Annotated in this window: 45 protein-coding genes, 1 tRNA gene and 1 pseudogene; 23 read left to right on the plus strand and 24 right to left on the minus strand. The window is 60.5% G+C overall.

The genetic code is table 11. The features are described from left to right. The 3 genes from AC0L16_RS29860 to AC0L16_RS29870 all read left to right on the plus strand — a co-directional run. On the plus strand, positions 1-206 hold a 206-nt coding region (locus AC0L16_RS29860), incomplete at its 5' end, for a hypothetical protein (protein WP_473625022.1). A gap of 94 nt (positions 207-300) precedes the next feature. Then, positions 301-498 (plus strand): hypothetical protein, encoded by a 198-nt coding sequence (locus tag AC0L16_RS29865; RefSeq protein ID WP_473625023.1) that lies wholly within the window; start codon positions 301-303, stop codon positions 496-498. Between the two features lie 92 nt (positions 499-590). After that, a complete protein-coding gene (locus AC0L16_RS29870; RefSeq protein WP_473625025.1) occupies positions 591-971 on the plus strand; it encodes an ion channel in 381 nt (126 codons plus the stop codon). Positions 972-2,001: 1,030 nt separating this feature from the next. Here AC0L16_RS29870 and AC0L16_RS29875 read toward each other — a convergent pair. Then, positions 2,002-2,076: transfer RNA gene (locus AC0L16_RS29875), tRNA-Val, on the minus strand. Positions 2,077-2,204: 128 nt separating this feature from the next. After that, positions 2,205-2,888 (minus strand): phosphoglycolate phosphatase, encoded by a 684-nt coding sequence (locus AC0L16_RS29880; protein WP_473625026.1) that lies wholly within the window; start codon positions 2,886-2,888, stop codon positions 2,205-2,207. Between the two features lie 169 nt (positions 2,889-3,057). Here AC0L16_RS29880 and rpiA point away from each other — a divergent pair, with 169 nt between their 5' ends. From rpiA to gor, 3 genes are all read left to right on the plus strand, one after another. Continuing rightward, positions 3,058-3,786 carry a ribose-5-phosphate isomerase RpiA gene (gene rpiA, locus AC0L16_RS29885; protein WP_473625028.1) on the plus strand — a complete coding sequence of 243 codons (729 nt, stop codon included), beginning with the start codon at positions 3,058-3,060 and terminating at the stop codon, positions 3,784-3,786. After that, on the plus strand, positions 3,773-4,339 hold the full coding sequence (locus tag AC0L16_RS29890; RefSeq protein ID WP_473625029.1) for a DUF2059 domain-containing protein: 567 nt from the start codon (positions 3,773-3,775) through the stop codon (positions 4,337-4,339). The genes rpiA and AC0L16_RS29890 overlap by 14 nt, the downstream gene beginning before the upstream one ends. Before the next feature lie 145 nt (positions 4,340-4,484). Further along, on the plus strand, positions 4,485-5,873 hold the full coding sequence (gene gor / locus AC0L16_RS29895; protein ID WP_473625031.1) for a glutathione-disulfide reductase: 1,389 nt from the start codon (positions 4,485-4,487) through the stop codon (positions 5,871-5,873). A gap of 262 nt (positions 5,874-6,135) precedes the next feature. On the opposite strand, the gene AC0L16_RS29900 is transcribed toward gor, so the two are convergent. The 3 genes from AC0L16_RS29900 to AC0L16_RS29910 all read right to left on the minus strand — a co-directional run bounded on the left by AC0L16_RS29900 (position 6,136) and on the right by AC0L16_RS29910 (position 11,074). Further along, complete coding sequence (locus AC0L16_RS29900; protein WP_473625032.1) at positions 6,136-8,040, minus strand: ABC transporter ATP-binding protein/permease; 1,905 nt, start codon at positions 8,038-8,040, stop codon at positions 6,136-6,138. Between the two features lie 515 nt (positions 8,041-8,555). Then, positions 8,556-9,236, minus strand: coding sequence for a DsbA family oxidoreductase (locus tag AC0L16_RS29905; RefSeq protein WP_473625034.1), 681 nt, complete (start codon positions 9,234-9,236; stop codon positions 8,556-8,558). Between the two features lie 23 nt (positions 9,237-9,259). Further along, entirely contained in the window at positions 9,260-11,074 is a 1,815-nt protein-coding gene (locus tag AC0L16_RS29910; RefSeq protein ID WP_473625035.1) for an extracellular solute-binding protein, read from the minus strand. A 232-nt stretch (positions 11,075-11,306) separates the two neighbouring features. Between AC0L16_RS29910 and AC0L16_RS29915 the strand changes: the two genes are divergently transcribed. Beyond that, complete coding sequence (locus tag AC0L16_RS29915) at positions 11,307-11,936, plus strand: invasion associated locus B family protein (protein WP_473625037.1); 630 nt, start codon at positions 11,307-11,309, stop codon at positions 11,934-11,936. A gap of 163 nt (positions 11,937-12,099) precedes the next feature. Here AC0L16_RS29915 and hspQ read toward each other — a convergent pair whose 3' ends face one another. After that, positions 12,100-12,423 carry a heat shock protein HspQ gene (gene hspQ / locus AC0L16_RS29920; protein ID WP_023801843.1) on the minus strand — a complete coding sequence of 108 codons (324 nt, stop codon included), beginning with the start codon at positions 12,421-12,423 and terminating at the stop codon, positions 12,100-12,102. A 206-nt stretch (positions 12,424-12,629) separates the two neighbouring features. After that, positions 12,630-13,841 (minus strand): UbiH/UbiF family hydroxylase, encoded by a 1,212-nt coding sequence (locus AC0L16_RS29925; RefSeq protein ID WP_473625038.1) that lies wholly within the window; start codon positions 13,839-13,841, stop codon positions 12,630-12,632. Between the two features lie 62 nt (positions 13,842-13,903). Between AC0L16_RS29925 and AC0L16_RS29930 the strand changes: the two genes are divergently transcribed. From AC0L16_RS29930 to AC0L16_RS29965, 8 genes are all read left to right on the plus strand, one after another. After that, complete coding sequence (locus tag AC0L16_RS29930) at positions 13,904-14,842, plus strand: DUF2182 domain-containing protein (protein WP_473625039.1); 939 nt, start codon at positions 13,904-13,906, stop codon at positions 14,840-14,842. A gap of 12 nt (positions 14,843-14,854) precedes the next feature. Further along, complete coding sequence (locus AC0L16_RS29935; protein ID WP_473625041.1) at positions 14,855-15,469, plus strand: DUF1326 domain-containing protein; 615 nt, start codon at positions 14,855-14,857, stop codon at positions 15,467-15,469. After that, positions 15,466-16,302: a phosphatidylcholine synthase gene (gene pcsA, locus AC0L16_RS29940; RefSeq protein WP_473625042.1), complete on the plus strand. Its 837-nt coding sequence runs from the start codon at positions 15,466-15,468 to the stop codon at positions 16,300-16,302. The genes AC0L16_RS29935 and pcsA overlap by 4 nt, the downstream gene beginning before the upstream one ends. Positions 16,303-16,355: 53 nt before the next feature. Continuing rightward, the gene (locus tag AC0L16_RS29945; RefSeq protein WP_473625044.1) at positions 16,356-17,333 is read left to right on the plus strand and encodes a quinone oxidoreductase family protein; all 978 of its coding nucleotides are present in this window, start codon (positions 16,356-16,358) and stop codon (positions 17,331-17,333) included. Positions 17,334-17,562: 229 nt separating this feature from the next. After that, positions 17,563-19,140, plus strand: coding sequence for an ABC transporter ATP-binding protein (locus AC0L16_RS29950; protein ID WP_473625045.1), 1,578 nt, complete (start codon positions 17,563-17,565; stop codon positions 19,138-19,140). Beyond that, positions 19,137-20,249: an ABC transporter permease gene (locus tag AC0L16_RS29955; RefSeq protein ID WP_473625046.1), complete on the plus strand. Its 1,113-nt coding sequence runs from the start codon at positions 19,137-19,139 to the stop codon at positions 20,247-20,249. The genes AC0L16_RS29950 and AC0L16_RS29955 overlap by 4 nt, the downstream gene beginning before the upstream one ends. Beyond that, positions 20,249-21,169, plus strand: a complete 921-nt coding sequence (locus AC0L16_RS29960; protein WP_473625048.1) for an ABC transporter permease — start codon at positions 20,249-20,251, stop codon at positions 21,167-21,169. The genes AC0L16_RS29955 and AC0L16_RS29960 overlap by 1 nt, the downstream gene beginning before the upstream one ends. 51 nt (positions 21,170-21,220) lie before the next feature. Then, entirely contained in the window at positions 21,221-22,288 is a 1,068-nt protein-coding gene (locus AC0L16_RS29965) for a BMP family ABC transporter substrate-binding protein (protein WP_473625049.1), read from the plus strand. A 121-nt stretch (positions 22,289-22,409) separates the two neighbouring features. Here the strand turns inward: AC0L16_RS29965 and AC0L16_RS29970 are convergent, their stop codons facing one another. Continuing rightward, positions 22,410-23,714 carry a beta-propeller fold lactonase family protein gene (locus tag AC0L16_RS29970; RefSeq protein WP_473625050.1) on the minus strand — a complete coding sequence of 435 codons (1,305 nt, stop codon included), beginning with the start codon at positions 23,712-23,714 and terminating at the stop codon, positions 22,410-22,412. A 112-nt stretch (positions 23,715-23,826) separates the two neighbouring features. On the opposite strand from AC0L16_RS29970, the gene AC0L16_RS29975 reads away from it, so the two are divergent. After that, a complete protein-coding gene (locus AC0L16_RS29975) occupies positions 23,827-24,735 on the plus strand; it encodes a LysR substrate-binding domain-containing protein (RefSeq protein ID WP_473625051.1) in 909 nt (302 codons plus the stop codon). Between the two features lie 128 nt (positions 24,736-24,863). On the opposite strand, the gene rimO is transcribed toward AC0L16_RS29975, so the two are convergent. Beyond that, positions 24,864-26,177, minus strand: coding sequence for a 30S ribosomal protein S12 methylthiotransferase RimO (gene rimO / locus AC0L16_RS29980; protein WP_473625053.1), 1,314 nt, complete (start codon positions 26,175-26,177; stop codon positions 24,864-24,866). Between the two features lie 177 nt (positions 26,178-26,354). After that, the gene (locus AC0L16_RS29985) at positions 26,355-27,041 is read right to left on the minus strand and encodes a TerC family protein (RefSeq protein ID WP_473625054.1); all 687 of its coding nucleotides are present in this window, start codon (positions 27,039-27,041) and stop codon (positions 26,355-26,357) included. 299 nt (positions 27,042-27,340) lie between these two features. Here AC0L16_RS29985 and AC0L16_RS29990 point away from each other — a divergent pair, with 299 nt between their 5' ends. The 3 genes from AC0L16_RS29990 to AC0L16_RS30000 all read left to right on the plus strand — a co-directional run bounded on the left by AC0L16_RS29990 (position 27,341) and on the right by AC0L16_RS30000 (position 29,008). Continuing rightward, positions 27,341-28,156, plus strand: a complete 816-nt coding sequence (locus AC0L16_RS29990; protein WP_473625056.1) for a helix-turn-helix domain-containing protein — start codon at positions 27,341-27,343, stop codon at positions 28,154-28,156. Between the two features lie 322 nt (positions 28,157-28,478). Continuing rightward, positions 28,479-28,622, plus strand: a complete 144-nt coding sequence (locus AC0L16_RS29995) for a hypothetical protein (RefSeq protein ID WP_473625057.1) — start codon at positions 28,479-28,481, stop codon at positions 28,620-28,622. A gap of 29 nt (positions 28,623-28,651) precedes the next feature. Beyond that, entirely contained in the window at positions 28,652-29,008 is a 357-nt protein-coding gene (locus AC0L16_RS30000) for a VOC family protein (RefSeq protein ID WP_473625059.1), read from the plus strand. A gap of 514 nt (positions 29,009-29,522) precedes the next feature. Here AC0L16_RS30000 and AC0L16_RS30005 read toward each other — a convergent pair. The 8 genes from AC0L16_RS30005 to AC0L16_RS30040 all read right to left on the minus strand — a co-directional run bounded on the left by AC0L16_RS30005 (position 29,523) and on the right by AC0L16_RS30040 (position 37,140). Continuing rightward, positions 29,523-29,726: a hypothetical protein gene (locus AC0L16_RS30005; RefSeq protein WP_473625060.1), complete on the minus strand. Its 204-nt coding sequence runs from the start codon at positions 29,724-29,726 to the stop codon at positions 29,523-29,525. A gap of 118 nt (positions 29,727-29,844) precedes the next feature. Continuing rightward, positions 29,845-30,186: a hypothetical protein gene (locus AC0L16_RS30010; protein ID WP_473625062.1), complete on the minus strand. Its 342-nt coding sequence runs from the start codon at positions 30,184-30,186 to the stop codon at positions 29,845-29,847. A 516-nt stretch (positions 30,187-30,702) separates the two neighbouring features. After that, positions 30,703-30,927 (minus strand): hypothetical protein, encoded by a 225-nt coding sequence (locus AC0L16_RS30015; protein WP_473625064.1) that lies wholly within the window; start codon positions 30,925-30,927, stop codon positions 30,703-30,705. 660 nt (positions 30,928-31,587) lie between these two features. Then, positions 31,588-33,309, minus strand: coding sequence for a hypothetical protein (locus tag AC0L16_RS30020; protein ID WP_473625065.1), 1,722 nt, complete (start codon positions 33,307-33,309; stop codon positions 31,588-31,590). A 10-nt stretch (positions 33,310-33,319) separates the two neighbouring features. After that, positions 33,320-33,445, minus strand: a complete 126-nt coding sequence (locus AC0L16_RS30025) for a hypothetical protein (protein ID WP_473625067.1) — start codon at positions 33,443-33,445, stop codon at positions 33,320-33,322. A 480-nt stretch (positions 33,446-33,925) separates the two neighbouring features. Then, entirely contained in the window at positions 33,926-34,315 is a 390-nt protein-coding gene (locus tag AC0L16_RS30030; protein WP_473625069.1) for a response regulator transcription factor, read from the minus strand. Positions 34,316-34,393: 78 nt separating this feature from the next. After that, entirely contained in the window at positions 34,394-35,029 is a 636-nt protein-coding gene (locus tag AC0L16_RS30035; RefSeq protein WP_473489608.1) for a response regulator transcription factor, read from the minus strand. Beyond that, positions 35,026-37,140 carry an ATP-binding protein gene (locus tag AC0L16_RS30040; protein ID WP_473625070.1) on the minus strand — a complete coding sequence of 705 codons (2,115 nt, stop codon included), beginning with the start codon at positions 37,138-37,140 and terminating at the stop codon, positions 35,026-35,028. The genes AC0L16_RS30035 and AC0L16_RS30040 overlap by 4 nt, the downstream gene beginning before the upstream one ends. A 466-nt stretch (positions 37,141-37,606) precedes the next feature. Here AC0L16_RS30040 and AC0L16_RS30045 point away from each other — a divergent pair, with 466 nt between their 5' ends. From AC0L16_RS30045 to AC0L16_RS30060, 4 genes are all read left to right on the plus strand, one after another. After that, the gene (locus AC0L16_RS30045; RefSeq protein ID WP_473625071.1) at positions 37,607-37,918 is read left to right on the plus strand and encodes a hypothetical protein; all 312 of its coding nucleotides are present in this window, start codon (positions 37,607-37,609) and stop codon (positions 37,916-37,918) included. Positions 37,919-38,304: 386 nt separating this feature from the next. Beyond that, a complete protein-coding gene (locus AC0L16_RS30050; protein ID WP_473625072.1) occupies positions 38,305-39,057 on the plus strand; it encodes a porin family protein in 753 nt (250 codons plus the stop codon). Between the two features lie 190 nt (positions 39,058-39,247). Then, positions 39,248-40,519 carry an alpha/beta hydrolase gene (locus AC0L16_RS30055; RefSeq protein ID WP_473625079.1) on the plus strand — a complete coding sequence of 424 codons (1,272 nt, stop codon included), beginning with the start codon at positions 39,248-39,250 and terminating at the stop codon, positions 40,517-40,519. A 105-nt stretch (positions 40,520-40,624) separates the two neighbouring features. Further along, positions 40,625-41,626 carry an Lnb N-terminal periplasmic domain-containing protein gene (locus AC0L16_RS30060; RefSeq protein WP_473625073.1) on the plus strand — a complete coding sequence of 334 codons (1,002 nt, stop codon included), beginning with the start codon at positions 40,625-40,627 and terminating at the stop codon, positions 41,624-41,626. Positions 41,627-42,122: 496 nt separating this feature from the next. Here the strand turns inward: AC0L16_RS30060 and AC0L16_RS30065 are convergent, their stop codons facing one another. The 6 genes and pseudogenes from AC0L16_RS30065 to AC0L16_RS30090 form a co-directional block, all read right to left on the minus strand. Next, the gene (locus tag AC0L16_RS30065; RefSeq protein ID WP_473625075.1) at positions 42,123-42,836 is read right to left on the minus strand and encodes an LssY C-terminal domain-containing protein; all 714 of its coding nucleotides are present in this window, start codon (positions 42,834-42,836) and stop codon (positions 42,123-42,125) included. A 352-nt stretch (positions 42,837-43,188) separates the two neighbouring features. Then, positions 43,189-43,782 carry an outer membrane beta-barrel protein gene (locus AC0L16_RS30070; RefSeq protein ID WP_473625076.1) on the minus strand — a complete coding sequence of 198 codons (594 nt, stop codon included), beginning with the start codon at positions 43,780-43,782 and terminating at the stop codon, positions 43,189-43,191. Between the two features lie 123 nt (positions 43,783-43,905). Continuing rightward, positions 43,906-44,410: pseudogene (locus AC0L16_RS30075) on the minus strand (ion channel). Positions 44,411-44,565: 155 nt separating this feature from the next. Further along, on the minus strand, positions 44,566-45,342 hold the full coding sequence (locus AC0L16_RS30080) for a hypothetical protein (protein ID WP_473625080.1): 777 nt from the start codon (positions 45,340-45,342) through the stop codon (positions 44,566-44,568). A gap of 123 nt (positions 45,343-45,465) precedes the next feature. After that, positions 45,466-46,038, minus strand: coding sequence for an OmpA family protein (locus AC0L16_RS30085; RefSeq protein WP_473625078.1), 573 nt, complete (start codon positions 46,036-46,038; stop codon positions 45,466-45,468). 27 nt (positions 46,039-46,065) lie between these two features. Beyond that, positions 46,066-46,494, minus strand: a complete 429-nt coding sequence (locus tag AC0L16_RS30090) for a cysteine rich repeat-containing protein (RefSeq protein ID WP_254026126.1) — start codon at positions 46,492-46,494, stop codon at positions 46,066-46,068. Between the last annotated feature and the right edge of the window lie 247 nt (positions 46,495-46,741).

The following is a 46,741-nucleotide window of genomic DNA, read 5'->3' on the forward strand; positions in this document are numbered from 1 at the left end:
AAACATTGGATACGCAGCCGCTCAGCGCCATCAAAATCAACACCAAAAATAGTCGCATCTTTCCCTCCGAATTGGGGCACTTAGCACGGATGTCATGCTGGTGCCTGGCCGCCCCAGGCAATGTTGAGCGCGGCGACTTTGGTTCCGTTGACGCCCGGCAATCATGGAAGGCCGAGGGGCGAGTGATCGAGTTCCGGTTCCCATAGCACACTAGCCCAGCACTAAGCCTGCAATCAAAACGGCAAATCCGATAGAAAGCGGGACCGCCAAAAGCCAGCCCGCCTCCAAAACGATATTTTCTTGCCGATCCATAACAGTCTCCTCTTTGACGCTGCCCCTGATTACGAAAGCCATTGGGAGCGGTTCGGTTCCGACGATTTTGCCGAGGACCCGGGGAGATGGCACCACTGGGTGCTCGCGTTCGTCCTCACCATTCCCGTGTTCGGCATCGCATCGCGTCGCGTCAGGTCGACGCTGTTCGAACCGCTCGCGCGGTGATAAGCGGTTGAGCATCTGAGTCCTACTTGAAGGTACCGCAATTGGTCATAGCGTTCGCCATATCTGTAGGTCTCGCACTGGTAACGGTTCTGATGCACTATGAAGTGCTAAATATCGCCGGAACGATGAGGCGTCGTTTTTCACTTCCGATGCGGGTTGATCTGCTGCTCTTGGTCGTCGCAGCAATCATTGCTCACGTGGTGGGGATCTGTCTTTTCGCGCTCGCCTACGCCTGGATGCACCACCATCCGGACCTTGGAGGTCTCGCAGGCTTGTTTTCCGGAAGCGCAGCGGATTTCTTCTATTTCTCGGTTACCTGTTACACGACGATCGGCTTTGGCGAAGTCTATGCCACTGGGCCGATGCGAATCGTTGCTGCCTTGGAGGGTCTCAACGGACTCGTCCTGATCGCTTGGTCAGCATCGTTCGCATACGCATCGACTTCGGATCTGTGGATGCGGAAGCAAGACTGACGCGCGTTGCAGAGGTCGTGTTCCTTCGTCATAGCTGTTCGCGCCGAAAAGGTGCGGCGGGCTTTTTCCGTTCGGGCGCCAACGAGCTTGTAACCGTTTACCTGAATGTTCCCCAGGGGTTTATTCAAAATTCGCCACTGCACCGCTATCAGAACGGTCCGTTGCTATAGCGTGGTAATCGAGGCCATTACCCCCTATTGGGGAGCGTAATTTCGGGACCAGTACGCGCATGCTCGCGAGGTGGAGTTAATTCAAAAGCCCCTATAGAGGACAATGCCTTAGGCCAATTTAATTAACGGCTTTCCGGTTAATCGATTCTGTGCCCTGCATAGACTCGCAGGCAGCTGACCTTTTGAACCTTTTGAGTGTTCGCCCTAGGGCCCATAGAAATTTTCGGCCGCTAACCGGGGCTCTCAAAGCCGAGCAACAATGTCCCGAAGGCGGTTAATGTGCGGGAGCAGTCGGCCAGACCTTGCCTCGTCCCGAATGTCGAGGCTAGCCAGCGTCGTCTGCACCGCCTCATGGAAGCTGTCAGGGCTGTCTAAAATAGATGGTGAGTAGATGGCTGCTGGGACAGAAATCCGCAGTCGCCAGCCGCCCCGCAAAGTCTGGTCGGCCAGGGGGCTCGCTGTCCGACGCTCTTGCCGGCGCCTAGCTGCCCCCAAATGGTCCGAACATTCGATCCCTGCCTATGGCCAAGGTTTTGGTGATGTCGCAACGCGCGAACAGATCTGCCCTTGAAGCCTCACGCAATAGCGAGACTCCGAAATGGACCACGTGCGGAGGGCTTATTTGACCGTTATTTGACGGTTTTACCTGCCGGCCAGCTAAGCACTTGAAATCGTTGGTACGCCCAAGGGGAATCGAACCCCTGTTACCGCCGTGAAAGGGCGTAGGTGGCGGGTCCATCGCATTTGCAGGCACATCCGAAAGCGGCCGCATGGTGGCGACACTGTGGCGACACGGAAGATGCAGAGGTCCAGCGACCGAGGAAGATTTACCGGTAAGTAGCTGATATAATTCGGAATATTGGTGGGCGATGCAGGGATTGAACCTGCGACCCCACCCGTGTGAAGGGTGTGCTCTCCCGCTGAGCTAATCGCCCGCTCGTTGCCCGAAGGCCAAGCGCGCCGCGATATAAGGGAGGCCGACCGGGGAAGTCAAGGCGATGTGCTGGCGTTCCGACGAAGACCGAATGCAACTCCGCCGGCAGCGGGCCGGTCGCCGTCGCGCTCAGTGCCCGGCAGCGGCAATCAGGCGTTCGGCCAGACCAAGCGTCAGCGCATCGAAATGCGAGATCACCGCCGACGGCTCGAATTCGCGCACATGGCGGTCGGTGTAGCCGAAATCGACCGCCACCACGGGAATGCCGGCCGCCTTCGCCGTATCGATGTCGGTCTGCGAATCACCGACCATCAGCGCGCGGTGCGGATCGCCGCCGGCCAGCAAAATGGTTTCGGTCAGATGGCGCGGGTCGGGCTTGCGGAACGCAAACGTGTCCTGACCGCAAATCGCCGCGAAATGCTTCGCCAGGCCGAGCGCCTCGATCAGCGCCACCGAGTTGGCTTCGTATTTGTTCGTGCAGACGGCCAGGAGATAGCCGGCTGCCTCGAATCGGGCGATCGTCTCGACGACGCCGGGGTAGGGGCGCGATTTGCCCGGGATGTTGTCGGTGTAGTGATCGAGGAACAGTTTTAGCAATCGGTCGTGTTCCTCCACCACCAGCGATCTTTGCTGCGCGGCGTGCGCGCGCTCGATCATCACCCGGCCGCCATGGCCGACGAAGCGCTTGAAGCCGGCCTCATCGACGGCAGCGAGTTCGCTGGCGGCAAGGCTGTGGTTGAGGCTGTCGAGCAGGTCCGGCGCTGTGTCGACCAGCGTCCCGTCGAGGTCGAACACGATGATCGGTCGGGTCATGGCCTGTCCTGTGACGATTGCGCTGCCGGCAGGCGATAGCCGCTGCAGCCCATCGAGGCAAGCCTTGCCAGCTCAATCCACAGGGCGTCAATCCACAGGGCAAAGTCTTTGACCGGACGGGCAAAGATGCTAGGAGCGCCGAAACGAATTTTGGGGCGCGACACACGGCATGGATGCGAGACAATTGAAGGTCGAAGCCGCGCGTGCGGCACTTGCCCATGTGACTGGTGGCATGCGGCTTGGCATCGGCACCGGCTCGACGGCCGAAGAGTTCGTTCGGCTGCTCGCCGAAAAGGTCGCCACCGGCCTTACCGTTATCGGCGTGCCGACCTCGGAGCGCACCGCCACCCTCTGCGGCGAGCTTGGCGTGCCGCTTTCGACGCTGGAAGAAACGCCCGAGCTCGATCTTACCATCGACGGCGCCGACGAGATCGATCCGGAGCTGACATTGATCAAGGGCGGCGGCGGTGCGCTGCTGCGCGAAAAGATCGTGGCGGCGGCTTCCGCCCGCATGATCGTCATTGCCGACCGTTCGAAGATGGTCGAGACGCTCGGCCGTTTTCCACTGCCCATCGAGGTCAACCCGTTCGGCCTGCGTGCCACGGAAATCGCCGTCGCCGCGGCAGCCGGACGGCTCGGCCTTTCCGGCCCCGTCACATTGAGGATGACGGGAAGCCAGCCTTTTGTTACAGACGGCGGCCATTTTATCCTCGATGCATCTTTTGGCCGCATTCCGGATACAAGAGCGCTTTCGAATGCTCTCCATGCCATTCCGGGCGTGGTCGAGCATGGTCTTTTCATCGGGCTGGCATCAGCGGCCATCATAGCCGGCGACGGTGTCCCAACCGTCCATGCCGCCCGAAAACCAGGGAGTTCTACCGATCATGACGTTGCATAACCGGGTTCGCCGTTTTTCTGCAATTCTGGCTGCTTCGGCCGTCTTTGCGTTTTCATCGCCGGCGTTCTCGCAGGACGTCAGCGAAGGGCATCTGAAGGCGGCCCGCGCCGCCGTCGCGGCGATCGACGCGACGGACCCGTTCGACAACATCCTGCCGCAGGCCGCCGCCGCGCTTCAGCAGCAGCTTATCCAAAAGAATCCGGACATGCAGGAGCTGATCGGCAGGACGGTTAGCGAAAAGGCTCTGGCGCTGGCCTCGCGCCGCGCCGATCTCGAGAAGGAAGCGGCCTTGGCCTATGCCAAGGTATTTTCCGAAAAAGAGCTTACCGAAATCGCCGCTTTCTACAATTCCGATACCGGCAAGAAGCTGCTCGACAGCGGCCCGGCGGTGACACGTGACCTGCTCAAGGCCGCCGAAATCTGGCAGAACGGCGTCGCTCGCGATCTCGCCCAGCAGGTCGGCGAAACGCTGGCCGCGGCAGCAAAGGCCACAGCACCGGCAAATGCCGCGGCTCCGGCTGATGGCACGCAGCCGGAAGCACCGAAGAACTAAGCCTGTTTTCCGGCGGCGTTATCGCTGCTGGACCGGAAAGCCCGCCGCCGTTGCGCGTCCGACAGGATGCGCTGCGTCCGGGCTTTTCTTTTGGTGGTTTGCAGCCTACCTGTCTCAGACATTTTGAAAGGCAAGGAGCCGCGCAATGGCCGTCTATGACTACGATCTTTTCGTCATCGGCGGCGGCTCCGGCGGGGTGAGGGCGGCGCGTGTGGCGGCGGCACTCGGCAAGCGCGTCGGCATTGCCGAGGAATACCGCTATGGCGGCACCTGCGTCATTCGCGGCTGCGTGCCGAAGAAGCTCTATGTCTATGCCTCGCAATTTCCCGAACATTTTGCCGACGCCGCCGGTTATGGCTGGACCGTGCCGCAGGCGAGCTTCGACTGGCAGACATTGGTTGCCAACAAGGATCGCGAGATCAGCCGGCTGGAAGCCATCTACAGGAAAAATGTCCAAGGCGCCGGCGGCGAGACGTTTCAGTCACGCGCCATGCTGGTCGATCCGCATGCGGTGCATCTTCTCGGCGAGGACCGCACCGTCACCTCCGACCAGATTCTCATCGCCACCGGTGGCCGCCCGGCACCGCACCCGGCTCTGCCCGGCCATGAGCATTGTATCTTTTCCAACGAGGCCTTCGATCTCAAGGAATTGCCGAAGGCGATCATGATCGAGGGCGGCGGCTATATTGCGGTCGAATTCGCCAACATCTTTCACGGCCTCGGCGTCGACACAACGCTGGTCTATCGCGGCAAGGAGATCCTCTCCCGCTTCGACATGGATCTCAGGCGCATGCTGCACGAGACGATGGAAAAGAAGGGGATAAAAATCCTCTGCCATGCCGTATCCGAATGGATCAGGAAGCGTCCGGACGGACGCCTCGACGCTGTCGTCACCGGCGGCAAGGTGCTGACGGTCGATCAGGTCATGCTCGCCATCGGGCGTCTCCCCAACACCGAAAACATGGGTCTTGAGGGCGTCGGCATCGAGATGACCAGGACCGGCGCGATTCATGTGGACCAATATTCGCGCACCAGCATCGACAACATCTGGGCGATCGGCGACGTCACCAACCGTGTGCAATTGACGCCGGTGGCGATCCATGAGGCCATGTGTTTCGTCGAGACCGCCTTCAAGGGCAACCCAACTGCGCCCGACCATGAAACGATCGCCACCGCGGTCTTCTCGCAGCCCGAGATCGGCACGGTCGGCCTGTCGGAAGACGAGGCCATAAAGCGTTTTACCGACGTTGAGATCTACCGCGCCAGCTTCCGGCCGATGCGCAACACGCTGTCGGGCCGCGACGAAAAGATGCTGATGAAGCTGGTGGTCGACAGCGCCTCGAAAAAGGTGCTCGGCGCCCATATCCTCGGGCCGGATGCCGGCGAGATGGCGCAGCTTCTCGGCATTCCGCTGAAGGCCGGGCTGACCAAGGATGACTTCGATCGCACGATGGCCGTGCACCCGACCGCGGCGGAAGAACTCGTGACCATGTACAAGCCGACCTACCGGGTGAGGGACGGCGAGCGCGCCTGACGTTTTGCCACACCGTCGCCAACGGAGCACCCGATGCTCGCAAGCAATGGCGCCGCACCACCCGACCACAATTTTAGATCACCAATCCGATCCGACACTGGGCAACGATATTCTGTTCGCCCTAAAGCGCGTCGTGTTTGACCGGCCTCATGCGACGCGCTTTAGGTTGTTGTTTTATGCATGTCGTCATCGCAAAACCGCTGCACACCCTCGGGTCAGGCCCTGGGTCAGGCCCGAGGGCATGCTTTTTGCGCGACATGCATTATTTCTGCCTGATGCGGCGAGGGAAGCGCAGCCATCTTTCCTCGACCGGCCTTGTTTCCTCGACCGGCCTCGGATGCGCGAGGATGGTGGTGAGTTCGACCGGCAGGCTCGGCGCCAGCGGCTTTTTGGTCGCGACGCCATCCGCGATGGCAACGATGCTGTGGTAGAATTCGGCGCCTGAAAGCGATCTTGGCGGCACGGCCTCGTGCATGATCGAGATCACCGTGACATTTGGACAATTGTCCTTGATCGCTTGATGGAAAGCAATCTTCCCTTCCGGATCGAGCGCCCCGGTGGCTTCGTCGAGGAACAGCAGCCCCGGCTGCTGCAGCACGATACGGGCGACAACCAGCTTCTGTTTCTGGCCGCCCGAAAGCACCTGGTCCCAGTTCATTCCGTCGCGGCTTTCATCGGCCATGTGTTCGATGAAATCGCCAAGGCCGGCTCTGTGCAGAGCCGATGCAACCTGCGTGTCGGTGTGATCGCGCTCTGAACCGGGCAGGCAGACCAGTTGCTTCAGCGAGACCTGCTGCAGCTTGACCTCCTGGGCGGCATAGAAACTCTCGACCCCTTCCGGGAAGACGATGGAGCCGCGGCCATAGGGCCACAGACCGTTGATCGCCTTGATCAGCGATGTCTTGCCGCAGCCGGATTCGCCCTTCAGGAACGTCCACTCGCCACGCCGGAAGCGCAAATTCGCAGCACTCAGGAAGGGGGTGGCGTCCTCGCCCTGATGGGTCAGCTCCAGTTTCTGGATGGTCAAGCCGAAAACCGGGTTCTGACGGTCGTAGCGGAAATCGGAACAACCGGTGAGACTGTAGAATTGCTGCGGGTGTTGGACGTTTTCGATCGCGTTGGCGAGTTCGGTCACGCGTTGGCTGTTGGCGCGCAGCGCCGCAATGGAAGGCATGACATGGATGAACCACGAACATTGACTGATGAGCGAGTTGACCATCTCGGAGCCGGTTATGTAGCCCTTGAGGTCGAAACGGTTGTGGATGTAGGGCACCAGGCCCGGCGCATAGGCGACAATGCGGGCGCCGATGAAATTGTAGACCAGCTCGAAAGAGCGGTAGCTGGAGTTGACGATGTTCAGCCTTGCCCAGGTGCGGTCGATGTCGACATAAAGCCGGTCGTGCATCGTCTTTTGCACATTCTCGCCCTGTGAAGCGGCGACGTGGAAACTGCGGCGCAGGAACGTGGTCAGTTCGCCGCGATAACTGCCTTCGGATTGCTGCATCCGGATGTTGAGCCGTTCCAGCAACCTGCCGAGCTTCACCGCGATCCAGGTGTTCAGCGGCACGTAAATGGCGACCGCCAGGAAAGCCAGGACCGCGCTGCCATAGCTGCCGAGGAATTCCAGCCCTTTCACCTCTGCCGAGGTTTCAAGCAGTTTCTGGCCGACGAAAAACAGCGATGTAGCGACAGCCATCACCCCCATGGCGAGGCCGATGGCTCCGCCGGTCATGTCCTTGATCGATTCCTGGACGCGCTGGTCGATGTTGTCGGGAGCCGCAGCGCCGGAGGAACCGTGCTGGGCATGGAAATGCGTGTGATTGGTGTCGAGAAGCGCTGCGTTGAAACGGCTGTCCAGCCAACCGCGCCATTTGCGATGCAGCGTCGCGGAAACAAAAGTGCGGATGCCGGTAAAGCCCGCGTCCTTGAGCACGACTAGAAGGATGAGGACGCCGGCGTTGGTGAGCAACGATGCGAGCGGCGTGGTGTTCGCGGCATCGTGGTAGAAGGCGATCGAGTTGACCAGTTCCCCGGATGCTTCGGCGAACCAGACGCCGGCCTTGCTGGACAGCGCGGTAAACAGGGCGATGACCAGTGTCAGCGTCCAGGCCTCCACCCAGCGGTCCGAGAACCAGTAGGCCCGCATCAGTCCCCAGAAGCTGCGCATCGAGGAAACCGGTGTCAGGAGCGGCGACCTTGCGGCGCCACGGAGCCATTTTTCCGATATTGAATGTCGCCCTGGTCTACCGACCCGAATCACAATCCCGCCCAAACCTCTTTTAGTTTTGTTACAGACAGTAACACCAATTGATCATTTTCAATTATCTTTTCTCGGTCTGTGGAGGATTTGACCCCCTCGCCGTTGCCATTAAGCAACAGCGGCGAATCCATGCGACGCCGCTGTCGACGCATATTATCGATATAATTTCAATGGGTTGCCGGTGGATGCATGCGGGCGCCAGCATCTTCCCCAAGGGAAAGCTTTTTGCACAGTTTTGTTATGGGAAGAGCGTGGTCGCTCGGCCGATTTTTATGTTGAAGAAGACGAATCGACGCAAAGACGCGCCGTCATCCTTGTTGCCATATCGACCTGGCGGCAGCCGGAAAGTGACCGGAGGGCGTTGGCCCGAAGGGCGTTGGCTGCTGTGGCGATGTCGCCAAACACCCATGGAATGGCGTCTATCAGGTCGCTTTCTCCAACTCGCCCCGCGCCTTCGCCGCCGCAACCTGGCGAATGGCGTCGGTGAGCGTGTCAACGTCTTGCGCGCCCATGACCGCATACTTGCCCTCAAGCAGGAAGCACGGCACGCCGGTGATACCCATGCGCGAAGCAGTGGCGATTTCGGTGCGCACCGGCTCGACATCGGCGTCCGTCGGCAAAAGCGTCTCGACGATGGACGCATCCATGCCGGCCTCGCTGGCGGCGTTGATCAGCACGACATGGTCGCCGAGATTGGCGCCTTCCTCGAAATTCAACTGGAACAGGCGTCGCACCAGCCGGTTCTGCATGACCTCGCCGGCGGCACCAGCCCAGCGGATGACGCGGTGCGCGTCCAGCGTGTTGGGCGCAACCCTGATGGCAGCGAAGGCGAAGTTGATTCCCTCGGCTTCGCCCAATGGCTCGATGCGGGCGTGGATCTCGCGGATGCGTTCGTCGCTGCCGAACTTGGCCATCATGTATTCGCGGCGATCCTTGCCTTCGGGCGGGATGGTCGGGTCGAGCTGGAATGGCCGCCAGCGAATATGCACCTCGACATCGTTTGCCGCGGCGATCGCCTTGTCGAGCCGCTTCTGGCCGATGAAGCACCAGGGGCAGACGACGTCGGAGACCACATCGACGGTAATCGACTTCTCGTCGCTCATCTTGATCTCCTGTTCCGAAGATGTCACTTCGGCTTGCGCCACCATGTCGGCAGTCGATAGCCGGACATGGGGGTCTTTTGCGGATGTTCCAGATAGCTCCAATAGGCGAGCCATTGCTGCGTGTTGTGCTGCATCGGAACCATGTAGTGGCCGGAGATCAACAACCTGTCGAGGACCCGGACGGCGGCAACATAATCTTCGCGGCTGCGGGCGTCGACCATCGCCTCGAGTGCTGCATCTATCGCCGGATCGGCAACGCCGGCAAGGTTGAACGAGCCTTCGGCATTGGCGGCAGCTGATCCCCAGCGCCCGAACTGCTCGATGCCCGGCGACAGCGAGTTCTCGAAGCCGCTGGCGCCGATCAGCACCTCGAAATTGAAACGTTGCTTGCGCGACTGGATCTGGTCGCCGTCAAGGCTGCGGATGGTGACATCGATGCCGATCTTCGCCAGCGTGCGCTGGTAGATGGCGGCAAGGCGCTCCTCGTTCTGGGAGGCGGTCAGGATCTCGAAGCCGAAGGGTTTCCCCTCGGGATCGAGCATCACTCCATCCTGCAAGGCATAACCCGCGCCCTTCAATATGTCGAAGGCAGCTTTCAACACCTTGCGGTCCTGGCCCGAGCCGTCGGTGACGGGTGGCCGCCAGCTGCCGTCCATGACATCGGCCGGCACACGACCGGGGTAGGGTGCCAGGAGCGCCTTTTCCCTGTCGTCGGCCGGATGGCGGAGTGCCGACAACGCGGAATTCTGCCAATAGCTCATTGTGCGCATGTACTTGCCGCCGAACAAGTTCTTGTTGGCCCATTCGAAGTCGTAGAGCATGCTGAGCGCGCGTCGAACCACCGGATTGGAGAACTTCTGCAGCCGTGTGTTGAACAGGAACCCCGTCACCACTGGCGGGATGCCGGGGTCGAACGTTTCGGCGATCACGTCGCCCCTGTGGAAGGCAGGGAAGTCGAGATCGCGCTCGCGCTTGACCGGATCGCTGTCGTCAGCGATAGCGCAGATGCCTTTCTTGAAAGCTTCCAGCTTGGCGTTGGCGTTGAGAAAATATTCGATGGTGATCTGGTCGTAATTGTCGAAGCCGCGCTTGGCGGGGATGTCCTTGCCCCAATAATTTGGGTTGCGCTTGAACACGATGCGCTGGCCAGGCGCCACGTGCGCCACGGTATAGGGGCCGCTGCCGATCACCGGTTTCAGCGTGGTCCTGTCGAAGGTCTCCTTGTCGAAAGCGTGCTTCGGCACGATTGGCGTCATCGCGATAACCAACGGAGTCTCGCGGTTAGCCTTGTCGTTGAATGTAAAGCGCACGCTGCGGTCGCCGGTCTTTTCCAGTTTGGAGACCATGCTCATACGGGCGCTGTAGGGTGGCCGGCCTTTCTCGGTAAAGACGTCGTAGGTGAACAGCACGTCTTCCGCAGTCACCGGTTGACCATCAGACCACTTGGCCCTTGGATCGAGGTGGAATTCGATGCTCTTGCGCTCCGGATCCATGTCGACAGTGTGGGCAAGCAGGCCGTAAAGACTGAAGGCCTCATCGTCATTGCGCTGCATCAACGGCTCGAAGACGAGATTGCCGAAGATCCTGTCGATGATGCCGCGTGCCGTCGTGCGCAGGCTTTTCAGGATGAAAGGGTTGAGATTGTCGAAGCTGCCAACGACGCAATAGGTGATGCTGCCGCCCTTCGGCGCATCGGGATTGACGTAGTTGAAATGCGCATAGTCGGCCGACAGCGCCGGCTCGCCCTGCATGGCGATCGCGTGTTTCGGCTCCGACAAGGCTGGTTGAGGCGAAAGGGTGATAATCGCGGCGATCAGCCAAACAAGAACGCGGCCCATGACCGTCTCCTTACCGGGTCGGCTTGATGATTCGGAGCGCACCCTAACATGAGCCGACCGCCTCCCGGCTAATCGCGAGCTCAAGAATTGCGGGCATCGGGCTGGATTCGGCACCGCTTGCAGTGTAACACGCCGTCCGAAGTCATTCTGTTGCCTCATTTCGGCAACAGGTAGCTGGACCACACGGCGCGAAGTAGCCGGTCCCGGGATCATTTGAGAGGAAGTGCACGATATGACGAGCCTGAACAGCAACGCGTACCGCCTGTCGGTCATGGCCGCTGGCGTGGTCGGCTTTTTGGGCGCACAGCTTCCCACTGCTCTTGCGCAGCAGCAACAGCAGATTCCGCAGGGCTGGTTCAAAGCCTGCACCAAGCAGGAAGACGTCGACATCTGCAATGTCCAGAACATCACCACAGCCGGCAACGGCCAGCTCGTCACCGGCGTCAGCCTGATCGAATTGAAGGGCAAGATAAACCGCAAGGTGTTCCAGGTGACGGTTCCGACCGGTCGCCTGGTTCCTCCCGGCATTGGCCTCCAGATCGACACCGGGAAGGCGCAGAAGCTCGACTATGTGATCTGCTTCCCCGACCGCTGCGTGGCGGAAGTGCCGCTGACCGACCAGCTCGTCGCCTCCTTCAAGAAGGGTTCGAACCTGACGCTGACCTCGGTCAATTTCCAGAACCAGCCGAACCCGATCAAGATCGCGCTGACCGGCTTCAGCGGCGCCTTCGACGGGCCGCCGCTGCAGCAGTCGGACATCGAGGATCGGCAGAAGAAGCTTCAGGATTTCGTTGCCAAGAACAACCAGGACTTCGCCAAGAAGCTCAAGGAAGAGCAGGACAAGGCGAAGACCGCCAACTGATCGCCCCCGCGGCGCGACTTGGGCGACTAAGACGATTTCTCAAGCCAACAAAAAAGCGGGGTCTTGCCCCGCTTTTTTGTTTCGGCCGGCCATTTCTTGATCCCATCAGGCCCGCAATCCCGTCAGGTCCCCGCAATCCGTCGGGTCCCCGCGATCTATCAGGTCAATGTCTTGACTGGCGTCTCGGCTCGTAGCGCCCGTCCGGCCTCTTGTCGAACATCTCGCCGATCTCCGGATGCCGCACCGGTTCGCCAGAGCGGTCCTCGAGCAGGTTCTGCTCAGACACATAGGCGATGTATTCCGTTTCCGAATTCTCGGCGAGCAAGTGGTAGAAGGGCTGGTCCTTGCGCGGCCGCACATCCGCCGGGATCGCCTCGTACCATTCATCGGTGTTGGCGAATTGCGGGTCGACATCGAAAATGATGCCGCGGAACGGAAACAGCCGGTGGCGGACCACCTGTCCGATCGAAAATTTGGCTGTTTTCATCATGGTACTCACCACTAAGTCCTAGAGTGCCGCGTCCCTGGAATGCGCAAAGACTCTCTAAGACCTTGAATTTACGCGTTACACTTCAAAAAATCGAGCCCGACTTATGGCTGATACCTGACCTATTTGGCGCAGACGCCGCATGAAATCAATGCCGAACGCTTGACGCTCTGCCAAGCTACGGGGCCAGCCCGCCCGAGGACGTGCTAGCGCCGGATCTGTTTCCTTAAGCCGCCGGCGAGCGCTGCAAAACCACTGCCGGGCCGCAGCCCCTCGCGCATGAAAAAGGCGCGGAGCGGCGCGAAGCCGCCGAGCACGCCAAGGCCGGCACTGCGCGCCATCTGTGCCGGCAGCATCTGCGAGAGCAGCGACTTGTTGAGCAGGTTGACCGCATTACTGCGCGCCAGGATGTCGGGGCGGCGCTTGAAATCATAGGCTGCGAGGGCCTTGACGGTGCCCGGGTCGGCCCTGTTTTTGCACGCAATTCCAACCAGATCATCGACATCCCTGATACCAAGGTTGAGACCTTGCGCGCCGATCGGCGGAAACACATGGGCGGCTTCGCCGACAAGTGCCACCCGGTTGCGCGCGAAGCAGCGCGGCGTCACGCCGGAAAGCTGGTAGATCTGCCGGCCGGGTTCGACGGAAACCCGACCCAGCATCGATTGCATCCGCTGTTCGACCCGCATCGAAAGCGCCGCGTCGTCCAGTGCGGCGAGTTCCTTCGCCGTTTCCGGCTCAAGCACCCAGACAAGGCTGGACCGGTTGCCGGGCAGGGGAACCTGGGTGAACGGGCCGGTCTCGGTGTGGAACTCGGTTGAGGTGAAAGCGTGGTCGCTGCGGTGGCCGAAATTGAGAACCAATGCCGCCTGCGGATAGGATCGCGCCGATGTCGAGATCCCGGCAGCCTCACGGGCCGGCGACATACGGCCATCGGCGGCGACGGCCAGCGATGCTGTGATCTCACTGCCGTCAGACAGGATCGCATGCGCATGGTCGCCCTCGAGGCGCCAGGTCTCCACCATCGCTTTTCGCCATTCGATGCCGGAATGCGCGGCAACAACCCTGGCAAGTGCGGGGTTGAGCGCACTGTTGGGTAAATTCAGCCCGAACTGCTCCTCGCCAATTTCGCTGGCGCGGAAAGTGACCACCGGGCTGCGGATCAGCCGGCTGGTTGCATCGACGATGCGCATCGCCTTCAGCGGTGCGGCCTGGGACCTCACCCGATCGAGGACGCCCAACCGCTCGAGGATCTTCAGGGCCGGGTTCATCAGGGCCGTCGTGCGGCCGTCCTGGCCATTTGCCTCGGGTCCGACGAGCGTCACGGGAAAGCCGGCGTCTGCGAAACCAAGCGCTGCAATCAGCCCTGCCGGGCCACTGCCGGCAACCAGTATCCGTGCTGTTTCCCGACGGTCCAATGCGGCTTCCCGGTTGCGATGCGAGGCGGTCGGTCCGACCTGATGAGCATATAGATCAGATCATGCGGCTTGATCAACGCGGCGATTCGGCCCATTCGATTTCCATGACCGCCGAAGACCATGATTTCAGTCATCTCGACCGTTTCGGCCGCGCTGCGGCGAGCGTCTCGCGCAATCCTCGACTGGTGGTGAACATCGTTTTGGGCGCAGCCGTCGTCCTGGCATGGCTGCTGCTTGGCGCCATGGCCATACGTGGCGCCGAAAGCCGGGTTCCGGGCATCGACGCACCCGGCGACACGATGCTCAGGTACCTGCCGCGGCTGCCGCTGCCGGATCTTCTCGATCGCTTCTTCAGCCTTTGTCTTGCACCTGCGCCGCTCGACGGGGGCGTCGGCGCGCAGGCCGGAGCACTCATCGTCATGTGGTTCCTGATGGCGGTCGCCACCATGCTGCCTTCGGCGGCGCCGATGATCCGCACCTATTGCGAGATCGCCGATACCGCGCGGATCAAGGGCGAAGCGGTCGTCCATCCGCTGATCTTGGTCGCCGGTTACCTCAGCGTGTGGTTGGCTGCGTCGGCAGTGTTTGCGGCGCTGACGCTCATCGTTCACGCCTTCGCCGCATCTGTGCAGATGCTCGACCCGGTGGTCGGAGCGACAGGAGCGGCTGCGCTTTTGGTTGGCGGCCTTTACCAGTTCAGCGGCCTGAAGGAAGCCTGCCTGACAAAATGCAAAAGCCCGTTTTCGATCCTGTTTTCGAACTGGAGCGCGAGGCCCGGCCGGATTTTCCGGCTCGGCATGAAGCAGGGCGTCTGGTGCCTCGGCTGCTGCTGGGCGCTGATGCTGGTGATGTTCGCCGTCGGCGTGATGAACGTGTTCTGGTTGGCGTTGATCGGCCTGTTCACCTTGATCGAAAAACAGACGGCGGGCAGGCTGCCAACCCGGATCGCCGGTGCGATACTGCTTGTCTGGGCAACCGCCCTGCTAGTAGTCTCGGCATAGGGAGAGAATTTTATGGCGGATCAAGGCTGGGCAATGAAAGGAGAGCTGATACTCTCCTGCAATTGCACGGTTTTTTGTCCTTGCGTGCTGTCCCTCGGCAATCACCCGCCGACCGAGGGCTATTGTCAGACCTGGGCGGGGTTCCGCATCGATGCCGGCCATTTCGGCGAGGTCGAGCTTTCCGGCCTCAATCTTGGGCTGGTCATGGAAATCCCCGGCTATATGAGCCGCGGCAACTGGACCGCCGGACTGTTCATCGACAAGCGCGCCTCAGTCTACGCGGTAAAGGCGCTGACCAGGATTTTCACCGGCAAGGCTGGCGGAACCACCTCGCTGCTCTCCATCCTGGTCGGCAAGTTCCTCGGCGTCGAGCAGGCGCCGATCACCTATGAGACGCGCGACAGGACCCGTATCTTCCAGATCCCGAAGATCATCGATGGAGCCGTAACGCCGATTTCCAGCAAGGACCGCGACAAGGATACGGTGATCAGCAATTCGGAGTACTGGATCGCACCGGAAATCATCGTCGCCAGGTCCGACAAGAGCAAGATGCGGGCCTTCGGCCGCAACTGGAATTTTGCCGGCCGCTCGGCCGAAATCTGCAAGCTGGACTGGCGGGGCCCGTGAGCAAAAAAACAACGGCCAGGAAAATCACGGCCGGAAAAATCACGGCCAAGAAAATCGCTGACAGGATTCCGAGGCCGAAGAAGAAAGTCACATGGCCGCAGGCGCGCGCGTTTTCGGTCCATCTGCTGACCGCATCGGGCTCGTTCCTGGCGTTCCTGTCGCTGGTGGCGGCGAGCGAGCAGCGCTGGACGGCGATGTTCTGGTGGCTGGGGCTGGCGCTGTTCGTCGACGGCATCGACGGGCCGATCGCCAGGAAACTCGAGGTCAAGGAAATCCTGCCGACGTGGTCGGGCGAACTCCTCGACAACATCATCGATTACGTCACCTATGTGCTGATACCGGCCTTCGCACTTTACCAGCGCGGCTTCATGGGTGAGGGCCTGTCGTTCCTGTCGGCGGCGATCATCGTCGTGTCGAGCGCGATCTACTATGCCGACACCGGGATGAAGACCAAGGAAAATTTCTTCAAGGGGTTTCCCGTGGTCTGGAACATGGTGGTGTTCACGCTGTTCGTCATCGAGCCGGGACAATGGGTTTCTTTCGCCGTGGTCGTGGTGGCCGCCATCCTGACCTTTGTGCCGATCAATTTCATCCACCCGGTGCGGGTGGCGCGGCTGCGGCCGATCAACCTTGGCATGACGCTGCTATGGTGCGCTTTCGGAGCGCTGGCGCTGGCGCAGGCAGCTCTTGCCGCCTTCTACGACCAGATCGGCGTCCTGGGCGAGCAGGTGAGTGTTTTCACCAAGATCGGCATCACCGTCACCGGACTTTACCTCGCCTGCATCGGCGGTATCATGCAGCTCTTTCCAACGCTCGGCGCCAAGAAAACCTGATCCCGATAGAAGTCTGGTCCCAAGAGAGTCTGGTCCCAAAGAGAGCCTCATCAATGTCCAAAGCAATACGCATCCACGCTCATGGCGGTCCGGAGGTCCTGACTTATGAGGACGCCGATCCGGGCCAACCCGGCTCGGGGCAAATCCTGGTCAAGCACACGGCGATCGGCCTCAATTTCATCGACGTCTATCATCGCTCCGGGCTTTACCAGCCGCCAGGCGGTTTCCCGCTGATACCCGGCGGCGAGGCGGCCGGGGTGGTGGTGGAAGTGGGCGCTGATATCGACTGGCTGAAGCCGGGCGATCGCATCGCCTACGCCGTGACGACTGGCGCCTATGCCGAACAACGCGTGATCGCCGCCGATCGCGTCGTCAAGGTGCCGGACGGCATCAGCGACGAACAGGCGGCCGCCATGATGCTGAAAGGGATGACGGCGGAATATCTGCTGCGCCGGACCTTCAAGGTGAAGGCGGGCGACACGATCCTGTTTCACGCGGCGGCCGGCGGCGTCGGGCTGATCCTCGGCCAATGGGCCAAGCATCTTGGCGCAACCGTGATCGGCACTGCCAGCTCCGCCGACAAGATCGAACTCGCCAAGGCGCATGGCTTCGACCACGTCATCAACTACCGCGAGCAGGACTTCGTCGCCGGCGTGCTGGCCATCACCGGCGGCAAGAAGTGCGACGTCGTCTATGATTCGGTCGGCAACGACACCTTTCCGGCTTCGCTCGACTGCCTGAAGCCGCTCGGCATGTTCGCCAGCTTCGGTCAATCGTCGGGACCGGTCCCGCCGTTCAGCATGTCGCTGCTGGCGCAGAAAGGTTCGCTGTTCGCAACCCGTCCGACGCTGTTCGTCTACAACGCCAGGCGCGAAGACCTGGAGGCATCCGCCGCCGCGCTGTTCGAAATCGTGCTCAGCGGCGCGGTCAAGATCAAGATCAATCAGCGTTACGCCCTCGCGGATGCCGGCAGGGCGCATTCCGACCTTGAAGGCCGCAGCACGACCGGGACAACCATTCTTATCCCCTGAGCCTTGCTATCGCTTGGAGCGACGTGCGTCCACTTGGACGCACAAAGCACGCTCTAACATTTTGAATCCAGGCATCGTGCTTTCCGAAAATCGATTTCGATTTTCGGGCCGAATGCGTTAGGTTTCCGCTGAAATTCTTGAAGCTCTTTCAAGACGGGTGCCGCTTTGCGATGACAGCAGGCCGCGCATACCATGCCTGCGGGAACACAGAACATATCTGGCAAACCAGATGGGAGGCACTGTGAGTGCAAATCAGGACGACGCAAACCTGCTTGAGGTTCGTGGCCTTACCAAGACGTTCGGCACACTGACAGCGTGCGACCATATCGATCTCACCGTCGCAAAAGGCGAAATCCATGCGTTGCTCGGCGAGAACGGCGCCGGCAAGTCGACGCTCGTCAAAATGCTGTTCGGAACGCTGGAGCCCAATTCGGGCGAGATATTCTGGAACGGCCAGGCGGTCACGATCACCAATCCCGGCTTTGCGAAGAAGCTTGGCATCGGCATGGTGTTCCAGCATTTTTCGCTGTTCGAGGCACTGACGGCGGCCGAGAACATCGCGCTGTCGCTGGACGACGGTTCGCCGATCAGCACGATCGCCGCGAAGGCGAGGGCGCTTTCCTATAGCTACGGCCTGCCGCTCGATCCGCAATCGCTGGTCGGCGACCTCTCGGTCGGTGAGCGCCAGCGTATCGAGATCATCCGCTGTCTGCTGCAGACGCCGCAACTCATCATCCTCGACGAGCCGACCTCGGTGCTGACGCCGCAGGAAGCCGACAAGCTGTTCGAAACGCTCGAACGGCTGCGCTCCGAAGGAAAGTCCATCCTCTACATTTCGCACCGGCTGGAAGAGGTCAAGCGTATCTGCGACCGCGCCACCGTGCTGCGCCACGGCAAGGTGGTTGGCCATTGCAATCCGCGCAAGGAAACCGCGGCATCGCTGGCCCGCATGATGGTCGGCAACGACGTGCAGGCCGTGGTGCGCGCGCCGGCCCAGGGTATCGAGACCGCGCAGCCGCTGCTTGAAATCCGCGCGCTCAGCCGCAAGCCGGCAACGCCGTTCTCGATCCCGCTCAGAAACATCAATTTGTCCGTACGCGCCGGCGAAGTGATCGGCATTGCAGGCGTCGCCGGCAACGGCCAGGGCGAGTTCTTCGAATCCGTTTCCGGCGAGGTGCCGCAGCAGGATGCCGCCTCGGTGCGCATCCGCGGCAAGGACGCCGGCCGCCTCAGCATCACCGGCAGGCGGCTGATGGGCGCTGCCTTCGTGCCGGAAGAGCGGCTCGGCCACGGTGCAGCACCGCGCATGAAGCTTTCGGAAAACCTGCTGCTGTCGCGCCATGCCACCGACGGCAAGGTGTTCGTCGGCGTCGGCGGAATGGTCAAAAGCGATGCGATCTATGCCGCTGCCCAACGCATCATCAAGGCGATGGATGTGCGCAAGAGCGCTGCGGACCCGGAGGCGGCAGCGCTTTCAGGCGGCAATCTGCAGAAATTCATCGTCGGCCGCGAACTCGACCGCAGGCCAGGCGTCATGGTCGTCAATCAGCCGACCTGGGGCGTCGACGCCGGTGCGGCCGCCCACATTCGGCAGACGCTTATCGAATTGGCGCGCAGCGGCTCGGCAGTGCTGGTCATCAGCCAGGATCTCGACGAATTGTTCGAAATATCCGACGCGATCGCGGTGATGCACAATGGCGAATTGTCGAAGCCATTGCCGATCGCCGAGGCCACGTTCGAAAAGATCGGGCTGCTGATGGGCGGGGCCGAGCCGGGCCACGCCGAACACGCTCTGGAGACGTCATGATGCGCCTCGAACTCGTCAAACGGCCGCAGCGCTCGATGCTGTTCTCGGCGCTGTCGCCCTTCATTGCATTCGTGCTGACGATCATTGCCGGCGCCGTCCTGTTCGCGCTGCTTGGCGTCAATCCCTTGAAGGCGTTCCAAATTTACTTCCTCGAGCCTGTCAGTCAGGTCTGGCAGCTGCATGAGCTGGCGATCAAGGCAGCACCGCTCATCCTGATCGGGGTCGGCCTGTCGGTTTGCTACAGAGCCAACATCTGGAACATCGGCGCGGAAGGCCAATTCATCCTGGGCGGCATCGTCGGCTCGAGCATTCCGGTGCTGTTTCCGCAGTTTGAAGGCCCTCTGGTGCTGCCGCTGATGCTGCTGTTCGGCATGGTCGGCGGCGCCGCCTACGCCGCCATTCCCGCGTTGCTGAAGGCGCGCTTCAACACCAACGAGATCCTGACCAGCCTGATGCTGGTCTATGTCGCGCAGCTGTTCCTCGACTGGCTGGTGCGCGGGCCGTGGCGCGATCCGAAGGGTTTTAATTTCCCGCAGACGATACAGTTCAACGACTCGGCCATATTGCCGGAACTGATGCCGGCCTCAGGCCGTGCCAATTGGGGTTTCGTGTTCGCGCTGGTCGCGGCGGTGCTGGTCTGGATCCTGATGAGCCGCATGCTGAAAGGCTTTGAGGTCCGCGTGCTCGGCGCAAGCCCCAGGGCAGGGCGCTTCGCCGGCTTCGGCATCAAGCGGATGGTGTTCTTCGCGTTCATGCTGTCGGGGGCACTTGCCGGACTTGCCGGCATCTCAGAAGTCTCCGGCGCCATCGGCCAGCTGCAGCCGGTTATTTCGCCCGGCTACGGCTTTGCCGCCATCATCGTGGCGTTCCTCGGCCGGCTCAATCCATTAGGCATTGTCGCGGCGGGCCTGGTGCTGGCGCTGACCTATCTCGGCGGCGAGGCGGTGCAAAGCGCGCTCGGCATCTCCGACAAGGTGGCGCGCGTCTTCCAGGGCATGCTCCTGTTCTTCGTGCTCGGCTGCGACACGCTCATTCACTACCGCATTCGTCTGATCGGCTTGGCTGCGCCGACGCTTGAAGCCGCGCCGAAGCTGGAGGAGGCCCGCTGATGGACATCACCGTCAACATTCTTTTGACCATCGCAACCGCGGCGACGCCTTTGCTGATCGCGGCGATCGGCGAGCTGGTGGTCGAACGTTCCGGCGTGCTCAATCTCGGCGTCGAAGGCATGATGATCATGGGCGCGGTCGGCGGTTTCGGCGCCGGCTATCTCACCGGATCGCCATGGATCGGGTTGTTGGCGGCGATCGCCCTGGGTGCGGTGTTTTCACTGCTGTTCGCCGTCATGACGTTGTCGCTGGCCACCAACCAGGTGGCGACCGGCCTGTCGCTGACACTGCTCGGCCTCGGCCTTTCCGGCATGATGGGCACCAGCTTTGTCGGCCAGCCCGGCGCGAGGCTGCCAAACCTCGACATTCCCGGCCTGACAGCGATGCCCGTCATCGGCAGGTTGCTGTTCGGCCAGGACCCGATCTTCTACATCTCGATTGCATTGACCGCCGCCGTCATGTGGTTCCTGTTCAAGACCCGCACCGGGCTGACGCTGCGCTCGATCGGCGACAGCCACACATCGGCCCATGCGCTTGGCATCAAGGTCATCCAATACCGCTACCTGGCGGTGATCTTCGGAGGCGCCTGTGCGGGCCTTGCCGGGGGGCATCTGTCGCTGGTCTATACGCCGCAATGGGTGGAGAACATGACCGCCGGACGCGGCTGGATCGCGCTGGCGCTGGTCGTGTTCGCATCTTGGCGGCCATGGCGGGTGCTGGCGGGCGCCTATATCTTCGGCGCGGTCTGGATCGGCCAGCTTCATGCACAGGCTTTTGGCATTCCGGTTCCCTCGCAACTGCTTTCTTCGTTGCCCTATCTGGCAACCATCGTGGTTCTCGTTCTAATCTCGCGCAACAAGCGTTTGACGATGATGAACACACCGGCTTCCTTGGGGCAGCCATTCGTTCCGGATCGTTGACGATAAAAGGCAAACGGGAAGCTCCAAGGCTTAACTCAGAGAGGTAACACGATGAAAAAACTGCTTATTGCGCTGATGACCGCGGCGGCGGCATTGTCGCTGGCGGCGACCGCCGAAGCGCAGGAAAAGCTGAAAGCCTGTTGGGTCTATACCGGCCCGATCGGCGATTTCGGCTATTCGTACCAGCATGATCAAGGCCGCCTGGACGTCGAGAAGGCGCTCGGCGACAAGGTCGAGACCGCTTTTCTGGAGAACGTCTCCGAGGGTCCCGATGCCGATCGTGCCTTCGAGCGCCTGGCGCGCGAAGGATGCAAGATCATTTTCGGCACCTCCTTCGGCTTCATGGACCCCGAAGTGAAGGTCGCCAAGAAATTCCCCGACGTGATGTTCGAACACGCGACCGGCTACAAGACGGCCGAAAATCTCGGCATCTACAACGCACGTTTCTACGAAGGCCGCTACATCCTCGGCCAGATCGCCGCCAAGCAATCGAAGTCGGGCGTCGCCGGCTACATCGTTTCGTTCCCGATTCCCGAAGTGGTGATGGGTATCAATTCCTTCATGCTCGGCGCCCAGTCGATCAAGCCGGATTTCAAGGCGAAGATCGTCTGGATCAATTCATGGTTCGATCCGGGCAAGGAAGCCGATGCCGCCAAGGCTCTGTTCGACCAGGGTGCCGACATCATCGTCCAGCACACCGACTCGACCGCTGCCCTGCAAGTCGCCGAAGAGCGCGGACTGCAGGGCTTCGGCCAGTCTTCGGACATGATCAAGTTCGCCCCCAAGGCGCAGTTGACCTCGATCGTCGACGATTGGGGGCCATATTATATCGGCCGGGTGAAGGCCGCGCTCGACGGCACATGGAAACCCGGCAATGTCTGGCTGGGCATCAAGGACGGCGCCGTTAAAATGGCCCCTTACACCAACATGCCCGACGACGTGAAGGCGATGGCGCAAGGCACCGAGAAGAAGATCGTCGAAGGATGGAACCCGTTCACCGGGCCGATCGCCAAGCAGGACGGCACGCCGTGGCTGAAGGAAGGCGAAGTCGCCGACGACCCGACGCTGCTCGGCATGAACTTCTACGTCAAGGGCGTCGACGACAAGCTGCCGCAGTAAGTGCAAGCCTTGGTTCGGCCGGCTTTCGCCGGAACAGGAGCGGGCGCCTTTGGGCGCCCTCTTTTCATCTGCAGAGCTTTGAAGGCTAACCTGCCCGGCTGCGAATCCCACTCACGAAAGTTCAGCGGGCGACTATCGTGTGAACGCCCGTAGGCAGCCGGATACGATCCGATGTGGGAGCGAGCGCCGGGCGCCCATCCGTCGTGATCTGCCATATCTCGACGGCGCCACCAAGCGGCGCTCCCTCATTGCGGTAACGGTTCACGCCAACGAAGAGCTTTTGTCCCGTGCGATCAAAAGCGAGTCCTTGCGGCAGCACGCCTGCGAGCGGCCATTCGCCGTGCGGCGATAGCCGTCCTGTTTCAGTGTCCAGCTGATAGAGGCTGAGCGACGCGTGCTCCGTCCAGTCGCGCGAGCCATCTGGCTTACCGGTGCCGCGAAGATTGGACGTAACAAGAAACCGGCCGTCGGGGCTGAAGGCGATCGTCTCGGCGCCCAAGCCGCCAAGCGCGATGTGAGGCACGGTGTGCCTTGCTGCGTCGCCCGTCGTCCCGACATCGGCAAGCCGGACTGTGGTGAGAATGCCCTCCTGAACGCCATAGAAACCAGCCGTATCGATTCCCCATTGAACATCGGAGGTGATGTAGTAGCGGCCGTCCGGCGAAAAGCGGCCGACAAAGGGGAACTTGTTGGTCTGGATACGATTGCCCCAGGGACGAATAGCAGAAACCGCTCCGTCCTCTCCGCGCAGCACCTCGTAGAAGGCAACCTGACCACGGTCGACGAGATTGACCCCGACATACCGGCCGCTTGGATGCCACTGCACCCAGGTCGCCTTCAATGGAATGAAACCCGTCGACGGCTCAAGACCGAGACCGAAGCTGGATGCTTGGCCGAACCGACCCTCCCTGACTGGAACGAAAGTGAGTTCTTGTTCGGCGTCGGCAGCAAGTGCGGCGATGAGATCGCCAGCAGGATTGAGATGGATCGCCTGCGGCTGGATTCCGATCCTCACGCTGTCGACCACCGCCGAGTGGCCGCCGCCGAACTGGAGCGATCGGATCGTGTCGCCTTGCTGCAACTCGTCGAGGCGGGTCGCCCGTTCGGAGCGTTGACGGAAGGTTTCGGCGACGAAAACGAACTGGCCATCCAGGGAGACGTCTAGTGCTCCGGGCGGCCCATAGGTCGAATTCGAAACCTCCGTCATCGCAACAGAGCGAGACCGCTCTGTCGGCGAGGTGATGATGGACAGCGTATCCCGATAGTGAGGATCTGGAGGCCCGAGCTCGCCCGTCTCGTAGACGGTCGGCACCATATCGACATCCGACAACGCGACGACGGTCCCTCCGCGACTTTCGACCGGCTGAGCGCTTGAGAGGCTCGGCAGCAGGAATAGAACAACAGCAGCGAGAGAACAGCGTCGCATCGATGTCTCCATATCGATTGAAGGCGCCTATTTTCGGGGTTCGCTTTCAGTCGTCAAATCGATATTTGATATCTCGATATTCCTCTCAGTAATAAGAGTTCGGGCGTCCAGCATGAATCTGGCTTCGATCGATCTGAACCTGCTTGTCGCCTTCGACGCTCTGCTCAGTGAAGGCAGCGTGAGCGGGGCGGCAGCCCGTATCGGGCTCAGCCAGCCGGCGATGAGCAAGCGCCTCGGCCATCTGCGTCGGCTTTTCGCCGATGATCTCTTCGTCCGCCATGCCGATGGCGTGCGGCCGACCGAAAAGGCGCTCGACCTCGCCGATCCGATCCGGGCCGCGCTACGCCAGATCCAGGATGCGCTGGGAGGGTTCGGCCAGTTCTTGCCGGAGCGATCGGGTCGCATTTTCAGGATCGCGACCACCGATCACATCGCGGCGACTTTAATGCCCAGACTGATGCCGGTGCTCCGTTCAGCGGCGCCGAGAATTTCGATCGTCCTGCGCAGCCTACACCGACAGGAAATCGTTGATTGTCTCGAGAAGGGCTCGATAGACCTTGCGATCACTATCCTGCCCGATGCGCCGACGACGATCAAACGTGCATCACTCTTCCACGTGAACTGGCTATCGATCGTCTCGGCCGAGCATCCTGAGATCCGCTACGAGATGACGCTCGAACTCTTTCTGAAGTATCCGCACTTGCTGGTCACTCATGTCGGCGATCTGAAGGGCTACATTGATCGCCTGCTCGACGACCGCGGCCTGAAGCGGACCGTTTCAATGAGCCTGCCTTATGCGCTCGCCGTGCCGGCGATCATCGCCCAGACGGACATGATCTGCACCTTGTCGGCAAACGTGATCCGGCTGACGAATTGGCCGCGCGTGCGCTCTTTTCCGCTGCCCTTCGACTACTTCGGTTATCAGGAAACTCTGCTATGGCATCGGAGGAACGACAGCGACCCCGGTCACGGCTGGCTCAGGCGGATGCTTATCCGCGCAAGCGAAACAGTCACGTCCTAGAGCGCTTTGCGTTTTGGTCGAACCAAACCGCGCTCTAACTCTCTATTTTAAAGCATTTTGTCGGACGCCAAACGAAGACGTTTGGCTGCAAAGTGCTCTAGCAGAAGGGGTCTTCGCCCCGCCGGCGATCAGACCGCCGAGCCGTAGAGATCGTAGGCGTCGGCACGGTCGATCTTGACGGTAACGATATCGCCGGCGCGCAACGGGCGCCGCGACTGGATATGCACCGAGCCGTCGATTTCGGGTGCGTCGTATTTGGTGCGGCCCTTTGCCGAGGTGCCATGCGCCTCGTCGATCAGCACTGGCAGGCGCTTGCCGACCTTCCTGGCGAGTTGCGTCGCCGAGATCTTCTGCTGGCGCTGCATGAAACGGTGCCAGCGCGCCTCCTTGATCTCCTGCGGTACCTGTTCGAGGCCGAGGTCGTTGGAGCGCGCGCCCCTGACCGGCTCGTACTTGAAGCAGCCGGCGCGGTCGATCCTGGCTTCGTCCAGCCAGTCGAGCAGCATCTCGAAATCGTCGTCCGTCTCGCCGGGGAAGCCGACGATGAAGGTGGAGCGGATCGCCAGATCCGGACAGATTTCGCGCCAGCCGCGAATGCGGTCGAGCGTCTTTTCGCCATGGGCAGGCCGGCGCATGTTCTTCAGCACTCGCGGCGAGGCATGCTGGAACGGGATGTCCAGATAGGGAAGGATCTTTCCTTCGGCCATCAGCGGGATGACATCGGCGACATGCGGGTAGGGGTAGACATAGTGCATGCGTACCCAGACGCCGAGCTTGCCGAGTTCCTCCGACAGATCGAGGAATTTGGCCCGCACTTCGCGATCACCGAACATGCTGGTCTGGTATTTGATGTCGATGCCGTAGGCGCTGGTGTCCTGCGAGATGACCAGGATTTCCTTGACGCCGGCCTTGGCCAGTTTCTCGGCCTCGCGCAGCACATCGGCCGCCGGCCGCGAGACGAGATCGCCGCGCAGCGCCGGGATGATGCAGAAGGTGCAGCGGTTGTTGCAGCCTTCCGAAATCTTGAGATAGGCATAGTGGCGCGGCGTGAGCTTGACGCCTTGCGGCGGCAAAAGATCGACATAGGGATCGTGGCTCGGGGGCGCGGCCTGATGCACCGCAGCCATCACGCTCTCGTAGGCCTGCGGACCGGTGATGGCGAGTACGTTGGGATGTTTTTCGCGGATGACGTCCGGTTCGGCGCCGAGACAGCCGGTGACGATGACCCTGCCGTTCTCCGAAAGGGCGGAGCCGATGGCATTGAGCGATTCATCGCGAGCCGAATCGAGAAAGCCGCAGGTGTTGACGACGACCAGATCGGCGCCGTCATGCTTGCGCGCGATCTCATAGCCCTCGGCGCGCAGGCGGGTGATGATGCGCTCCGAATCCACGAGGGCTTTCGGGCATCCAAGGCTGACGAAACTGACGCGAGGGGCGGACATTTGCGGTTTCCAATGGACGCGGGCCGGAAACCCTGAGGCCCGGCCCGGAAGTCTCGATGCACGTTGATCTTTTGAGCTTTCGCAGAAGCTCAATTTGCACGGCGCAATAGCATAGTTCCGAAATCAAGCAAACCGGGAACGGCTTGGCGCCTCGGGCGGACCTGCACTGCTAAGGTTTCAATGACCGCCCGGCCCGAACCAGGGCGCCAGGAACGCAAACTGTTCGGGGAACTGCTGCACAGCACCATCCAAAAGCATCTTCACGGCGACGTAGAAAATGATCACCAGGCCGATATAGGCGATCCAGCGGTACTTATGCAGGAGGCGAGCGACAAACGAAGCGGCGAAGCCCATCAGCGCAATCGACAGCGCCAAGCCGATGATCAGGACCGTCGGATGGTCCATCGCCGCGCCGGCGACGGCAAGGACGTTGTCGAGAGACATCGAAACGTCGGCAATGACGATCTGCCAGGCTGCCTGTGCGAAGGTCTTGCGTGGTCCTTTGCCGCCAATCGTCCCGCTTTTGTCGTAATCGACATTCGACAACGATTCCGTCGCGTCATGTTCCTGCTCGTAGCTGACACGCAACTCGCGCCACATCTTCCAGCACACCCAAAGCAGCAGCAGGCCGCCGGCTATGAGGAGAATGGGGCCGATGGTGAGGAGCCACTGGGTGATGAGGGCGAAGAAGATGCGAAGCACGGTGGCCGCCGCAATGCCGACGAGAATCGCCTTCTTGCGCTGATCCGACGGCAGGCCCGCCGCGGCAAGGCCGATGACGATGGCATTGTCGCCGGCAAGCACTAGGTCGATGGCAATGACCTGGAGCAGGGCCGCGAGGCCGGCGGCGGTAAAAATTTCCATCAGCTGGAATTTCCTTGCTTGGTCGCCAATCGTTCGTGCCCGGACGCCCTAACGTGTATGGTTCCCGCGCGTCAAGGCTCCGTGGCAATAAAGACGGCAATCGCCAACAGCCGGTGAAGCTGCCAATCGAACGACGCCCCGGCCGTCAGGACGAATGGCACCGCAAACGCCCGCTCACAGCGCAAATCTCAACCGAGAGTTGAGGCGCTGAGGATAGGGTTGAAGCGCGCCGCCACCGCGATAGATTTCGGGTACCGAAGAGTACGCTGCCTTGGAAGTGTTCCTCACAGGAGAGGTTCGTGACGTCTAACGACAACACACCCGTCCTTTCCGGGGCACCAATCCTTTCCGGGGCGATCGGGGAATACCGCGAGTTCGATTCTCCGGCCGCACTCGAACGGCATTTTCAGTGTGCCTGGTCCAATACATTGCGACCGGACGCGGCATTGCGACCGAACGCGGGGAGCCTGTCGGCCGTGGTCCCCGACGGCTGCGTCGACGTCACCTGGATCGACGGCGATCTGGTCGTGGCAGGCCCCGACGTCGAGGTTGCCCTCTCTGCGCTGACACCCGGTTCCACGGTGATCGGCGCCCGCTTCCGACCGGGTGCGGCAAGCCGGTGGCTCGGCCTGCCGATGTCGGAAATCGTCGGCGGCCGGGTGGCGCTCAGCCACTTCTGGGGAGTGCTGGCGCGCGAAATCGCCCAAAAAATTGGCGATGCGTCCTCCACGGTGGAGCGGATGCGGGCGATGCAGGCGGCACTCTGCAGGCTTGCGCCAGCTGTCGAGCCGCCGCCTGCGGACATGGGATTTGCCTTCAACGCGCTGAAAACCGAATCCGCCGGTCCGGGCATCGCGGTGATCCTCGACCGGCTCGACGTCAGCCCGCGAACGCTTCGCCGCCGCTGCCAGGAAGCTTTCGGCTATGGTCCCAAGACGCTCGACCGCATTCTCCGCTTCCAGCGGTTCCTGAGCCTGGCGCGGCAGTCCACCGAGCCGCGCCTGGCCGATCTTGCGTTCGAAGCGGGCTATTGCGACCAGGCGCATCTGACGCGCGAGGTGCGGCGCCTGTCGGGCTTCTCGCCGGCGACGGTTCTGCGACAGCTCGGCGCTTGAGCTGACCGTTTCGTTCAATACGCCACCGCCAACTCGGCCTAGTCTGCCTTCGTTGAAAGGAGGCAGATATGACCGTCTACAAATCCCGCATCATCACCGTGTCCATCGACCGGGACTGGCGCGAAGTCTATGACTTCGCCTCCATCTCTGAGAATTTCCAGCGCTGGCGGCAGGCCTCGGCAGGCGCTTCGAAAGATCGGGCGAGGAATGGACTGCGGAGGACCCCGACGGCCGGCTCATCCGCATCCGCTTCTCCCGGCCGAACGAGTACGGCGTCCTCGATCACATCGTCTTCGCCGAGGGCAAGGAAACCCGCAATGCGGTGCGCGTGGTCGCCAACGGGACCGGCGCGGAGGTCATGTTCGTGCTCTTGAGGACGCCGGACATGACGCAGGAGATATTCGCTGCCGACGCCGAGGCCGTGCAGCGCGACCTCAACACCCTGAAGGCAATGCTCGAACGCTGAGCATCCAAAAACCGCGAAAGGAGAAGATCATGGCCAAATCCAGCAATGACAAGCGCATCGATTATGTCGAGTTTTCCGTCGGCGACATCGCGCGCTCGCGCGACTTCTATGGAAAGGCCTTCGGCTGGTCCTTCAAGGACTACGGGCCGAGCTATTGCGAGTTCAACGACGGCCGCCTGACCGGCGGCTTCGCTCTCGGTGGCCAGGGCAAGGCGGCAGGCGGGCCGCTGGTGATCCTTTATGCCGACAATCTCGACGAGACCCAGCGCCATGTCGAGGAAGCCGGCGGAAAGATCGTCAAGCCCGCCTATTCCTTCCCGGGCGGCCGCCGCTGCCATTTCTCCGATCCGGACGGCTACGAGCTGGCCGTGTGGTCGGACAAGTGAAGAAGGTGAGGGGGGCGCCGAGCCGGGCCCGGCGCCTGTCTCGCATGGTTTGGGTCGAATAGTTTTGGGCGGGTCCATTGGGACTTAGTGCCGCGCTTGGCGACAGGAGCCGAGATAACACTGACCGGGCGAGCCACCTATTGCGCGGCTGGTGTCCCCGCGCTGAACTCCTTTGAAGATGCCTGCCACTGCTGTTGTAACAAATTAATCTCGCATCGTATAAGGCCGGCCTGAGGAGCATCGCATACCGCACGGCGCATGACGGAACCGACACGAAGGACAATACGGCAAAGGCTGTATGCTTTTTTGATTGCAGGCCTGGGCGGGCTGGCCGCATCGGCAATCTCGTTTTCGATGACGCTCTACGAAGCTGCCCATCCGCCAAGGGCGGCTGTTTCCGGGCGATCGGGGTCCCCGTCATCTTCCAAATCAATTCATCAATTCGCCAAAACCCTTTGGAATCATGCGAAAATCGAACCTGGCTCGTAACCGCATAAGCAGCGTTGAGTTATGGCTATGCCCGTTGCGCAGTCAATAGCTTGTGCTTTTCGAAGATCGCCAGTTTCTGCGGATAAGTGATCCGCACCTTGGCGTTGCACCCGTCGCATCTGAAGTGGGCGATCGTTTTCAGCGCAGAGCCCTTCCTTACCGCCGGATAGGAGCAATCCGGACAAGCGAATGTGAGGGCAACATCAGACAGGTCTTCGGCTAAACCCATTTCCATCTCCTTCGCAAGCGCTCTGGCTACGCTCTGGCGAGACTCAAAAGGCAATTAAGATGCCAATCCCGCTGTGCCAAAGCGGGACTAGAACGATTCGTCTCGGAACGCCGCCAAGCTAGCGCGCCTGTTCTGCGCCTTTTGAACGACGAAGCGACCTGACCTCCTCCAGCAGTTCGCGCTCACTGGTCGTAATGTTTCGGAAGATTGCGACAATCATCTCCGCCAAGGCTTCGGCATCCCGGCTTAAAGGGTCGATGTGTTCATCTGCGCAAACCTGATCGTACACGCGTTCACAAATAGCCAGATCGTGAGGGCTGAGGCGGGTGCGATTGAAACGCCGGCGAAGCATTTGCGAACCTTCGAGGCTCGCTGCCCGTGCAAAAGAAGCGGGCCTTTGCAACAAACGCGAGTCGTCGAGTGGTTGTTCCCGGTTACAAGCTTTTGTGACGCCGACCAACGGACAGGATCCGCGTCTCGGCTCCATGCGATTACGCCAAAGTGCCTTCGTGGGATGGCGCATAAATTCGTCTGTGGTCGTCGTTTGACGACTGTTCAAGGCGGTAATCGTTGAGCATTCTCAGCGCCAAGCGCGGGGGCGGAGATGTTTTTCAAACACGATCCAATGGATCATAATAGCCGACGATCCCATTATCCGCTGCGATATCGCAGATCGGGTATTGAAGGCCGCCGAGAACGACGGGAATCTCCCGATTGCATGTTGCAGAAAAAAACCTGTCAAACCCGCGCGTCTCTTGGTCCAATGCATGTTGCGCAAAAGCATGCTTTCGGGCCTGACACTGGGCCTGACACGAGGGTGCGCAGCCGAGCGGCCGGCGCCGCTTGGGGGGCGTGGGGTAAGAACGCTTGACGGCGCCGGCCAGGCGGTTCGGGGGTCCGCCGCGTTGGATAGTACCGATTTTGGCAAATCAAGTAATTCCGTTATCGCGGAATGTCACGAGCCGCTCGACAACGCTCAGTCCTTTGCATTCTCATCGTCTTGGACAGAGCCATCGTTTTCATCTGCCAGGCTTTCAAACCCGGCCAGCTGCCGGTCGGCCACTTCTTTGGCGAGGCCCACCAAGGCGTCGACCTCTTGCATCTGGTCCACATGACCGCCATTGGCGACGTGTTTCCGGATCCTCTTCAGTTGGTCAGAGGTTCGTCGCAACGTTTCGGCGATTGACAGCTTCTTGGCCACGCCTGCATCTCCTGCATCCCAACCAACCATCCAGACGAGCAAGCGTTCCGGCGGGAAAGCTTTTGCGGCAAAAAAGTCGATACTCCATCGACCCGCTCGATACAGCCCTCTCAACTGTGACAGGCCATTCTGGCATCAAAGGTGCGCCGCAATGGGTCAACACGTCTGGCACCGCAATTGCATGGGCATCGATGGGGGGCCCCGCCGCTTCGCAAATGGAGCGGCGGGGCTTTTTTTGCGTTTTCAGCCATCACCCGTCAGCGGCAGGTGCTGCATGATGCCGCTGGTGTGCTTGTTGGTTCTGATCCTGGAAGTCCGCGCCTTCCATTGAGCAAGTTCGAGTGGCCCGGCAGCTCTATTGGGGGGACTATCAGCAGGCCGCCGGGCCTAGACCGCCAGCGGGCTTAAGAGGAGGCGCTGTGCTGGCTGAGCAAAACCTGCGCTCAAGACAACGCAATAGCATCATTCGAATGAACACTTTCGTCCATCCAGATCTCCTGTTTTTGATGCCGGCTTCGCCGCAGGGCAGGTGAGGGGCGGCGCTTCTTAGTCGTCCCCGGGGGTCGCCGAACTTGACGCCGGCTGCTTCGAAAGCGGGACGATCGCCACGGCCTCTGGCATGTACGCACCACCAAAAAAGCCGTGTCCTACGGGCAGAGTTTATGTCTGCCCGCCAAAGTCCTTGAATGCGAGCCCGGCCTTTTTGAGCGAACCGAGGAAGAAATCGACGTCCTCTGGTCGAATGATCCGCATCGCAACCTCCTGCCGCAGGTTCTTGATCAAGCCTGGCGCGTTCTCTTCAAGCCAGACACGCTCGCGCCGGGCGTCCTCTTCATATCCGCCCTCGCCGAAGATCGCGGCCGCGATAGTATGGTAGTTGGCATTGCCGGGAACCGTGGCTTTCCTGATCCACATGGCCGCCTGCGGATAATCGCCGCGAAAATAGGCGCAAAGGGCAAGCGCGGTCTCGTAATAAGCAAGGGGACCCGGATTGCGTGCGCGCGCTTCCTCGACCAGCGGGCAGCCGTCGTCCCAGCTTCCTGAAAGCGCCAGTCGATATCCGTACTCGCCCATCAGTTCGGTATCGTTGGGGTTGATGTCCAAGGCACGTTTGCCTACCAACAGCGCCGCCTCGATCTCTTTGCTGAAGTATAGCGCGAACATCTCCGCCTGCAGGCCGCGGATGTTGAGCGGGTCCAGTTCCACGGCCCGCCTGGCCGCGGCAAGAGCGCGAGCGATCGAGGCCGACGTCGCGGCTTCGTCGGAAGGATAGAGAAATCGGATCTCATCGATATAGGCCTGCGACAGTAGACCCCAGGCCGTGGCGTAGCCGGGGAAGCGCTCAACGGCCTTCTCCAGGCAACCGCGCACCGCAGGAAGTGCCGTTTGATCGAGGTTTGCCCGGTATGCGTAGAAGGAAAGCGTGCAGGAATAGGCAGCCCAATCGTCGGGAGGATTCGAAACGTTGAGCGAGGCGTCCGCCTGATAGATCACGCCGTATGTCTGGGCCAGGCTTGTCGCCACTTTCTGTGCGATATTGGCCTCGGTCTCGACAAGCGCGGCGACTTTCATCTCCCCATCATAACTGTCCGCCCACAGGATGGAGCCGTCGGCTCGGTTTATGAACCTGATCCGAAGCCGGAAGGCATCGGCCGACAGGTGGACGCTTCCCGCAAGGACAAAGCGCGACGGCGCGACCGAATTTTCCGAAGACTGGACGACGATGACGTCCTTGAACTTAGAGAGTTGCCCGATAATTTCCTGTGTCAGTCCGCCGGCAATCGCCCTGGAGGCTTCCGTTCCTGAAAGGTCGTCAAACGTCTCGACCAGCAGTCGCGGGATCTCAGGCGAAGTCGGGCGAACGCCGCTCCTCGCCAATCCCAATGCCAGAACAGCCAATGCAGCGACGATTGCCGCAAGAGCCACCGTCAGCCATGATGCCTTCATCCATCGAGGAGGGGGCGGGACTTTCTCTGCCCGGTTGACCGGCAAGGCCGGCTCAATGGTCTCGGGGGTCGCTCGCACCGAGAACGTTGGAACGTAACCACCTTTCGGGATCGTGATGAGAATTGGATCGTCGTGTCCGGCAGTCAGATAGTATCGCTCGAGCCCGCGCCGGAGGTGGCCAGCCTCGATGCGGACAATCGGATCCGTCTGCGGGTCGAAGGACATGTCACGGCCGAACACTTCGACTGCGATCGAATAGGCCTTGATACGATCACCGCGACCCGCCAGCGTCTCCTCCACCACATGGCTGAGGAAGCGGCGCTCGCGACCGGTTGCATCGAAGTCCGCGCTGTTGAGGATCCGGGCAAGCTGGGCACGACAATCCTCTGGGGCGAGCCTATGCCCATTCCCTACGGCTATTTCCGCCCGGATCACCTTGGCCCCCTCACATGACCTTGCCGGAGCCGCTGTACTGGAATTTCTGGCCTTGCAAATCGATGAGTCCGTGATCCGCCTGGTAGTCGAGGCTGAATGCATCTAGGGCCTTCAGCTGGTCGGCGACGGCCCACAAGATGGGAATCGGCTTCCGGCTCGATGACGGTTTGTCCCCAGGCGGCCGAATCCGCAAGCGCCAGCCCGACGCAAAACCCAATGCCCAGCCGCAGCGGCCGAGTTCCCGTGCCGCAAGTCGCTCTTATTACGGCCACGCGAGCCTCCCTGTAAAAAAGAACGCTTCCCGATCGAGGTATGACTAAAGTCTAGCGAGTTGAGCAGATACCGCTATTGGCCTTTGGGGAACCGCAGCCCTAGCGGGTGCATCTGTCCGAGGGCAAGGCACTGGAACGCCCGCTGCGATCAGCGCCAGGCCGAGGTAGCGCGGTGCCGCCTTGCCGGATCGACTCCCGCCCTGCGGATCCATTGGATGTCCCTTGGTTCGCCTCACGATCGGGAAGGCCATCCAGGAAGACTGGCCGCGCTAATTGACCTTTGGGAAGGAGGCAGGAACCTATTGCAGCAAAATGAGATCGCCCGAAAGGCCGGGAAACTAGTTTTAGTTTAAGTTGCCTGAGGACGACGCGAGCGCCGCCTGGATCGCACCGATCAGCAAGGCGGCAGGGAAGGGTTTTTGGAGATAGGCGACGCAGCCCAAGCGAACGGCTTCCACCTCGATGGCACCGTCATCGACGGCGGTAATGAAAATGACAGGCAGCCAAGGATCGGAGCTCTGCAAGCGCCGCCTGAGCTCCAGTCCGGAAATCCCACCGAGCTGGATATCGAGCACGACGCACAAGATCGAGCTTGCCGGGTCGCGACCGAGAAAGGTTTCAGCCGATCCATAACCCTCAGTCGGAAATCCATGGGCGTTGAGCAGGCGCTCGACACTCCTCCGCATGCTGGGATCGTCCTCTACGACGGCTATCCTGCCTGGCAGGCTTTCCAAGGCACGCCCGTTTCCCGTCTTGGCATCTGGGTAACCACATCCGGACGGTAGGCATAACCGAGCGCGTATGATACTGGCCTAAGGGGCAGAACCGCCTCTTTTTGGGGCGTTCAGGAGTCCCAGTCGCTCGGCGATCGACACCATCTCGGCCAGCGAATTCACTTCAAGCTTCTCCATGATCGCGTGCCTGTGGGCCTTCACCGTCCTTTCGGACGTGCCAAGTTCGAAAGCCACCTGCTTGTTGCGCTTACCGCGCACAACCATGTCGAAGACCTGAAACTCGCGCGGCGTCAGGCCGGCTGCGAGTGCATGAAGCTTGTCGATTCTATGATGCTCGGCGCAGCGTTTCTCGTTCTGCAGCAGCGCACGATTGATGGCCTCCAGCAGGTCCTTGGCCGAGACGGGTTTCTCCAGAAAATCCTCAGCACCCGCCTTGATGGCGCGAACAGTCGTGGCGATATCGCCGTGCCCGGTGAGAAAGACGGTCGGCAAAAGCGGCGCCTCCTGTGAAAGGCGGTCCTGCAGATCCGCGCCGCTCAGGCCGGGCATCTGCAGGTCGAGCAGTATGCAGCCTGGTTCCGCTGTCGGCAGGCGCGAAAGGATCTCTTCACCCGAACCGTAGGAAGCTACTCGAAACCCGGATGCCTCGACCAGCCGGCCGAGAGCCGTTCGAAACGACGCGTCGTCGTCGACAATGTGGATGACCGGTGTCATTGAATGCTCTGCGCCAGCGGCAGGTCGAAGCGAAAGACGGTGCCGCCCTCCGGGCGGTTGGCTGCCCAGATCCTGCCGCCATACGTCTCGATGATCGTCCGCGCGATGGACAGGCCCAGTCCGGTGCCTGCCGGCTTGGTGGTGTAGAAGGGATCGAAGACTGCGGCAAGCCGCTCATTGGGGATGCCGACGCCCGTATCCGAAATCGAGAGCTCGACCGTGGAGTTGTTGGTAATGGCGGCCTGGAATTCGAGTCTCCGCTCTGGCGAAGCCTTCTCATCCATCGCATCCATCGCATTCATCGCGAGATTGATGATGACCTGCTGGATGTGAACCCTGTCGGCGCGCACGGGCAGGTGCCTGGCCCCCCGAACCGAACGGACGGATACGGTCTGGCGTTCGGCTTCGGCGTGCAGGATGTTGATTGAACTGTCGAGAACCTCGTTGAGGTCGAAATCCTGCCAATCGATCTCGCCCCGCTTCTTGAGCATTTTGCGCAGGCGCTGAATGATGTCTCCCGCGCGCTGGTCATCGTCCTTTATGTCGGCGATGATCTGTTGGATGAGCTTGAGGTCGGGCTGATCGCTCTGAAGCAGTATCTCGGCCGCTTCCGCGTTGCTGCGTATCGCGCCGAGCGGCTGGTTGAGTTCATGCGCGATCGACGCGGACAGGGCGCCCGCCGTTGCGGACTGGTTGAGATGGACGACCTCGAGCAGGCGATGACGCGACTGGATTTCAGCTGCATGCCGGCGGCGACGCTCGTAGAACAGTCCGAGGATCGCCAGGCTCTGCGCCAGCAAGGCCAAGCCGACGAGGGTGATCTGCCATCGATACGTCTCCCAAAGCGTCGGCGTATAGTGAAGGATATTGACGTCGTCCGGGAGGCTGGCCTTGTCCAAACCCCAGCGTTCTAGTTGACGCCAGTCGAGGACCGGAAAGTTGGTCGCATAGACAATCTGCGGAGCGGATTCGTCACCGGAAATACGTTCAATGACTTTGGCCGCAATGTCTTCGCCGATGGACCGATACGTCCCCATGTTGCCGCCCACTATTCCCAGGCCGACATACGAACTCAGCAGACCGTAGCTCGGCGCACCGGAAACCGCCGCGATTTTCGCGGCGGCATCGCGGGGGCGATACTTCGTGCCGCTGGCATCCTCGAAAATCGTAAGGATGAGCAGGATGGTCTGTGCCGTCAACTTCTCTGTTTCGGCCATCATCGATTCGAGCGTGAGGCCGGAGAGATACTCAACGGGCAGATCGTGATATCTGTCGCCTAGGATCTGCCGGGCATTGTCCTGCCAGGATCGATCGAATTCAGCCGATCCAGACACCACCACGATCCGTCGAGCGTCGGCCTGCAGGCCGATTGCGAGATCGGTCGTCTTCGCGATGTCGTAAGCGCTGACCACCCCTTTCATGTCCGGCCGGGGAGAAAGTCGCTTCAGCGACCTCTCGCTCAGGTCTCCAAAGATGATGGCGGCGGTCGGGGCAATGGGGCTACGATGATCCAATATGAAGCGCAAAGCTTCAGGGCCGACCGCGACAACCACGTGAAGAGGAATGCTTTCGAATTTTGCGTGCAAACCATCAGCCAAACGTCGCAGATGGTCCGGTGTAGAAAAACGGCCGCTATCCAGGAATTCCGTATAGATCTCCAGCTTCGTCGTCGCCAGCTTTCCGAGGCCCTTTGCCAGTCCGTCGGCGATCTCGATGGCGGATGTCATCGTGCTGCTATCCTGGTGCAGGATCAAAATACGGTGGACGGCCGGCTCGGCGCTCGCAGTCGCAATGGTCAGACCCGCTTGAAACGCAAGAATGGCGGCCGCTGACAGGACGTTTCGGGTCGATCGTCCGTTGTAACTTCTGATAAGGGCCGTTTTGGAGACCGCCGACGCAAGTCGACCTAAGCAGCGGATTGCTCGTACGGTCAGCCTGAGGATCCCCGGCGGGTTGCAGGTTCCTGAGGCAAAGAACGCGATCACGAGAGGAAGCAAGGAGCGGGCGTGCGACGGCAAGGCCAAGCGGGATAGAGCCAGCATCGTGCGTACCATGCGGAAACGCTCCTCTGCCAGCCCACCCCAGCCAATATTAGCAGCCGTCTGCGTCATGCGGACAGTAACCCAGGCAACCCCGTACTGGTGAAGATCAGGGCAAGGTGGGCACGACAATCCTCTGGGGTGAGCTGATGCCCGCTCCCCGCGGCTGTGTCCGCCTGGATCACCTTGGTTCCCTCACGTGACGTTCTGGGGTGACTACTCCCAGTTATATTTCATTTTTCGCCGGTTACCCTCGCTGCGTAATTTACATACGCGAGCCTGTTCTTGCAATACTCCCAGTATTCTGAACGGATAACGCTGGGACGACGGCGACGGTTCGCCCAATGCGCCGGCGGATGACAACGGATCAAAGAGTTAGGCGGCCTCACCGGCAGCGCAGTTTGAATTTGCGATTTTATAGGTTGGTGGCGACCGAGATCGCTATGGATGTTCAGAACTTACCCTGTCGCCCACGTAACTTACATTCCGCAACCGCCTCCAAGCGATAGGCTACGGTGGTCTAGGGATACATTGCGCCATGAGGATGGACGACGAACCGGCTGATAGACGAAGAGCGGTCTCGGCGGCAGTGCGTCGGTTCCCGCAATTTGAATTGGCGATCCATCGGCTGATGGACCGAAGTGAGGGCTTTCAGGATATGTGCGAGGAACTTGCAGAAGCGGAGCTCGCACTCTCGAGGATCGACAACGTCCCGCCGGCATTGCGCGAGTCTAGACGAGCCGAATGGCAGGAACTGGTGGATCGGTTGGTTGGGGAAGTCGGAGCCGTGCTGCACGCGGACGCCACCCGGAAGCCGCATTTCACACCTTGGCCGCCACGCCAGAACTAAGGCAGAGCCTGGCATGGAATTTCTGTCTGGCAAGCGATCTCTACAAGCAGCCGTGCTCCCAGCCCTGCTTGTCGTCACGGCAAGCCCCGATAACGGACCCCGGCGGCTTCGGATTGCGCACCGGAATTTCCCTGCTGTTCCCGAAGTAGGCCCAGAACTGTCCGTCCGCGGCAACCACGAACCAAACGAGCCGCCGTCGACATGGAAAACGGTAGGAAATCCGATATCCATAGCCGAGCAGCGCGAATACAGATATGTTGTCAATGCGGGCGCAAGACGATCGCATCGGACATGAAGTAAAAGACGGAATTAGAGGGGACTTCGATATGGGAACCATCCGAGCTCTTGTGTTGGCTTCGGCGGGAACAGCGGCAGCGCTGTTTGCGGTGCCGGCGATCGCGGCTGACGCTGCGACGCAACTTCCTGAAGCCGCGCCGGTGCCGGCTGAAGCCGCACCCGCCTGGACCTTCACCGCAGAGCCCTATTTCTGGATGGCAGGCATGAAGGGCAGGGTGGGCGTCAGGGGCCTGTCGCCGGTAGATATCGACGTCGATTTCGGCCAGATTTTCGACCACATCGATTGGTCTCCCCCGCCGGTCATGCTTGCCGGTGAGGCGCGCAATGGCCGCTACGCTCTTTTCACCGACTTCATATACCTGGGACTCGAGGCCGATGGCACGTCGCCCGGCCCGTTGGCTCTTTTTTCGGCCGAAGCGAACATGAACACGGTGGTGTGGACCTTCGGCGGCTCCTATCGGGTCGTCGACAATGGCACCGCGACCCTGGACGTTCTGGCCGGCGGACGGCTCTGGTACCTCGATGCGGATCTGACCGTTAATGGCCCTCTCGCGGTAAGGGAGGCCAGCGGCAGCAAGACCTGGGTCGACCCCATAATTGGCGTCGCCGGCAATGTCGCTCTCGGTAACGGATTCGGGCTCCATGGCGAGGCGGATATCGGTGGCTTCGGTCTTGGCGCCGACATCGACTGGCAAGTGCAGGGCACGCTTCAATACCGGTACAGTGATTCGGTCACGCTGGAAGCGGGCTACCGCTACCTTGCCGTAGACTACGAGGACGACGGATTTGTATTTGACATAGCAATGCAGGGACCAATCATCGGCGCCAGATTTCGGTTCTGATCGGATCTGCGCCGGGGATTTTAAATAGATCACGGCGGCGTGTCTGAGGTTCGAGCTAGCAGTGCAGTGCTGATCGTTTTCGCTCCCGGTTGCGGGGGGCGGCTTTCGCGACCCGAGGTCGCTTTGGGACGACTTCGAACTGGAGAAGAGTTTGGGAAACTGTTTCGTGAGCCCGTCCAAAGTCAGGCGTATCAGCAACGTTTTGCTGGCGTCGGCGTTGATTGGCCTGCTGTGGGGGTGCGCGTCCCGTCCGACGAATGTGCTGCTGCCCGTGGCCGATACCTCCCCTGCCTCCAGCAAGGTGGAGATGCTGGTCACAACGACACGCAGTCGTTCCTCCAATCCGGCACAAATGTATACGGGCGAGCGCGGACTGGCCCCCTCGTTCGCGGAAATTACGGTGTCGATCCCCCCGGCGTCGGTCCGCAAGGTTGGAGAGGTCGCATGGCCCAAGAAGCTGCCATCAAACCCCGCGACTGATTTCGCAGTGGTGAAGGCCGAAGAGATAACACGGGATGGCGCGAAGGAGTGGCTCCGCGCCTCTGTCAGGAAGAGTCCAGACCACAGCGTATTGGTCTTCATCCACGGCTTCAACAACCGCTTCGAAGACTCCCTCTATCGCTTTGCGCAGATCGCCCACGATACGGGCACCGACAGCGCTCCGATCCTGGTCACATGGCCGTCCCGAGGTAGTGCGCTGGCCTATGGCTACGATCGTGAAAGCACCAACTACACGCGAAATGCCCTTGAACTGCTGTTCCAATATCTTGCACGCGATGCTGAAATCAAGGAAGTTTCGATCCTCGCCCATTCGATGGGCAACTGGCTTGCGTTGGAAGGCTTGCGCCAGATGGCCATCCGCAATGGCGGCCTTCCGGCGAAGTTCAAAAACGTCATGCTGGCCGCGCCAGACGTCGACGTCGACGTGTTTCGCACTCAGATTGCCGACATGGGCAAACAGCACCCGCAGTTCACCCTCTTTGTCTCGCAGGACGATCGCGCGCTCAAAGTTTCGCGACGGGTCTGGGGCGATATCCCCCGGCTCGGATCGATTGATCCGGAACAAGCTCCATACAAGGAAGAACTCGCTGGCAACAACATAACCGTCATCGATCTGACGAAAGTCAAATCCGGCGATCCTTTGCATCACGGCAAGTTCGCCTCGTCACCGCAGGTCGTGCAACTGATCGGGGCGCGTATGGCCGGCGGCCAGACCTTGACCGACAACAGGATAGGTCTCGGCGACACGATCATCCACGCAACGACAGGTGTGGCGGCAGCGGCGGGCAGCGCGGCAGGGTTGGTGATTGCGGCACCTGTTGCGGCAGTCGATCAAAACAGCAGGGAAAATTTGGGCAATCACATCAGCGCCTTGACGGGTTCCCAGACCAGCCAGAAATCGAGCGCTGGCAGTAAGGATTGCGCTGTCTCCTCTCCGACTAGGAAAGACTGCAAGAAATAATCATTCGTCGAAGTCAAAGCGGCAGCCCTGGAGCCGATGACGGGGAGAGTCAACCGCATCCGCAGGAACGTTGCCGCGGTCCCGTCTGGGCTGAAAAGGGGATGAATGCGTCGCATCGCTCGGATATCGCTTGCCATTATCCTTTCGCTAGCCGTCGCAATCCTGACTGCCTGGGCAGGACTTGCCATGTGGTATCGCCTGCCGGTGGCTGAGCTTGGACGGGCTGTGGCCGGCGTCCTTTTCATCTTGTTCGGCCTCGCCACCGTCATCGCGCTCTTCAGCCGGTTTCGCATCAGGGCGTTTGTCCTGTTTGCAGCTGCTTTTGCTGTGGTTCTGGTTTGGTGGAGCACCATCAGGCCTTTCGATCACGCGGACTGGGCGCCCGACGTGGCCCGTCAGGTGACCGGCACCCGCGACGGGAACCTGTTGACGCTGACCGATGTGCGCGACTTCGAATGGCGTAGCGCTACTGATTTCACCGAACGCTGGACAACACGGACCTACGACCTCTCCACCCTTCAGACGGTCGACCTCTTCATGTCTTATTGGTCCGGGACCAAAATCGCCCATGTCATCATAAGCTTCGGCTTTGCAGGAGGTGACTATCTTGCCTGGTCGATTGAGGTGCGGCGCCAGGGAGGCGGCAAGTTTTCTCCCATGGCAGACCTATTCAAGAGCAATCCCCTGGTCATTATTGCGGCTGACGAGCGAGACGTCGTCGGCGTCAGGTCAAACGTTCGCGGAGAGGATGTCCAAATCTATCGGCTAAAAGCGTCACCGGAAGCGGCCCGGGCGCTCTTGCTGGAATACGTCTTGGACGCAAATGCACTTTCCACGACTCCAGAATTCTATAATTCCATCACGACGAACTGCACGACCACGATCGTCAAGATGATGCGAGCCGTCGGTGACGTGGTCCCGCTTGACTGGCGCCTCATCGTCAACGGCTATCTTCCCGACTATGCATATGCCCGGGGTGCACTCGACACCCGCTTGCCATTGTCAGAATTAAGAGCGTTAGCCCACATAGACGAGCGCGCACGAAAGTCAGGCCTGTCGCCGGATTTTTCAAGATTGATCCGTGTTGGCGTACCGTCTCCGCCCTAAATGCGCAATGATCTGTATCATCTCGGGCAAACGCGTATGGATCGGAACGCAGCAACGATACACCGGCGTGACACTTTGGGCCTGCGAACGACTATCACGCGATAGCCATTGCCGTATTTCGGGCCCATTGCAGGACCCTTGCGGAAGCAAGTCCACGAGCACACGGGCAACAGATTGGTATCGAGAATGACAGAACCGGCCGCCCTGTGGCCGATCCTTGACTTGATGCTGGTGTGCTCGCCGGCCGACTACTTCACGAGCTCGATTTCGCTCGGCGCCTTGGGCGCGTCCCGATTCGATGCCACGCTCCCGTGACATCCGAAGTTGAATGCGAAAAAACGCGGACTCGGCTTCCGCTCTGGGGGCTAATTTAGAGCGGTTTTGCGAAATTCGGAGTTCTTGCCGTGGAGACCGACGAGCGGGAGATCACGCTTGCCGAGATGCGCCTTGCGGCAGAGCGCGGCATCAAAGCTGGCGGATCTCAATCCGATCGAGTCTAAATAGGGGAACGTCCTTTCAGGATACCAACGAGAGCCTTCCCGTCCGTGTAATAAGGATCGCCACCGCCGTTGCGGCCGTCCTTGGTGGCGCCTATTCCGGAAATCTCATAACTGGAGGAAAGCTGTCCGGCTGCCGTCAGGTCGCTGATGACCAGATCGCGTTCCGCGTCGACATCCGGGCCTATATGGTGGGTGATTTGGCCGGTTTCATGGCTAAGTCCGACGCCGCGATCGAAACTGGCCGAGCCCAGCCAAAGCGGACGGCCATCGCTGCCCAATTTCTTGGTCAGCCAGAAACGGACATGATTGCGCTGGTCCGCGCTGTCTCCGACCGGTTTTTCGAAAGCCAGGTCTTGCTTCCTTCCCTCAAAAAGCAAGGCGCTGACAGGAGCATCCAGATCGGGTCGGTGGAGCACGACGCTGAGACCGATATCGATGGAAGAACGGAGCGTGATGGGGTCGGCGGGGTCCCAGTCGGCTGCCACAAATGCACGAATGACCTCTTCCTTTGTTCCGACGAGCCCGACGTTGATCGGATCGCCCGGGATATCCTGCTCGGTATGCGTGAGCATGCTGCCGAAGTCCGATACGCGTGAGGCATCTCGAAACACCCAGATTTCCGGCACGACAAAATAGGCGAGGATCACATAGATGATGGCCAGAGCTAGTACGACCGTTGTGGCAGTCCGTGTTTTGGTTCGACGCGGCATGAGCAATTCCATCCTTCGATGCGCAACGGTCTTCGATCAGCTCAATAGCAGGCGGCTAAAGTGAGTAGCCGCAAGCCGGACGAGGAGGTGTTTGTGTCGCCCGCAGCGAGATCGGAGGCCGCCAGTAGGGGGCTCCGTCCTGTTGGTCATTTTGCGATCGTTTGCCTGCATTCCCAGCGAGGGTTTGCTTCACCTCCGTGAACTTTGGCGGATCAATTGACGTGGCGGAACGTAACTAACTGTATTCTACTCGGAGAATTAAGCGCGGTAGGCCCACGAAGTCAGCAATCGGCGTCTCTTCGATAGCGGAGGTAGGGGTCACGCAGAAGCAGCTTGAGTTGGCACGTACGCTCTAGAAAGAGCGCGAGTATCCGAGAGCGAAGCCGACGGTGTCGGGATGCCAATCCTTCCAATTGTATTGGACCTTGCTCGAGATCGAATTGTGATCATCCACCTTGAAGGTAACGCCGGTCGCAAGTTGCGGCGTCAAATAGTCGTCACTGGATTCGAACGCATCACGGTATCGAAAGGCAACCGCATTCCAGGTTACTTTCTCACTGAGCTTCAGGTCCGCTGCTGCGCGCAGCACGTAGTAGGCAATGTCACTGCCATCGCCGGATACCTGCAAACGATCGCCAATTCCCGCGCTGCCGATCACCGAGAGGAAGTCGTTGAAGCGAAGACGGTAGCCTACCGTGGCTTCGAGGTTGGCGGTTGCAGAGTCGCTAAAGGCCTTATTGGAATATTGGACCGAGGCACCCAAAATGACGCCGGTATCGAAGGCGTGTGAGGCACTGACTTCAAATTGGGTGCTCTCCGGTTCGCCCAGGTCTTGCTGTTCGCGATCAGACGTAAGCGATACGCCGATGGAATTGCTGTCGGCCATCGCGTCAGAAGTCACAGCCACCATCACCAGGACGATCAAAAGCCGAGCTATATGGGTCATCGACACCGCGTCTGCTCGGGGTGCGCTGCTCACTGAAAATCTTAGCATACTACGTCCCCTTAAGCCTGCCTAACATTGTTTGTCGTCTCGGGAAGGGAGACAATGCCGCACACGGACCTGTAGTCATGGTTCTGGGTCAATCCCTTCAGGAGGCCCGCGATCCCTCAGGTCCTTGGCCCGCACTTTGTCGAGTTTGCCAAAATCGGTCATTATGCTTACCAGGACGCTCCCCGTCCAACCGAATGTGAACAACCCCGACATCGCTATGATCGGTCCGACCAAACGCCATCGATCAGGCAAACTAATGCTGCCCTCGCCGAGCGTCGTATAGCTCTCCAGGACGAAGTAGTAGCTGTCACGCATTGACGGAATTGATCCGGCCAAAAATATAGGGATGGCCCAGAGGAGCGTTTCGGCGAAATGCAAGGCTGCCAGAGACCCTATCGTGATGGCGAGCAACAGGTTGAGGCGCCAATTTGCCGTGGTGTCATTCACCTGAACCCAAGACTCGCTGAAGCGCTGATTGATTGTCCGAATTCCCGCGCCGGTGGACGAAAATAATGACAATCATTATCAACGTGCCGAAAACAATTTCCAAAACCGGCTTGGGAGCTGCCCCTTCGACCATCGAGTTGTCTTTCTAGCCTAATGAATGCGGGTCCGATTGCTTGAAGGAAGCACTCTCGTGGGGATTTGGCCGTCGAACCAGACGGAAGCCATCGCGTCGGTGTCGCGCGCCGGATCGGCTGCATCGAATTGCTTGACGGCCGCGCTCGCCCACCCTCAATAGCACGGCGGATAAGGGTAATATCCGCAGGCAGCACTGTAGGGATTGTAGTAAGGAGCCGCCGCAGCCGCGCCAATGGCAGCGCCGGCCACCACGCCTGTTGCAACGCCCGCGCCGCCATACCAGGCCCCGTGGTAAACCGGAGCGTGCCAATAGCCGCCGCCATGCCATCCGCCGCCATAGCCGCCACCATGCCATCCGCCGACATGGGCGAAGCTGGCATCACCGACATGCGCGAAGCTGCCGTGGAAGCCACCGCCGTGGAAGCCGCCAAAGTTGTCGATGAAAACCGCCGCCGGCCCAGCGGCGCCATCCAGATTTCCTTCCAGGACGGCGACGTCGAACGTCAGCGTTGTTCCTTCCAGCTTCGGAGTTTTCAGGGTCACGACAACATCGCTTACATCCGATCCGTCGCCGCCGAGCACCGAGACTGTCGCATTCGGGGGGTCGACGGCAAAGTTGTCCTTGCCTTCATCCCACTGCATGATGAATTGCTCGGTGGTGACATGCCCCGCGGCCCGGACCGGCCGGTCGGCGAATACAATCGCATTCTTGGATACGCCTGTCAGGACCAGTTTGCCGCCCTCCAGCTTGGCGCCTTGCGAGTTGACGACGGCGAGCGATGGCACCGGACCGGTGGGCGTCGCCTGGCCGATGGTCTTCCCCAGCGGGATATGCGGCTTCTTGGTTGTATCCTGGGCGACGGCTCCGGTGGTTGCCAACGCCAAGCCTCCGGCAAAGAGCATCAGACGTACGGTGTGACTGACTGTCATAGCAAACATAGCAAATCTCCTCAGATGTTAGCCGCCTTCGGCGGACCTGATGTCACCACACTGGACGCCAATGCCCAGTATGAACGAAAGTGGCTGCAGGGCACCTCCCGATCGCCCACGGAGCTACTTGACCAACCCAATATTGAGCAATTGAACCCGACGGTTGTCGGCTGCCTTCGGATTGGCCGCATCGACCGGCATCTCTGATCCCGCTCCAATCGCGAAAAGGCGATTCGATGCCACCGAAAAGGTCGTGCTCAGAGCTTCCACTATGGCTTCGGCGCGGCGCGCGCTGAGTTTGAGATTGTGTTTGGCATCGCCGGTGGCATTGGTATGCCCCACGACAAGAAATTTGTAGCGGAGCAGCAGCGGATGGTGGAGCGCGTCGGCGATCAAGCCAAGCGTCCTATAGGACCCGGGTTCGATTGCGACGGAGTTATTCTCGAAGTTGATCTCGACAAAGAACTGCGGGAGGGTCGCCAGTTGGCTCCAGTGAGGCAGGCCGGCAATCCCCTTGCCCGGGTTGGAAGACACTTCCTGCACAAGCATCGCCACGTCGATGGCTGATGCCGCTTCGGCGACCTGTCCTAAGGTGTTGACGAGTTGATGTTCACTCAACTGCTGAGACCCGGCGTTGCCGACAGCGGCCAGTAGAACGGTCAGCGCCAAGGTATTGCGAAATCCACGAATAGACATTTTCGGTTCTCCTGGTCTCAACACGGGTCACCGCCATCCGGCATCGGTGATGGCCTGACTGCATTTCGCGCCGACGATACGCGTCGCCTTCAAGAGGCATCCGAGAATGTGCGCCTTACCCGGGACCACGCCTCTGCACGCCCGGGCCGCATCACGCGCACAGATCTTGTCGACGCTTGCCTGCGCCGCCAGTCGTAGCTGGATCGAGGCGATCACGCCGGCCATGGTCGAGGTGCAGGCCGGTGAGACCTTCGCCTGATGTTGCTCAAGGCAGTTCTTGATTCGCCCGTTGCCGAGATTGAGGCCTTTGCAGAATTTCTTCACGTCGGCGCCGCACTCCTTGGCAAGCAATGTTGCGGCGTCGGCATAGCTGATGGTTTGCGTCTGGCCGACCCCGGTTTGGGCAAGAACGGCAATCAGGACCGTTCCGCTAAGAACGCTCAGTCTCTTGGCCATGCGTCACTCCCATCTCTGGTTGCTGTCGTTCAAAAATTTCGCCTAACCGCAGACATCAGCTCACGGCGTCGGTTGGCGCCTTCCCAATGAACGTTGGCCCATTGCTTGACCCGGCGGAACGTAACTAACTGTATGCTACGGGAAGAATTGCAGTCGTTCCGCGGGGGCTGGGGGACTGTCAGGAATTCTGTGCGCGAGGCCCGCTTTCGTCATTGGCTGACGAACCTCTCGCCGAAGACGACGGCGA

The sequence above is a fragment of the Mesorhizobium sp. WSM4848 genome (assembly GCF_055811375.1).

Coding starts and splice junctions, on each gene's coding strand:
- AC0L16_RS29870 (WP_473625025.1), top strand. CDS start 591: ATGCACTATGAAGTGCTAAATATCGCCGGAACGATGAGGCGTCGTTTT.
- AC0L16_RS29880 (WP_473625026.1), bottom strand. CDS start 2,888: ATGACCCGACCGATCATCGTGTTCGACCTCGACGGGACGCTGGTCGAC.
- rpiA (WP_473625028.1), top strand. CDS start 3,058: ATGGATGCGAGACAATTGAAGGTCGAAGCCGCGCGTGCGGCACTTGCC.
- AC0L16_RS29890 (WP_473625029.1), top strand. CDS start 3,773: ATGACGTTGCATAACCGGGTTCGCCGTTTTTCTGCAATTCTGGCTGCT.
- gor (WP_473625031.1), top strand. CDS start 4,485: ATGGCCGTCTATGACTACGATCTTTTCGTCATCGGCGGCGGCTCCGGC.
- AC0L16_RS29900 (WP_473625032.1), bottom strand. CDS start 8,040: ATGCGCAGCTTCTGGGGACTGATGCGGGCCTACTGGTTCTCGGACCGC.
- AC0L16_RS29905 (WP_473625034.1), bottom strand. CDS start 9,236: ATGAGCGACGAGAAGTCGATTACCGTCGATGTGGTCTCCGACGTCGTC.
- AC0L16_RS29910 (WP_473625035.1), bottom strand. CDS start 11,074: ATGGGCCGCGTTCTTGTTTGGCTGATCGCCGCGATTATCACCCTTTCG.
- AC0L16_RS29915 (WP_473625037.1), top strand. CDS start 11,307: ATGACGAGCCTGAACAGCAACGCGTACCGCCTGTCGGTCATGGCCGCT.
- hspQ (WP_023801843.1), bottom strand. CDS start 12,423: ATGAAAACAGCCAAATTTTCGATCGGACAGGTGGTCCGCCACCGGCTG.
- AC0L16_RS29930 (WP_473625039.1), top strand. CDS start 13,904: ATGCGGCTTGATCAACGCGGCGATTCGGCCCATTCGATTTCCATGACC.
- AC0L16_RS29935 (WP_473625041.1), top strand. CDS start 14,855: ATGGCGGATCAAGGCTGGGCAATGAAAGGAGAGCTGATACTCTCCTGC.
- AC0L16_RS29945 (WP_473625044.1), top strand. CDS start 16,356: ATGTCCAAAGCAATACGCATCCACGCTCATGGCGGTCCGGAGGTCCTG.
- AC0L16_RS29950 (WP_473625045.1), top strand. CDS start 17,563: ATGGGAGGCACTGTGAGTGCAAATCAGGACGACGCAAACCTGCTTGAG.
- AC0L16_RS29955 (WP_473625046.1), top strand. CDS start 19,137: ATGATGCGCCTCGAACTCGTCAAACGGCCGCAGCGCTCGATGCTGTTC.
- AC0L16_RS29960 (WP_473625048.1), top strand. CDS start 20,249: ATGGACATCACCGTCAACATTCTTTTGACCATCGCAACCGCGGCGACG.
- AC0L16_RS29965 (WP_473625049.1), top strand. CDS start 21,221: ATGAAAAAACTGCTTATTGCGCTGATGACCGCGGCGGCGGCATTGTCG.
- AC0L16_RS29970 (WP_473625050.1), bottom strand. CDS start 23,714: ATGCGACGCTGTTCTCTCGCTGCTGTTGTTCTATTCCTGCTGCCGAGC.
- AC0L16_RS29975 (WP_473625051.1), top strand. CDS start 23,827: ATGAATCTGGCTTCGATCGATCTGAACCTGCTTGTCGCCTTCGACGCT.
- rimO (WP_473625053.1), bottom strand. CDS start 26,177: ATGTCCGCCCCTCGCGTCAGTTTCGTCAGCCTTGGATGCCCGAAAGCC.
- AC0L16_RS29985 (WP_473625054.1), bottom strand. CDS start 27,041: ATGGAAATTTTTACCGCCGCCGGCCTCGCGGCCCTGCTCCAGGTCATT.
- AC0L16_RS30000 (WP_473625059.1), top strand. CDS start 28,652: ATGGCCAAATCCAGCAATGACAAGCGCATCGATTATGTCGAGTTTTCC.
- AC0L16_RS30005 (WP_473625060.1), bottom strand. CDS start 29,726: ATGGGTTTAGCCGAAGACCTGTCTGATGTTGCCCTCACATTCGCTTGT.
- AC0L16_RS30035 (WP_473489608.1), bottom strand. CDS start 35,029: ATGACACCGGTCATCCACATTGTCGACGACGACGCGTCGTTTCGAACG.
- AC0L16_RS30040 (WP_473625070.1), bottom strand. CDS start 37,140: ATGACGCAGACGGCTGCTAATATTGGCTGGGGTGGGCTGGCAGAGGAG.
- AC0L16_RS30045 (WP_473625071.1), top strand. CDS start 37,607: ATGAGGATGGACGACGAACCGGCTGATAGACGAAGAGCGGTCTCGGCG.
- AC0L16_RS30060 (WP_473625073.1), top strand. CDS start 40,625: ATGCGTCGCATCGCTCGGATATCGCTTGCCATTATCCTTTCGCTAGCC.
- AC0L16_RS30065 (WP_473625075.1), bottom strand. CDS start 42,836: ATGCCGCGTCGAACCAAAACACGGACTGCCACAACGGTCGTACTAGCT.
- AC0L16_RS30070 (WP_473625076.1), bottom strand. CDS start 43,782: ATGACCCATATAGCTCGGCTTTTGATCGTCCTGGTGATGGTGGCTGTG.
- AC0L16_RS30080 (WP_473625080.1), bottom strand. CDS start 45,342: ATGACAGTCAGTCACACCGTACGTCTGATGCTCTTTGCCGGAGGCTTG.
- AC0L16_RS30085 (WP_473625078.1), bottom strand. CDS start 46,038: ATGTCTATTCGTGGATTTCGCAATACCTTGGCGCTGACCGTTCTACTG.
- AC0L16_RS30090 (WP_254026126.1), bottom strand. CDS start 46,494: ATGGCCAAGAGACTGAGCGTTCTTAGCGGAACGGTCCTGATTGCCGTT.